Source organism: Armatimonadota bacterium, assembly GCA_016789105.1.
Classification (GTDB): domain Bacteria; phylum Armatimonadota; class Fimbriimonadia; order Fimbriimonadales; family Fimbriimonadaceae; genus UphvI-Ar2.
On the sequence record JAEURN010000010.1, the window covers coordinates 1 to 57,671 of the forward strand.

The 57,671-nt window shown below is 58.5% G+C and carries 52 protein-coding genes and 1 tRNA gene (1 of these 53 running past the window's edge); 32 read left to right on the forward strand and 21 right to left on the reverse strand.

Annotation, left to right across the window (positions count from 1 at the left end; translation table 11 throughout):
• Both JNM28_11715 and JNM28_11720 read left to right on the forward strand, forming a co-directional pair.
• A partial coding sequence (locus tag JNM28_11715) for an efflux RND transporter permease subunit (GenBank protein ID MBL8069109.1) occupies window positions 1–2,976 on the forward strand: 2,976 nt, incomplete at its 5' end.
• A gap of 23 nt (window positions 2,977–2,999) precedes the next feature.
• Window positions 3,000–5,069 carry a heavy metal translocating P-type ATPase gene (locus JNM28_11720; GenBank protein ID MBL8069110.1) on the forward strand — a complete coding sequence of 690 codons (2,070 nt, stop codon included), beginning with the start codon at window positions 3,000–3,002 and terminating at the stop codon, window positions 5,067–5,069.
• Window positions 5,070–5,295: 226 nt separating this feature from the next.
• Here JNM28_11720 and JNM28_11725 read toward each other — a convergent pair whose 3' ends face one another.
• Window positions 5,296–6,804: a hypothetical protein gene (locus JNM28_11725; protein MBL8069111.1), complete on the reverse strand. Its 1,509-nt coding sequence runs from the start codon at window positions 6,802–6,804 to the stop codon at window positions 5,296–5,298.
• A 213-nt stretch (window positions 6,805–7,017) separates the two neighbouring features.
• Here JNM28_11725 and JNM28_11730 point away from each other — a divergent pair, with 213 nt between their 5' ends.
• The 4 genes from JNM28_11730 to JNM28_11745 all read left to right on the forward strand — a co-directional run bounded on the left by JNM28_11730 (window position 7,018) and on the right by JNM28_11745 (window position 11,405).
• A complete protein-coding gene (locus JNM28_11730; protein ID MBL8069112.1) occupies window positions 7,018–8,907 on the forward strand; it encodes an ABC-F family ATP-binding cassette domain-containing protein in 1,890 nt (629 codons plus the stop codon).
• Between the two features lie 32 nt (window positions 8,908–8,939).
• Window positions 8,940–10,064 carry a TlpA family protein disulfide reductase gene (locus JNM28_11735; protein MBL8069113.1) on the forward strand — a complete coding sequence of 375 codons (1,125 nt, stop codon included), beginning with the start codon at window positions 8,940–8,942 and terminating at the stop codon, window positions 10,062–10,064.
• A gap of 226 nt (window positions 10,065–10,290) precedes the next feature.
• Window positions 10,291–11,169: a prepilin-type N-terminal cleavage/methylation domain-containing protein gene (locus tag JNM28_11740; GenBank protein ID MBL8069114.1), complete on the forward strand. Its 879-nt coding sequence runs from the start codon at window positions 10,291–10,293 to the stop codon at window positions 11,167–11,169.
• A 5-nt stretch (window positions 11,170–11,174) separates the two neighbouring features.
• On the forward strand, window positions 11,175–11,405 hold the full coding sequence (locus tag JNM28_11745; protein ID MBL8069115.1) for a hypothetical protein: 231 nt from the start codon (window positions 11,175–11,177) through the stop codon (window positions 11,403–11,405).
• Window positions 11,406–11,472: 67 nt separating this feature from the next.
• Here JNM28_11745 and JNM28_11750 read toward each other — a convergent pair whose 3' ends face one another.
• A complete protein-coding gene (locus tag JNM28_11750) occupies window positions 11,473–13,845 on the reverse strand; it encodes a right-handed parallel beta-helix repeat-containing protein (protein MBL8069116.1) in 2,373 nt (790 codons plus the stop codon).
• A 74-nt stretch (window positions 13,846–13,919) separates the two neighbouring features.
• A complete protein-coding gene (locus tag JNM28_11755; GenBank protein ID MBL8069117.1) occupies window positions 13,920–14,507 on the reverse strand; it encodes an RNA polymerase sigma factor in 588 nt (195 codons plus the stop codon).
• 104 nt (window positions 14,508–14,611) lie between these two features.
• On the opposite strand from JNM28_11755, the gene JNM28_11760 reads away from it, so the two are divergent.
• Window positions 14,612–15,478, forward strand: a complete 867-nt coding sequence (locus tag JNM28_11760) for a hypothetical protein (protein MBL8069118.1) — start codon at window positions 14,612–14,614, stop codon at window positions 15,476–15,478.
• Here the strand turns inward: JNM28_11760 and JNM28_11765 are convergent.
• The 3 genes from JNM28_11765 to JNM28_11775 are packed head-to-tail and all read right to left on the reverse strand — an operon-like array spanning window position 15,441 to window position 17,450.
• Window positions 15,441–16,298, reverse strand: coding sequence for a hypothetical protein (locus JNM28_11765; protein ID MBL8069119.1), 858 nt, complete (start codon window positions 16,296–16,298; stop codon window positions 15,441–15,443). The genes JNM28_11760 and JNM28_11765 overlap by 38 nt on opposite strands.
• 46 nt (window positions 16,299–16,344) lie before the next feature.
• Window positions 16,345–16,932: a sigma-70 family RNA polymerase sigma factor gene (locus JNM28_11770; protein MBL8069120.1), complete on the reverse strand. Its 588-nt coding sequence runs from the start codon at window positions 16,930–16,932 to the stop codon at window positions 16,345–16,347.
• Window positions 16,932–17,450 carry a DUF4446 family protein gene (locus JNM28_11775; GenBank protein ID MBL8069121.1) on the reverse strand — a complete coding sequence of 173 codons (519 nt, stop codon included), beginning with the start codon at window positions 17,448–17,450 and terminating at the stop codon, window positions 16,932–16,934. Before JNM28_11775 ends, JNM28_11770 begins: the two co-directional genes overlap by 1 nt.
• 69 nt (window positions 17,451–17,519) lie before the next feature.
• Here JNM28_11775 and lepB point away from each other — a divergent pair, with 69 nt between their 5' ends.
• Window positions 17,520–18,029, forward strand: coding sequence for a signal peptidase I (lepB, locus tag JNM28_11780; GenBank protein MBL8069122.1), 510 nt, complete (start codon window positions 17,520–17,522; stop codon window positions 18,027–18,029).
• Window positions 18,013–18,501 (forward strand): NUDIX hydrolase, encoded by a 489-nt coding sequence (locus JNM28_11785; protein ID MBL8069123.1) that lies wholly within the window; start codon window positions 18,013–18,015, stop codon window positions 18,499–18,501. The genes lepB and JNM28_11785 overlap by 17 nt, the downstream gene beginning before the upstream one ends.
• Here the strand turns inward: JNM28_11785 and JNM28_11790 are convergent.
• The 3 genes from JNM28_11790 to JNM28_11800 are packed head-to-tail and all read right to left on the reverse strand — an operon-like array spanning window position 18,498 to window position 21,308.
• Window positions 18,498–19,283 carry a dihydrodipicolinate synthase family protein gene (locus tag JNM28_11790; protein MBL8069124.1) on the reverse strand — a complete coding sequence of 262 codons (786 nt, stop codon included), beginning with the start codon at window positions 19,281–19,283 and terminating at the stop codon, window positions 18,498–18,500. The two genes, JNM28_11785 and JNM28_11790, sit on opposite strands and share 4 nt — an antisense overlap.
• Window positions 19,280–20,065 carry a class I SAM-dependent methyltransferase gene (locus JNM28_11795; GenBank protein MBL8069125.1) on the reverse strand — a complete coding sequence of 262 codons (786 nt, stop codon included), beginning with the start codon at window positions 20,063–20,065 and terminating at the stop codon, window positions 19,280–19,282. The genes JNM28_11790 and JNM28_11795 overlap by 4 nt, the downstream gene beginning before the upstream one ends.
• Before the next feature lie 4 nt (window positions 20,066–20,069).
• Window positions 20,070–21,308, reverse strand: coding sequence for a hypothetical protein (locus JNM28_11800; protein MBL8069126.1), 1,239 nt, complete (start codon window positions 21,306–21,308; stop codon window positions 20,070–20,072).
• Between the two features lie 98 nt (window positions 21,309–21,406).
• Here JNM28_11800 and JNM28_11805 point away from each other — a divergent pair.
• Window positions 21,407–21,482: transfer RNA gene (locus JNM28_11805), tRNA-Trp, on the forward strand.
• Window positions 21,483–21,545: 63 nt separating this feature from the next.
• On the opposite strand, the gene JNM28_11810 is transcribed toward JNM28_11805, so the two are convergent.
• The gene (locus JNM28_11810; protein ID MBL8069127.1) at window positions 21,546–22,244 is read right to left on the reverse strand and encodes a PEP-CTERM sorting domain-containing protein; all 699 of its coding nucleotides are present in this window, start codon (window positions 22,242–22,244) and stop codon (window positions 21,546–21,548) included.
• Between the two features lie 180 nt (window positions 22,245–22,424).
• On the opposite strand from JNM28_11810, the gene JNM28_11815 reads away from it, so the two are divergent.
• Window positions 22,425–23,681: a helix-turn-helix domain-containing protein gene (locus JNM28_11815; protein ID MBL8069128.1), complete on the forward strand. Its 1,257-nt coding sequence runs from the start codon at window positions 22,425–22,427 to the stop codon at window positions 23,679–23,681.
• Here JNM28_11815 and ispH read toward each other — a convergent pair.
• Window positions 23,673–24,623, reverse strand: coding sequence for a 4-hydroxy-3-methylbut-2-enyl diphosphate reductase (gene ispH / locus JNM28_11820; GenBank protein ID MBL8069129.1), 951 nt, complete (start codon window positions 24,621–24,623; stop codon window positions 23,673–23,675). The two genes, JNM28_11815 and ispH, sit on opposite strands and share 9 nt — an antisense overlap.
• Before the next feature lie 61 nt (window positions 24,624–24,684).
• On the opposite strand from ispH, the gene JNM28_11825 reads away from it, so the two are divergent.
• The 3 genes from JNM28_11825 to JNM28_11835 all read left to right on the forward strand — a co-directional run bounded on the left by JNM28_11825 (window position 24,685) and on the right by JNM28_11835 (window position 29,582).
• The gene (locus JNM28_11825; GenBank protein MBL8069130.1) at window positions 24,685–25,098 is read left to right on the forward strand and encodes an EamA family transporter; all 414 of its coding nucleotides are present in this window, start codon (window positions 24,685–24,687) and stop codon (window positions 25,096–25,098) included.
• A gap of 161 nt (window positions 25,099–25,259) precedes the next feature.
• Window positions 25,260–26,222, forward strand: coding sequence for a prepilin-type N-terminal cleavage/methylation domain-containing protein (locus JNM28_11830; GenBank protein ID MBL8069131.1), 963 nt, complete (start codon window positions 25,260–25,262; stop codon window positions 26,220–26,222).
• A 126-nt stretch (window positions 26,223–26,348) separates the two neighbouring features.
• Window positions 26,349–29,582: a DUF1080 domain-containing protein gene (locus JNM28_11835; protein MBL8069132.1), complete on the forward strand. Its 3,234-nt coding sequence runs from the start codon at window positions 26,349–26,351 to the stop codon at window positions 29,580–29,582.
• A gap of 65 nt (window positions 29,583–29,647) precedes the next feature.
• On the opposite strand, the gene JNM28_11840 is transcribed toward JNM28_11835, so the two are convergent.
• The 5 genes from JNM28_11840 to JNM28_11860 all read right to left on the reverse strand — a co-directional run bounded on the left by JNM28_11840 (window position 29,648) and on the right by JNM28_11860 (window position 34,016).
• Window positions 29,648–30,376, reverse strand: a complete 729-nt coding sequence (locus JNM28_11840; protein MBL8069133.1) for a prepilin-type N-terminal cleavage/methylation domain-containing protein — start codon at window positions 30,374–30,376, stop codon at window positions 29,648–29,650.
• On the reverse strand, window positions 30,321–31,595 hold the full coding sequence (locus JNM28_11845; protein MBL8069134.1) for a hypothetical protein: 1,275 nt from the start codon (window positions 31,593–31,595) through the stop codon (window positions 30,321–30,323). The genes JNM28_11840 and JNM28_11845 overlap by 56 nt, the downstream gene beginning before the upstream one ends.
• A complete protein-coding gene (locus tag JNM28_11850) occupies window positions 31,595–32,485 on the reverse strand; it encodes a phosphoribosylaminoimidazolesuccinocarboxamide synthase (GenBank protein ID MBL8069135.1) in 891 nt (296 codons plus the stop codon). Before JNM28_11850 ends, JNM28_11845 begins: the two co-directional genes overlap by 1 nt.
• Window positions 32,486–32,509: 24 nt before the next feature.
• Window positions 32,510–33,004 carry a DUF433 domain-containing protein gene (locus JNM28_11855; protein ID MBL8069136.1) on the reverse strand — a complete coding sequence of 165 codons (495 nt, stop codon included), beginning with the start codon at window positions 33,002–33,004 and terminating at the stop codon, window positions 32,510–32,512.
• Window positions 33,005–33,131: 127 nt separating this feature from the next.
• Entirely contained in the window at window positions 33,132–34,016 is an 885-nt protein-coding gene (locus tag JNM28_11860; protein MBL8069137.1) for an alpha/beta fold hydrolase, read from the reverse strand.
• 63 nt (window positions 34,017–34,079) lie between these two features.
• On the opposite strand from JNM28_11860, the gene JNM28_11865 reads away from it, so the two are divergent.
• From JNM28_11865 to JNM28_11885, 5 genes are read left to right on the forward strand one after another with little or no spacing between them, the layout of a single operon-like run.
• Complete coding sequence (locus JNM28_11865; protein ID MBL8069138.1) at window positions 34,080–34,427, forward strand: RNA-binding protein; 348 nt, start codon at window positions 34,080–34,082, stop codon at window positions 34,425–34,427.
• Between the two features lie 11 nt (window positions 34,428–34,438).
• On the forward strand, window positions 34,439–35,944 hold the full coding sequence (locus tag JNM28_11870; GenBank protein MBL8069139.1) for an NAD(P)H-hydrate dehydratase: 1,506 nt from the start codon (window positions 34,439–34,441) through the stop codon (window positions 35,942–35,944).
• Complete coding sequence (locus JNM28_11875) at window positions 35,941–37,146, forward strand: FHA domain-containing protein (GenBank protein ID MBL8069140.1); 1,206 nt, start codon at window positions 35,941–35,943, stop codon at window positions 37,144–37,146. Before JNM28_11870 ends, JNM28_11875 begins: the two co-directional genes overlap by 4 nt.
• A 48-nt stretch (window positions 37,147–37,194) precedes the next feature.
• Complete coding sequence (locus tag JNM28_11880; protein MBL8069141.1) at window positions 37,195–38,565, forward strand: FHA domain-containing protein; 1,371 nt, start codon at window positions 37,195–37,197, stop codon at window positions 38,563–38,565.
• A gap of 13 nt (window positions 38,566–38,578) precedes the next feature.
• Window positions 38,579–39,982 carry a VWA domain-containing protein gene (locus JNM28_11885; GenBank protein MBL8069142.1) on the forward strand — a complete coding sequence of 468 codons (1,404 nt, stop codon included), beginning with the start codon at window positions 38,579–38,581 and terminating at the stop codon, window positions 39,980–39,982.
• Window positions 39,983–40,194: 212 nt separating this feature from the next.
• Here JNM28_11885 and purF read toward each other — a convergent pair whose 3' ends face one another.
• Entirely contained in the window at window positions 40,195–41,580 is a 1,386-nt protein-coding gene (gene purF / locus JNM28_11890) for an amidophosphoribosyltransferase (protein ID MBL8069143.1), read from the reverse strand.
• A gap of 98 nt (window positions 41,581–41,678) precedes the next feature.
• Between purF and JNM28_11895 the strand changes: the two genes are divergently transcribed.
• The 5 genes from JNM28_11895 to ispG all read left to right on the forward strand — a co-directional run bounded on the left by JNM28_11895 (window position 41,679) and on the right by ispG (window position 47,691).
• Entirely contained in the window at window positions 41,679–42,143 is a 465-nt protein-coding gene (locus tag JNM28_11895; protein MBL8069144.1) for a hypothetical protein, read from the forward strand.
• A gap of 37 nt (window positions 42,144–42,180) precedes the next feature.
• Entirely contained in the window at window positions 42,181–43,560 is a 1,380-nt protein-coding gene (locus tag JNM28_11900; protein ID MBL8069145.1) for a 2-oxo acid dehydrogenase subunit E2, read from the forward strand.
• Between the two features lie 254 nt (window positions 43,561–43,814).
• Window positions 43,815–45,227 carry a cytochrome ubiquinol oxidase subunit I gene (locus tag JNM28_11905; GenBank protein ID MBL8069146.1) on the forward strand — a complete coding sequence of 471 codons (1,413 nt, stop codon included), beginning with the start codon at window positions 43,815–43,817 and terminating at the stop codon, window positions 45,225–45,227.
• Window positions 45,227–46,258 carry a cytochrome d ubiquinol oxidase subunit II gene (gene cydB, locus JNM28_11910; protein MBL8069147.1) on the forward strand — a complete coding sequence of 344 codons (1,032 nt, stop codon included), beginning with the start codon at window positions 45,227–45,229 and terminating at the stop codon, window positions 46,256–46,258. The genes JNM28_11905 and cydB overlap by 1 nt, the downstream gene beginning before the upstream one ends.
• 185 nt (window positions 46,259–46,443) lie before the next feature.
• On the forward strand, window positions 46,444–47,691 hold the full coding sequence (gene ispG / locus JNM28_11915; protein ID MBL8069148.1) for a (E)-4-hydroxy-3-methylbut-2-enyl-diphosphate synthase: 1,248 nt from the start codon (window positions 46,444–46,446) through the stop codon (window positions 47,689–47,691).
• Between the two features lie 55 nt (window positions 47,692–47,746).
• On the opposite strand, the gene JNM28_11920 is transcribed toward ispG, so the two are convergent.
• Window positions 47,747–48,076, reverse strand: a complete 330-nt coding sequence (locus tag JNM28_11920; protein MBL8069149.1) for a hypothetical protein — start codon at window positions 48,074–48,076, stop codon at window positions 47,747–47,749.
• A 9-nt stretch (window positions 48,077–48,085) separates the two neighbouring features.
• Window positions 48,086–48,880, reverse strand: a complete 795-nt coding sequence (locus tag JNM28_11925; protein ID MBL8069150.1) for a phytanoyl-CoA dioxygenase family protein — start codon at window positions 48,878–48,880, stop codon at window positions 48,086–48,088.
• 241 nt (window positions 48,881–49,121) lie between these two features.
• On the opposite strand from JNM28_11925, the gene JNM28_11930 reads away from it, so the two are divergent.
• From JNM28_11930 to msrA, 4 genes are all read left to right on the forward strand, one after another.
• A complete protein-coding gene (locus tag JNM28_11930) occupies window positions 49,122–49,904 on the forward strand; it encodes a 50S ribosomal protein L10 (protein ID MBL8069151.1) in 783 nt (260 codons plus the stop codon).
• A 6-nt stretch (window positions 49,905–49,910) separates the two neighbouring features.
• A complete protein-coding gene (gene rplL, locus JNM28_11935) occupies window positions 49,911–50,297 on the forward strand; it encodes a 50S ribosomal protein L7/L12 (GenBank protein ID MBL8069152.1) in 387 nt (128 codons plus the stop codon).
• Window positions 50,298–50,441: 144 nt separating this feature from the next.
• Window positions 50,442–51,362 carry a carbohydrate-binding family 9-like protein gene (locus JNM28_11940; GenBank protein ID MBL8069153.1) on the forward strand — a complete coding sequence of 307 codons (921 nt, stop codon included), beginning with the start codon at window positions 50,442–50,444 and terminating at the stop codon, window positions 51,360–51,362.
• A 45-nt stretch (window positions 51,363–51,407) separates the two neighbouring features.
• A complete protein-coding gene (gene msrA / locus JNM28_11945; protein MBL8069154.1) occupies window positions 51,408–52,049 on the forward strand; it encodes a peptide-methionine (S)-S-oxide reductase MsrA in 642 nt (213 codons plus the stop codon).
• Here the strand turns inward: msrA and JNM28_11950 are convergent.
• Both JNM28_11950 and JNM28_11955 read right to left on the reverse strand, forming a co-directional pair.
• Window positions 52,046–53,734 (reverse strand): amidase, encoded by a 1,689-nt coding sequence (locus JNM28_11950; protein ID MBL8069155.1) that lies wholly within the window; start codon window positions 53,732–53,734, stop codon window positions 52,046–52,048. The genes msrA and JNM28_11950 overlap by 4 nt on opposite strands.
• A gap of 37 nt (window positions 53,735–53,771) precedes the next feature.
• Entirely contained in the window at window positions 53,772–54,026 is a 255-nt protein-coding gene (locus JNM28_11955) for a zinc ribbon domain-containing protein (GenBank protein MBL8069156.1), read from the reverse strand.
• A gap of 76 nt (window positions 54,027–54,102) precedes the next feature.
• On the opposite strand from JNM28_11955, the gene JNM28_11960 reads away from it, so the two are divergent.
• The 4 genes from JNM28_11960 to JNM28_11975 form a co-directional block, all read left to right on the forward strand.
• Window positions 54,103–54,870 (forward strand): TerC family protein, encoded by a 768-nt coding sequence (locus JNM28_11960; protein ID MBL8069157.1) that lies wholly within the window; start codon window positions 54,103–54,105, stop codon window positions 54,868–54,870.
• 91 nt (window positions 54,871–54,961) lie between these two features.
• Complete coding sequence (locus JNM28_11965) at window positions 54,962–55,900, forward strand: NHL repeat-containing protein (protein ID MBL8069158.1); 939 nt, start codon at window positions 54,962–54,964, stop codon at window positions 55,898–55,900.
• Between the two features lie 179 nt (window positions 55,901–56,079).
• Entirely contained in the window at window positions 56,080–57,027 is a 948-nt protein-coding gene (locus JNM28_11970) for an NHL repeat-containing protein (GenBank protein MBL8069159.1), read from the forward strand.
• Between the two features lie 120 nt (window positions 57,028–57,147).
• On the forward strand, window positions 57,148–57,671 hold the 5' portion of the coding sequence (locus JNM28_11975; GenBank protein MBL8069160.1) for an N-acetylmuramoyl-L-alanine amidase. 1,063 nt of this gene lie beyond the right edge of the window; the window shows 524 of its 1,587 coding nt (coding positions 1–524); it begins with the start codon at window positions 57,148–57,150; its stop codon lies beyond the right edge, outside the window.

Genomic DNA, 57,671 nt, shown 5'->3' on the forward strand with positions numbered 1-57,671 from the left:
GACATCACGACCAATCAGGTCGCCATCAACACCGAAACGGGCGGGATGGGCCCGGAAGAGGTGGAAAAGCTGGTCACCTTCCCCATCGAGACGGCGATGGGAGGAATTCCCGGTGTGACCCAGGTTCGGAGCCTCAGTCAATACGGGCTTTCGCAAGTCACCGTTACCTTTAAGGATGAGGTCGACACCTACTTTGCCCGGCAACTCGTGAGCGAGCGGCTCAACAACGTCAAAGAGCTGCTGCCCACGGGAATCGAATCACCACAAATGGGGCCTGTTTCCACGGGCCTTGGCGACATTTACATGTATGTCCTTGAGTCAAAGACTCGACCACCGATGGAGCTTCGGAGCTTGCAAGACTGGTTCATATCGCCACAGCTGCGGACCGTTGCGGGTGTAGCCGAAGTCAACTCGGCGGACGGTAGCGTCAAGCAATACCAGGTCGTCGTTCGACCCCGTGCGTTGCTGGCCCGTGGCATCGCCGTGGACGAGGTTGTCACCGCCCTTCAAAAGAACAACCAAAACGCCGGGGGTGGCGTTTTGGAGCAAAACGGCGAAAGGGTGCTTATCCGTTCCGTCGGAATGGCGACCACGATGAGCGACATCGAACGCATCGTCGTGAAGTCTGAGAGCGGGGTTCCGGTTCTCATTCGTGATGTTGCGGATGTCAGATTGGGAATCCCGACCCTGACTGGAATCTCCACTAAGGATGGTAAGGAGTCGCTGCTTGGCATCGTGATGATGCTAAAGGGGGCAAACGGCCGCGAAGTTGCCAAGGCGGTCGATGACCGAATCCAAGAAATCAAGGCTCAACTTCCCGGAGACGTCACCCTCACGACGACCTACGACCGGTCACACCTTGTCGACGACGTTCTGCACACCGTTGCCAAGAGCTTGCTGGAAGGCGCAGCTCTCGTTATCATCGTGCTCGTCCTGTTGCTGGGCAACGTTCGGGGTGCCATCGTCGTGGCACTGGCAATACCGCTGGCGATGCTTTGTGCCGTCATCGGAATGAACCGCTTTGGCATCTCTGGCAACCTGATGAGTTTAGGGGCCATCGACTTCGGCTTAATTGTGGACGGAGCCGTTGTCATGATTGAAAACGCCGTCCGGCGACTTGCGGAAGCGAGAGAACACAAGGGCATAACTCTGACGCGCAAGGAAGTCAGGCATTCGGTGTGGGAATCTGCGCGAGAGGTGGCCAAGCCAACGGCATTCGCGGTGACCATCATCACCGTTGTCTACCTGCCGATTCTCGCCCTTGAAGGGACCGAAGGCAAGATGTTCAAGCCGATGGCCTTCACGGTCGTGTTCGCACTCATAGGTGCTCTCCTGTTGACGATGACACTGGTTCCAGTATTGGCGAGCATGTTTCTGTCGGGGGACACCAAGGAAAGCAACAACCCGGTGATGAGCCTCTTCAGCCGAATCTACGCTCCCGCGCTCAGCTTTTCGCTTCGTGCGCGAGGCGTCATTATCGGTGGAGCCCTTGCCCTTCTTGCAGTTTCAGGATTGGTGTTTTCGAGATTGGGCTCGGAGTTCGTGCCTCAACTCGACGAAGGCTCACTAGTCATCCAGCCCGTTCGAGTCCGGACAGTCGATACCGAGCAGACCGTCAAGTTGGTCACAGCTTTCGAAAGGAAAGTGCTTGAAGTGCCAGAAGTGCTGACGGTTTTTTCAAGGAGTGGCACGCCCGAGGTGGCGACAGACCCGATGCCGCTGAGCCTGACGGATAGTTTCATCATGCTCAAACCGCGCGACCAGTGGCGAAAGGGCCTGACCAAGGAGGGGCTTGTCGAAGAGCTTGAAGCCAAGGTCGCCGAGGTCCCGGGCCAAGGCTACAACTTCTCACAACCCATTCAGATGCGCTTCTCCGAGTTGGTTTCTGGAGTCAAGGCCGACGTCGGCATCAAGGTCTTCGGTGAAGACCTGAAGGAATTGAAATCCAAAGCGGATGAGATTGCTGCGGTCATGCGGGATATTCCGGGCGCTCAAGACGTCGAAGTCGAGCAGGTCGATGAGGTTCCGGTTCTTCAAATCGATATTGACCGCGACGCGATTTCTCGACTAGGCATCAATATTGATGAAATTCAGGAACTAGTTGCGACAGCGCTCGGTGGCGAGCCCGTTGGGCAAATCATCGAAGGAGACAAGCGATTTGCTCTCACAGTGACGATGCCCAATGAACTTCGGAACGACATCGACGCTATCAAGGGCATGCTCGTGGAAACTCCGGATGGGGGAGGCGTCCCCCTGAGTTCGGTCGCGCACATCGACAACGTGCCCGCACCAGCACAGATTTCCCGAGAAATGGGCAAACGACGGGTCGTCGTCCAACTCAACGTCAGGGGAACCGACCTGGGCTCGTTCGTTGCCAAGGCGCAATCGGCAATCAAAGAAAGGGTGAAACTCAAGGAGGGTTACTACATCACTTGGGGCGGTCAATTTGAAAATCTGCAACAAGCTTCGCAACGTCTGACTCTCGTTGTGCCGGTTGCCCTTGCGTTGATTTTCATTCTTCTCTTCTCAACGTTTGGTTCGCTCAAGCAGGCAATTCTCATCTTCACCGGCGTCCCCCTCGCAATCACGGGGGGCATCTTGGCGCTTGCCATGCGGAGCTTGCCATTCAGCATCACAGCAGGGATAGGCTTCATCGCATTGTCTGGCGTGGCAGTGATGAATGGCGTCGTCATGGTCTCGGCAATCAATCGACTGCGCACCGAGGGGCGGACGGTTGCTGATGCCGTTCGAGAGGGCGCGACCGAACGATTGCGCCCAGTTCTGATGACCGCTCTTGTCGCCGCGCTTGGGTTCATTCCAATGGCCCTCAACACGGGCATTGGCGCTGAAGTGCAACGACCGCTGGCCACTGTGGTTATTGGCGGAATTGCTTCGGCAACGTTGCTCACGCTGGTCGTTCTTCCCGCTCTCTATGCCATGTTTGAAAAAGATGCCGATGTCGAGGAGGAGCTTTGAAGTCAGTCTTCCGCATCGAGGCCATGGACTGTTCTGCTGAGGAGCAAGTCCTCAGAAAGAGGTTCAGCAAAGTCAGCGAGGTCTCCTCGTTGACTTTCGACCTGGTGAACCGGCAGTTGACGGTGGACCACGAGTTCGCTTCCGATGAGCCCGTCCGCCAGATATTGGCGGAAGTTGGAATGCCCGCAGCGGCCGATTGCGATGTTGGGTGCACACCAGAAACCAGACCTGCTTCCAAAGCCGACCTGCTTCTGGGGTTGGCCCTTGGTGTCGCGATTGCTGCAGAGCTATTGGCCGTCTACACGGGGAACGAGCGTTCGTTCCCCGTCGCGGCACTGGCAGTCTTGGCAATCGTAATGGGAGGAGTGCAGACCTTCAAGAAGGGTCTCGTCGCAGTTCGAACATTCGCGCTCAACATCAATTTCCTGATGTGCTTGGCCGTGATAGGAGCCTTTATCATCGGCTCCTACCCTGAGGCCGCGATGGTGACGGTGCTGTTCGCGATTGCCGAACGCATTGAGTCGTTCGCGCTCGACAAGGCGAGGGATGCGGTGCGCTCGCTAATGAGCCTAGCGCCCGACAATGCTCTTGTCAACCGTGGCGGCACGTGGGTTGAGGTCACCGCATCAAGCGTCGAAACTGGCGAAGTTGTACGAGTCCGGCCCGGTGACCGAATACCGCTCGACGGGACTGTGGTTGGAGGATTAAGCAGTGTCAACCAGGCTCCAATTACGGGGGAGAGCATCCCCGTCGATAAGGTTGTTGGTTCGTCCCTCTTCGCTGGCACCATCAACGAGGAAGGTGTACTTGAGTTCGAGGTCACTAGCACCAAAGGGCATACAACTCTCGACAGAATTATCAAGACCGTTCAGGAGGCTCAAGGGTCTCGGGCCACATCACAGCGGTTCATCGACTCATTTGCCCGTGTATACACGCCGGTGGTAGTTTGCCTAGCCCTGCTTGTGGCGATGGTTCCAAGCATTGTTTTCGGTCAGCCGTTCGTGCCTTGGCTTTATAAGTCGCTGGTCCTGCTTGTCATCGCGTGCCCGTGCGCCTTGGTCATCTCAACTCCGGTCACGGTCGTTAGTGGGCTTGCAGCGGCAGCCAAACTCGGAATCCTCGTGAAGGGCGGTGCTCACCTTGAGTCGGGCAAGCACCTAACCGCCATCGCATTGGACAAGACTGGAACACTCACCTTTGGCAAACCAAGGGTCGAGGCCATGGTTCAGCTTCACGGCTTTGACGAGAAGCTGGCTAAACAGGTTGCAGCCAGTCTGGACCACCTCAGTGCGCACCCGGTTGCCAAGGCTATCGTCGAACACTGGGACGGCAGGCTACTCGCTGTCGACTCATTTAAGTCTTTGCCCGGCCGCGGTGTGAAGGGCATCGTCGACCGAGAGCCTTTCATCCTCGGCAACCACCGTCTGATTGAGGAGAGTAACGTCTGCTGCGACCACGTACATGACGCTCTGCTCGACCTTGAGAACAAGGGAATGTCAATCGTTGTTCTGGCGACCGCCAAGGAAGCTGTCGCGGTCTTTGCCGTTGCTGACGGAGTTAGGCCGGAGAGTATTGAAGCTGTCCAAGAACTTCACGCTATGGGTCTCAAGGTGGTGATGCTTACCGGAGACAACCTAGCAACGGCCAATGCTATCGGTGCGAAAGTTGGGATTGACCAGGTCCAGGCTGAAATGCTCCCCGAAGCCAAGCTGACGGCTATCGAGGAGTTGATATCGCAGGGCGACAAAGTTGGCATGGTTGGCGATGGCGTGAACGATGCACCAGCGTTGGCGAAGTCGACGGTTGGATTCGCCATGGGCGCAGCAGGCACCGACACCGCTATCGAAACCGCTGACGTTGCCCTTATGGACGACGACCTCCGAAAGATTCCAACCTACATTCTGCTCAGCAGAAGAACCGCGACCATCTTGGCGCAAAACATTGCCTTTGCGCTCGGAATCAAAGTCGTCTTCTTTGCCTTGGCTCTATTGGGAGTTGCCACGTTGTGGATGGCTGTGTTTGCAGACATGGGGGCAAGTCTCCTGGTGGTCTTCAACGGCCTCCGAATGCTACGCATGCCGGTCCGGCACTGAGTTTGGCACCAAGAGCACCCAGTTCATGGTAGAGGCACATCGACTTGTATCTCCGTGCTTGCGAAGTAGACCTGGTCGAGTTCGTAGCGACCTGGCAGCAAGCTGTCCATGAGAGCAAGGTAGTTGTTGGTTTTGAGGTCAAGCTAAAGAAGGGGCGACCGGTTGTGAGTCCTTCAAATGGACTCACAACAGTGACAAGCTCCGAGCAGACCAGCGGAAATCCAGACTAGCCGGACTTTGATTCGGCCCCAGGAAATGTCCGCGATGCCCAAGGAAGCAACTCGCTGGCGCAGATTCCGTCCACGAACATATTCTTCCTAGCGGCCTTCCGCTTGGCCCGAATTTGCCTTAGGTCGTAGACCTTTGAAAGCATGCTGTCGCTGTGCTTCTGATGACCCCACATTTCTGCTACAGACTCTCCAGCGACTTCCGAGACTGTCGTCAGCACCGTGTGGCGAATGAACTTGCAGTAGTCGCCGTCGCTCCAAGTAACACCAGCTCGCTTGCACAAGCCCCAGTAGATATCACCCACATCGTCAGTGCTGCGAAGAGGAGACCCGCACACATACTCATCTCCCGCTGACTTCGCCAATTCGAGCATCTGTCTCTGGTAACCACACACTGGAAGCGCTCGATTTTCGCTCCAGCCAACTTTGGTTCTTGGCTTCCATCGCCGACCTGTGGCCGAAATGCTGCCAACTGGTTCGACCCACAGTCGCCCCTGCTCATCGGTTGTAATGTCTTCCCACCGTACGGCTCCGACCTCGTTCATCCGCAACCCCATCATTAGGAGCGCCATTACACCAGCTTCAACTGGCGTCCGAGCGCTGTCGGCGACCTGAAGCAACTTTTCCAGGTCAAGCAACCGACGGTCAACTTCTCGTGGAGTTCCCTTGCGGAATAGGCTGCCAAGCGAATCGAACCGCAATGCGTCGAAGAACCCAGCTTGCTCTTCGTCGTGAACCAACTCCTTCCAAGCAACTTTAACCAATGCGATGGCCAGTTCAATGGAGTGCTCCGATAGAGTCTCCCCTTCCTTCTTTCCTGGTAACTTTGCAACCTCCTTGACCCAAGCCACCAAGTGCGACTGAGTGACTTTATCGACTCTGAGTCGACCAAGCTTGAACGTGCCATCCTTGAAGACAACAGGTAAGTCCAGCTTGCTGAGGTGAGCACGGTCGGCCGTGACGTCGATTCCCAACTGGTTTCTTTGGTCAACAGCCTGTTCGGCAAGTTTCCTAACGGTGGGCAAGGCTGCGGCCTTTGCTCGCTCGATAGATGTGGCCAAACTGGTCTCCGGGTTTCCATGTGCAGATAGCGCCCACGCCAAATCCTTGGCCGAAATCGTATCCAGACCAATTCGCGCATGCCTCAAGTTGATGTCGAGGACAAGGGGCGAAGAGCGAGCCAGCGCCTCCGCCTTCTGCCTGCACTCTTCGGATGTTCCTCCATAAACGGCGGTTCGTGCCAATCCAATTTTCCCGTTGACGTCGGTCGGCACTTGGACGTAGCACCGCCAGGTGATGCACTCCTTTTTGCCCGTTTCCCGGTCGGCGGCTTTCTTGCCCTCTACATAGAAGTAAGACTTGTTCCGGGTGACGCGGAACCGATGAGGGTGTGGTTCTGAGACTGCAATTCTTCGTCTTGCCATGGATTTACTTATCGCACCGGCAAGCCCGAATCGTCCATGCAACTCACTATGCAACTCAAATGAAAGGCAGAATTCTGCCATCATAGGTTCAAATCGGTGAGCTTGGAGTGATTTAGGTTCCAGCGCCTAATCAGCGTGAGGGTTCGAGTCCCTCCTCGCCCACCAGCCTTCACCCCGGTGAGGGGCGGGTTCCCACTTCTACTCCGCTATCAAGCGGCACCTTCGTCGAATCCCGCCGGTTTCGGTGCCGACCCGCCCGGCCCCAGATGAGTGACGGCGTGTAAACTCCGGGTCCCCTTGATCCTATCCGTAGCCAACTTGCGCAAACTTTTCGGCGTCGAAATCATCCTCGACGGCGTGAGCTTTCGCATCGAGAACCGCGAAAAGGCAGCCTTGGTCGGGCGGAATGGCACGGGGAAGACAACCCTCCTCAAAATCATCACGGGGCAATATGAGCCTGACGGGGGATCGGTCACATTGGCCCGGGGAGCCAAGGTTGGCTATTTGCGCCAAGAAAGCCCGGTCGGCCTGGGACGCACCGTTTTACAAGAGGCGCAATCTGGGTTGGAGCACTTGCTGGAAATCAAATCCAGGCTCGATGAGCTCACCAAGATTTTGGAATCCGATCCGACTCAGGACGACTTGGACGAGTTTGCCATGCTCCACGAGCATTTTGAGGAAACTGAAGGGTATGCGGCGGAACGGGACGTCCATGCGATCCTCGGCCGCATGGGGTTTGAAGAGAGCGACCACGGCCGGTTGACTGACTCGCTCTCAGGCGGGGAGAAGACGCGGCTCGCACTCGCCCGGCTTTTGCTGGAAGAACCCGAGCTCTTGATCCTGGACGAGCCGACCAACCACCTCGACCTGCAGGCTACCGAATGGCTGGAATCATGGATCCGCAGTTACCACGGAGCGGTGTTGCTGGTCAGCCACGACCGGACGTTTTTGGAAAACACTGCGGGCAAATTTCTGGAGCTTCGCTCCGGCAAGATCTCGACCTACCTAGGGGATTACGCCAAGTACATCAAGCTCCGTGAAGAAGATGAAGCCCGGCAAGCCGACATCGCAGCCAAACAGGCCCAACAAATTGCCAAGCTCGACGAATATGTCCGCCGGTTCATGAACTCCCAGCGGACCGCCCAAGCGCGGGGACGTCTCAAGCAGATGGAAAAGCTCCAGGCGTCCCAAGTCAGGGCCCCCGAGCGGGAGTCGGGCATGGCGGCCGGGTTCAACAATACGAGCCGGTCGGGAGATATCGTCATCCGCACAGAAGGGTTGTCGGTCGGGTTTCCTGACGAGACCTTGTTCACCGGGTTGGATTGGGAAGTCCGCTATGGCGAGCGGTGGGGAGTGATCGGCGAAAACGGGGCCGGCAAATCCACCCTGATCAAGACGATCCTCGGCCGGCACAAAGCCATCGCGGGCACCGCAAAACTTGGCTCCAGGGTGGAGCTCGGGTACTTTTCCCAAGACGTTGCCGACCTCGATCCCACCGATACGCCGTTGGATCACATGGTTTTTCAAATGGGGATGGATGCGGGGCCGGCCAGGAACCTTTTGGGCCGGTTCTTGTTCAGCGGCGACGACGTGTTCCGCCCGATCGCATCGCTGAGCGGGGGAGAAAAGAACAAACTCGTGCTTGCCTCGCTCACCCAGCTAAATCCGAACCTGCTTGTGTTGGATGAGCCGACAAACCACTTGGACATGGACTCCCGTTCGGCTCTCGCCGAAGTTTTGGCCGAGTTTCCCGGAACCCTTGTTTTGATCTCCCACGACCGTTGGCTGCTCCGGCAATGCACGGATCGGATCCTCGATGTCCGGCGATCCGGGCCAGTTAGCTACCCGGGGGGATATGCGGAATACCGGCGTTCCACCTCTCCTGCGGCAAAAGGCGCCCCAGCTAGGCAAATAGCCGCTCCGGAATCGCCTCAGCTCACGCCCCGCGAACTCAGTAAAGAAATCGCCCGGATGCGGGGAGTGGTGGAAGAAGCCGAAAACCGGGTGGCTCAGGCGGAGGCCGAGATCTCCCGGATCGAATCGGTTTTAGCCGACCCCCCAGATGGTGCCGACATCCTCCAAATCAGCCTGGAATACCAAGCCGCCCAAAAGTCTCTGGCCGCCGCCATGGCGCAGTGGGAAGAAGATTGCATTCAATTGGATGCCCTCGGACAACTGCAGCGGTGAATCCCGACGTAAAATCGGGCGAGAGGTTACTGATGACCACCATTGCCCTTGCCGCCGTCCTGTTGGCCAACGCCGATTCGGTCAGCACGAAATTCGTCCCATCCGGCGCTACCGCCAAAGCTGGGGGTTACCGTCCGATTCGCTCCGATATGTCCCCGGCCAAGCCCTCCGGTGTCAAAAAGTTACCGGATGGTCTGGCTGAGCCCCGCTTCGGCTCTTTCACCTTTGGGACAGTCGCCGTCGGCTACGTCCTTTCGGGCGAAAAGCTCTTGGTCGATTCCAACCGGAATGGCGATTACACCGACGATGCCGCCCCGACTTGGGAAAAGCGGCAAAACGGTGTCTTCTCCGGTTCGGCAACCGTGGATATTGGGAAGGGACAACCTTCGGTCATCAACTTCTACCACTTCGACGAAGAATCCCGAGGTGAGATGAAGGACGTCATGCTCTATTACGGGGACTTCGGTTATGAAGTCACGATCAACCTGGGGGGCAAGTCGTTCACCTCTTTCGTCCAAGGGGAAATCGAGCCGACCTCCACCTTTTGGATTGACCGGAACAGCGACGGCCGACCGAGCTACAACTATGAGATGGTCAACATGGGCAAGCCGTTCAATTTCACCGGCACCACCTATGTCCTTGATTTTGTCGGCGGGAAATTGTCATTGACAAAGTCGGCAACGCAGGTTCCCGAATCCCCGATGGCCCCGAACCTATCGGATGGCCAACCGGTGCTCCCATTCAAAGCCAAGGCGATGGATGGGACGGCCGTCGACTTCCCTGGCTCCTTTAAGGGCAAAGTGGTTCTCCTTGATTTTTGGGCGACATGGTGCGGGCCATGCCTGCAAGAAATGCCGAACGTGGTGGCCGCTTACAAAGAATTCCATGGCAAAGGGTTTGAAATTCTGGGCGTGACCTTGGACGACGACGATGCGACACCCCAGATCAACGACACCATGGCCAAGCACAACATGGACTGGAAACAGATCTACCAAGGCAAAGGTTGGGAGACGCCACTCGCGGTGAAATACGACGTGTCGGCGATCCCGTTTGCCTTGCTGGTGGACGGTTCGACCGGCAAGATCATCGCAAGCGGAAACGCGCTCCGGGGTGAAGGCCTGAAGAAAGCACTGTCATCGGCTTTGAAGGCAGACTAAGCGCCGCTTGATGGCCGATCCGACGGGGGCCCGTTGCTGTCGGATCGGCCCTATTCATGCCGCAGGCCCCAAACTTTAACGTATTTTTCTGCCATTTTCCTGCTATCTAATCGAGCGCTAACATTTCATTAATCATTTTGAATCTACATTGTTAACATTGAAATTCCTTAACACAATGTCAATGAACATTTCGTAGTATGGGCACTTGTCCGGAGGGACATTTCCCATGAAATTCAGAGCCTTTACCCTGATCGAGCTCCTGGTTGTCATTGCAATCATCGCTATCCTTGCCGCCATCCTCTTCCCGGTTTTCGCCCAAGCCAAAGCCGCGGCGAAGAAGACCCAAGCGCTGAGCAACATGAAGCAGATCGCGACGTCCAGCCACATCTACGCTTCCGACTACGACGACCGCTTCCCTTCGCTTTACGACGGCCCCAACTGCGGCGGTGACCCCATCTGCACGATGTATCCCTACATCAAGAACCTGCAAATGTGGAGCGGCCACCGGCAAAACGGCCGTCCGAACAACATCACTTACAATGCCACCACCGGCGCCTTCACCACCGACCGGAACGACATCGGTTACAACTGGGGTTGGGAAATCCGCGGTGCAGAAGGGATGCTGGATGAAGAAAAGTGCGCCAACGGCGGCCCGGTCCAAGGCTGCGTTGCTGGCCCGCTCGGTCGCCGCTACAACACGGGTAAATCCAACACCCAGTTCGTCAACCCGGCCGATATGTTCGCCTTTGGCAACACCTACGACACGCCCCGCCAAACAATGGGCGGCATCGACTGGTTCTTCGACGACTATCCCGGTGGCACCAAAAACAGTGGCATCTACTTTGGTGGCAAGATCACCGTGGCCTTTGCCGACAGCCACGCCAAGGTCATTGCGTGGAAAGGCGGCCAAGCCACCCTTCCCGGCTCCGGCACCGTTTTGATCGGTTCGCCCAAGAGCTTTGACCAACGGGCTAAAGGCTATTGCGCCGACCCGGATGCCACCATCCACCCGTACCCGCGCGATGGGTTCCCGCTCGGCTTCGTTGTCTGCAAAGACTTCGTCGCCCTTCCGGAAGCTGTCGGCGTCACCTGGTGGAACGACTGATCCCCATGAAAGGAGTCGCTTTCCTCATCTGCGCATTCGGCCTGGGCTTTGCCCTGGCCGGGTGCGCCAGCGAAGAACCGGCCCCCAAGGAGTCGGATGCTTCCAAAGCCGCGGCCCAAGAGTCGGCATCCAAATGGACGCCGGAACAAATCGAAGCTTTTGGCAAGGCCCATGAGCGGGCCAAGACCGGAGCCGATGAAGGCCCGGGCGGCCCGGAACAGAGCGAAGGCAAATAACCAATTCGCACGTGGAATCTCATGCCGCCGGTTTCGCAGCCGGCGGCTCTTTTATTCGCGGATGATCTTAGTCTTTGGATAACCGGGCCTGCAGGGTGGAATATCCGTCCAGCTCAAAGTGCTCAATCCGGAATGTGTGGCGGCCTGCTTCCAACTTTAGTCTGATCTCTTCTGACTTTGGCCCATGCCAAGTCCAATCTTCAAACACCACTTTGCCATCCACCAAGACCCGGACTCCGTCGTCGCTGGTCACGGTGAGCGTATAGGCGCCGGCCTCCGTGGTTGCCCGGCCCTCGGCCAATGTGGCAAACCCGTCGGCATTCACGCCTTTCATGGGCGACCCGGACCAGGCACCGTCCAGGGATTGCGTGCGCATGGACGCCGCCGGCTCGGTTTCATAGATTTTCCGGAATGCCTCGGGGTCTTTCCGCGGGTCGTTGGCCAGCCGGTCGTAATTGAAGAAATCGACCGACCAACTGACGGGAATGCTCCGATCGGCATAGCCGAAAGCCACTGTGCGGCCGGCCGGCGTTTCAATCCCCCGATAGTCCACCGTCTTGGCGCCGACATACGTCATGGCAACTTTGAATTGGCCCGGGGATTTGACAAGAATCCGGTCGTCCATCAAACCGGTGAGGGGACCATTCATGAACGGGGGTTCGGCGGGGATAACGCCGTTCCAAGCCGGATCCATTTTGAGATAGACGCCGTTTTCAACGCCTTCAAGGGTCCACTTTCCTTTGGGCCCGACAACCCGGAAGACGTAATACTTTTGTTGGTCGGGGGTGTCGTACCAATCTTCGAGCCACAACACGGGCGACCGGAAATCCACGGGCCCCCATTCGTCGACGAGGATTTCAGTCCTGCCCCGGCGGGCTTTCATCCCCAGGAACGGGATGTTTCCCCCATCGAGGGGGGCGACATAGGATCGGCGCACCATGTCATTGGTGGTGGCCACGGGGTTCCACGAGATTTGTCGGAGGGTGTCGGCAAAAAGTTTTTCGTTCCCACCGCGCCGGAGCACGAGGCCATTCCTCCCCATATAAGTGTCCCCCTTGGGCCCCGCCGCCATTTCAACCCGATCCCGTTTGACCCCTTCCGGCCAAATCGTCTCATCTGGGGCACGGTAGTCTGACCCTTGGTCATTGAGTCCAGAATTGCCGGGGCCCAACTCGAAAATCTTTCCAAAGGTTTCGACAGAGTTATCAGAAAAGGAAACATTCTCGGTTCGGGTGATGGAATAGACCAGTTCCCCGATTCCGGCAAAAGCGTTTTGGCCAATGACGTAATCCCGGCTCCGGGTGTCGTGGTTTTTGGGGTAGCCCCATTCAGGGTCTTCCGATTCCTTCCGCCACAAGTTGATGCCAACCGTGTCCCGGAAGAAGGCGTTGGCGATGATGCGGTTTTCTTGGCCGTGTTCGATGGCGATGGCCTCGCCATTCAAGCCGAAGACATTGCCAATGAAATCGGAGTTGTAACTGTAGCCCCCCCAAACGCCGTGCCAGCACTCAAGCACCAGGTTGTTGACGAACTTGTTGCGGCTAAAGGTGGCTTCGATGCCGTTGGTTGGGGCGTGGCTGAAATCGTTGCCATAGAACAAGTTGTCGTTGCAGCCGCCCTTGCCGGTGTCCATCGTGGTTTGGCCGGCCCACAAAAACAGCCCGTCTCCCCCATGAGTGATGGAGTTGTAGGCCACGGTGTTGTTCGAGCTTTGCTCATACATCAGCAGGCCCGCTGAATCCTGGCCCCGGTTGTAAAACCGGTGCGAATAGCCCCGCACGCACCAATCGATGTTGTTGTGCATGATGCGGTTATGCGAACTGCGGTACATGCCGATCCCCAGCGAGCTGAGAAAGGTGAATTCGTTGTTCCACACCAGTCCTTTGGAGCAATTGGCCATCATAAGCCCATTGCCGCCTCCGGTGATGGTGTTCCCCCGAACCTCGAAATCTGTGCACGACTTCAAGTAGATGCCGGCACCATAGCCGAACCACTCATCAGATTCGTTGTGGTGGTAGCTCATCCAATCGGAGAGGTCTTCTTTCAAGCGACCGCTTTTGAGGTGGGCCTTCCAGTTGTAGCTGAAGTCGCCATCGATGAGTTTGAACTTCGCCGCGCTTTCTGCGTAGAGCCCGACTTTGAACCCGCGGACGGTTGCCCCGGTGATTTCGATGTTCTTGCCCCGGGCAGAGATCCCGAACCCCGCCCGTTTGTCGGGCTCTGAATCCGCCGGGGTGCCCCGGAGGACGGCGTCCCTGAAATCGATTGTGATGTTGTCGCCTTCGATCCGGATGGCGGCCTTGGCCGGGCTTTCCCCTCCCGCAACCAGGTAATCACCTGGTTTGATCCGGCACGATGACTTGATCACGAGCCCAGGCTTGAGGGTGACTTCCGGCAGGTCGCTGGAAAGGGGGCGGCTCATCAGCAAGAACGATAGCACAGGCCGATTGTACTAAAGGAACCGGCTCCCGGGTTTGATCCGGGAGCCGGTTTGGCATGGGATGCCGAAGTGTATCAGGCCGAAAAGGCCACCAGGCCGCCGTCCAAATCTTTGCGGAGCAGGGCCCGTGCGCGGAACAGCCAGCTTTTGATCGTGCCTTCTGGCTTACCCAAAAGTTCGGCGATCTCGTTGACATCGAGGTGTCGGTAATGCCGCATCAAAATGATCTCGCGATACCGTTTGGGCAGCCGGGTGATTGCCGCACGGAGGGTTTCTGAAGAAGCCGACGCCTCGAAGTCCCCGGCGACGTCGGATCGTTCATCGAACAACGCGTGCTCGTAGGTCTCGATGTTTTCGCTCCGGTTGCGCCGGGCCCGGATGATGTCCACGCAGCAGTTGCTGCAGATTCGCATCAGCCAGGGCAACATCGGCCGGCCGGATTTGAAGTTCCCGATGGCGCGGCAGGCTTTGAGGAACGTGTCTTGCACGGCGTCTTGGGCATCGTCTCCGTCCCGGAGGATCCGGCTGGCGTGGGCCAAAATGGCCGGCCTGTGCATTTCCACCAAGAGTTCGAAGGCGATCCTTTCGCCAGCTTGTGCCCGGGCGATCAGGTGTTCCTCCCATTCTGGGATTCGTTTTAAGGTTGTGTTCTTGCGGTCCACAGCCTGATGGTAATAGAGTTTTTGCCGCCACCAAACAATTGGGACCATAACGGGCCTATCGATGGACTCCAGTAATAGGACCTGACGTACCGAGAATCCCCTTTATGAGGGCACGGACGCTAGGTTACGTTTTTGCTGCGCTCACCCCTGTGTGGCTCCTGACCTTGTTGGCAATCCAAGGGCGTTTCTTTGTTTCACCGCACACATTTGTGGAATATGGCCCCGAAACTTCTCGGGGGATCTTGGGGTATTCCGGCGCGATCCGGTTCACGGAACGCAATTCCGAGGGGCTCGACTACCTGGACAAGCAGGTGCTGGACGAAACCTATGACCGATGGGTGAAGTACGACACCGAGGGCCTGTTGCCCACCGTTGAACCGATTGCCACGGACGACGACGGCACCACCGGTTTCCGCCAGGAGGTTGAAGGAGCGCGGCGCCTGGTGATCAATGCCTTGCAACGGGATATGCGCCGGCAGCGCAAGCAGGGCAATCTCCCTGAATCGGCCCGGCGGGCAACCCAAGTGCTGCGAATGGCCTCGATCGCAAAATACAGCTCGTCCTATTCGGCATTCTATGGTTCGTCCACCCAGCTCTATGCTATCGGATTCTTTTCGGAGATCGAAGGCAAGCTGCCGTCCAGTGCGCGCCTTGAATTTTGGGAGGCGCTCAATGAAACCGAGGCCGACCCGGAGACGATCAAGCGGACGGCGATGCACCTGGTCTCGCTATCTGAGCTGGATTTGATGCCGGCCAAGGCGGAAATGCCGACCAAAACGCAGGTGCAGATGATGCTGGCCAACGACCAGACAGCCACCCGCTACACCTTGGGGCCGAACGCCCAGGGCTACTTGTTGGCCGAGAGTTACCGGGTCGCCTACCAAAGCGAACTCCACCTTGAGGCCGAGCTCAAGCGCCGCCGGGTGACGGCGCTCAATTCGAATTCAGGATCGAAATCCCGTCTTCCCTAACGCTGATGCTGAGCGATTGGGGGTTCAGTTTGGTTGAGATGGCCGCGGTGTCATCCGACGTGTCAAAGTCCCAAGAATATAGCTTGTCGCGATCCTTTGCGCGGACGATGATGGGGGTGCGGAACGTTCCCGCGATCGCAACGGCAAGGTCAAGGACATTGCCGCTGCCTTTCAGTTCTTCGCCTTGTTGGCTCCCCGGCAAGGCGATGACGAGTTTTTCGCCATTACGGTTGTCAAAGACTCCATAGGCTCTGGCTGTTTGGGATTCGATCTGCAACGATTGCATGACCTTTCCTCCCACGACGTCGATTTTGCCGAGCTCCGAATTGTCCGCGATGTCACGGAGGGAGTAGGTTGCGTTCTTGCCGTTGCGGATGGAGATGGAAAGGGACTTGCCATCAGCTACGAGGTCAACATATTCCGCGGCGGACTTTGCCTGTCCTGGGATGGGCACTGGCGTAGCGATCGAATTTTCACCGGCCCGGTTGTTGAGGCTGGCGACAGTCGCGATCACGGCAATGGCGGCGATCCCACCGACGAGGGCGAGCCGCCACTGGCCCCAAAATGAGACCTTTTGGTATTGTTTTTCTTCCCACGCCTGAAGATCGAGCCGGGCCATGATTTTTTCATGGAGGTCGACGGGGATTTCCACATCGGGGGCCGGCTCCTCGAGCAGGCTCATGGTTGCGCAAAATTCTTCGTATTCCGCCTTGAGATCCGGGTCGTCGAGCAATGCGCGTTCAAAGGCTTCTTTGATGCCTCCGCCCAGTTCGCCTTCATAGTAGGCGCTAAAGAAATCCCTGGCTTTGGTTGCGTTCATTGATCAAGCTCCTTGGCTGCGGCCCATGCTCTTGTTGCGTTTGACCTCACCCTAATGAGAAAAGTTCCGAGTTCTGGGACAAAATGTCCCGAAGCGCTACCCGGGCGCGGTTGAGCCGGCTCTTGACGGTCCCAATTGGGAGATCCAAGGTTTCGGCGATGTCTTCGTAGCTCAGCGATTCGACGTGGTACATGACGAGCATCGCCTGCTGGTATTCGGGCATCAGGGCCAGTGCATTTTGAACAGCGGCTTCGCGAGCGTTGCGTTCCGCGATTTCGGCCGGGCCGTCCGCCTCGTCCTCGAACTGCCGCTCGATTTCCCCTCCCCCGGTTTGAACGGATTGGTCAAGGCTGAGGTTTTTGGATTCTTTGTCGCGCTTCTTCCGGTCTAGGTAACAGTTCGTGACGATGCGGTAAAGCCAGGTGCCGAACGCGCTTTGCCCCCGGAAGTTTTTGAGGGCGCTGTTGATGCGGACGAATGCATCGGCAACAACGTCGGCCGCCAAATCGGGGTTGTTCGTCAATCGATAGGCATACCGGTACGCTCGTTCCTGATAATCGGAGACGAGTTCATTCAGGGCTTCACGGTCGCCTTTTTGCGCCCGCTCGATGAGCATTTGGTCGCGTTGGGACATTACAAACCGATCTTGGGCCGGTTCCTCCCGGCCACTGCCTCCTCAAGCGCCTGCTCTTCTTCGGCGGTCATGGCCATATCGGAACGCCCGGCCCTCAACGTTTTGCCAAAGACGCGGCAATCCATACGCCCGACTTGGCTGGTGACCAACGCCCCGTCCCCGTTTTCGTCGCAGATCGCCAGGGCGAAGCTCTGACCCCCGCCCACATCGTCGAACGCGTCGTACCGAATCAATCCGACATACCGTTTGGATTGCATCAATTTGCCTTCCGCAACCTTAAGACGTTCGGAAAGCCCTTGGATCTCAGAATCCGTGCGGGCCGAATTCCGGAGCTGCTGTTGCAAAACCTGCTCCAGGTTCCCCGTTTCGACACCGTCGGCCAGCTGGATCCAAAGACCTTCCAACCGTTTGAACCGGGAATTGAGGCGGGCAACTTGAACCCCCAAGGCAACCACACTGGCCAGCAACACCGCCACCACGGCGGGCACAAGCCAAGGAACTGAATTCAGCCAATCCATGACCACTAAAGCCGGCCGCAATTTCGACCGATCTGGAGTATAACCCCCAAAAGGACGGCGTCCGTAAATATGATGGGAACCGCAGCCAAACCCGCCTCCGCCAAAAAGAAGGTCGTAGTCACGGGGTTCACTGTGTTCTTGTTGTTCGTGTTGGCCTTTGTTATTTTCCTCAGCCAGAACTTCACTTCGGTGGAAGTCAAGGGCCCCTCCATGGAGCCGACGTTCTTTGAAAAAGACCACGTGCTGGTCAGCAAGGCGTATTGGTTGGTTGGGGACATCAAGCGGGGCGACATCGTCGTCATCAAAAGCCAGGACAAAGCGGGCGAGTATTACATCAAGCGTGTGAACCGGTTGCCCGGCGAATCGGTGGACTTTTACAACCTTCCCCAGGATTACAGCCTGACCAACGGCGAATTCGTGGTTCCCGAAGGCCAATATTACGTGCTGGGAGACAACCGCCCGGTCAGTGAAGACAGCCGCGTTTGGGGGCCGGTCGATGCCGGCGAGATCATCGGCAAAGTGATTGTAATCAAGTTCGGGCTCCCGGGATCCCAGCGCGCCAGTGCCAAATCCGAGTGATCCTGAATTCCCGACCGCCGTCCTCAGTGAAGGCCGGTTGGATTTCTTCCCGGTCCCATTCCAACCCCCTGCCCCTACTTTTGCCGTAGTCGTTTTTGCCTGGCAAGAAGAATCTGTCTTGCTGGCGGAGATCCCAGGGCGCGGATGGTGCGTCCCCAGCGGGCGGGTCGAAATCGGCGAAAGACCAGATCAAACGGCTATCCGCGAAACCTTTGAGGAAACCGGTGCCGTGATCGCCCCTCCCTCCCTGATCGGTTACAACCGATGGGAATCCGTAGGTAGCGCGCTCAGGTGGGTTGCCGTTTTCGCGGCCCGGGTTGAATCGTTGGGCTCCATCCCAAAAGGATCAGAATCGGCCGGCAGAAGCCTTTGCCCGTTGGCGGGCTTGCCCAAAACCTATTACTTGTGGAACCCGCTGACTGAGGCGGTTTTCCGCTATTCGCTTTCCTGTTTGGCAGACCTCCCGCGTTAAACCACTTGGAACAGCCGATCCACCGCCTCGCGACCCGTTGGGTTCAGCGGCATAAAGGGCCCTCTGAGCGGCCCGGTTTCCAGCCCGAGCTTCTCGGTTGCATACTTCCCGATCCTGGCCAGGCCGAAGTGGCGGACGATACCTTCGACCACAGGCTTGTAGGCCGACCACTTTTGGAGCAGGATTTGGGCATGATCCATCCCGAACATGGCGACCGGGTGCACCATCCCGCTGGGAGTCCAACATTCCGAGCTACCGCCATGCGGGGTAACGGCGAGCCCATCCAGTCCGTGCGCAGCCAACGGCTCTGCCGATTTTGCCCCCGATGTTTCGACGGCATTGGCCGCTTCGTTGAGTTTGCCAGACGGATCGATGAAACCGACCGGCAAGTTGCCATGCCGGCGAACAACGTTGACAAAGTTCCTCGCCTCATCCAAACCGAGTTGGCCGAAAGGTGGAGGGCAAAGAATCGCCCCGGTGGCTCCGCAATCGGCGGCATCTTGGCACAAGTCGATCGCAACGGCGGTCGTCTGGGCGGTCACGTTGACATAAACAGCCAACTTGCCGCAGTCGCGCATGACCCATTCGAGGAGTTTTTTGCGCTCGGCCAGCGAAAGGCTCCCAAATTCACCGGAGGGTGTAGCCACAGCCACGCCTTCGAAACCAGATTCCCTCATCAGGCGCATGAGCCGGGCCAGGCGGACCTCGCTAACCGCCGACCCGTCATCGGTGAACGGTGTCACGATCGGGGCGATGAGCCGGGGGATTTCCACGACCTTCAAGACGTTGTCAGCGGGGATTGAGAATCAACTAGGCGGGCAAAGAGTGTCATTTCCCACAGGTCGAATGTGGCAGGCGGGCCGGGCTGGGGGTTCAAATAGGTGCGCAGGCCGGCCAGTGAACCCCTCAATTCCTGCCTCAGTTCTGCCCGGATCGGTTCCGGCACTTCCATCCGGGCCATCCAATCCTCAAGCTCCAGCGTCTTTCGCGCCGTATCGACCCACTCGATGCGGTAGCCGTTGCTTTCGATCATTGCCGACCATTCGGATACCGAAAGGTCATGGACGTGGCTGGGGTCGCGCTTGGCTTCGAACCGGTCAACGGCAACCGCCGTTTGGGGATCTTCCGGGCCGATTGTGTCCACGATCAAAAGCCATCCACCCGGTGACGTGACCCTTTGCGATTCGGCGACGAACGCCTCAACATCGGGAAAGTGGTGGGCCGCAAGGCGAGTTGCTACCCCGGCCATGGAGCCATTTTCAAAAGGGAGGCTATCGGCGGCGGCAAGGCACGTCTCGATGTTGTCCAGTCCGCGTTTTTCCAATTCGCGGGATACGATTGCGAGCATCTCCGGCGTGATATCGACCGCAATGACTTTTTCGGCGACCCGGCTAAGCGCGTAGGCGGTGTGGCCGGCACCCGTCCCAACATCCAGAACGGTGCCGGGAGTTTTGCCGACCCGCTCGGCCAGGGCTAAGAGGGCGTCGGGTTTGGCGTGGGGTGCACTGGTGAGATACTTTTCGGCAACTGGAGCAAAACTTTGTCGGGGATCGCGCGGTTCCATTCCGTCATTTGATCATGACGTAAACGACTTTCTGGATCTCGAGATCCCCGACTTTTGCGGTCAATTCCACCGGAAACGTGCCGGTCGCCCCGCCCGGGATCGAATATTCGACGCTGACTTTGGCCGTTCCCCGGGGATAGTAGATCAGGAAATCTTCTTGTTGGCCCCGCCGGCCCGACCACGAGTCAGGCAGCTTCATGGTGAACCGGCCGTTAATCTTCCCTTCCCCCTGGCTCTTGATGGTCACTACTCCTTTGACCACTTGCGGGTTTTCGGAAAACCGAACCGTTGTTGGAAGCCCGAAATCGAAATCGACGAGGTCAGCAATGCGGAAACTAGACCGGATTTGGGCGATCCGCCCGTCGGCGGCGAGCACGGTCGCCCGCAGGACGCGGTAACCCCCGACGGCCGACTCCTTGATCTGGCTGGAATAGGCGACTGTCGCCCGGTTCTTGCGGTCGAGGGCCGGGAACGGCACCGTGACTTGGTTGATTGCATCCCGGGCGTATCCCTCCCCGACGACATCGACCGATTGGATGGCCGGGGCATCGGGATCCAGTTCGAAATCAAAGTTGAATTTGAGGGGATCGAGCCTGGCCACGGCCCGGTTCCGGATCCCTGGATGCCAGACGACGCCGCTGAACAGGTTGCGGCTTTTGTCGAACCTCATCCTCAAAAAGGCCAGGTTGCGGGGCAGGTAGGCGGGGCCGGTGTCCGTGCCCTCTGGGACGATGTCGATCCTTAGCCCGACCCGGGAATCTTCTTTGACTTCTTTGCTGAGCCCAGCGGCAAGGAACGACGCTTCCATATTCCAGTAGGCGGTTGAATTTTTTGCCGCCACTTGGACTGAGTTGGGCAAAAGCCGCGGAACCACCCAAACTGGCCCCGACCGGTCGGTCGCATCCAACTGCCGGACCTCCACCCGGGGGGAATCGCCAACCATGGTGATCCTGATCTCCAGGTTATCGTCGCCGACAAGCCAGCCGTCGCCATTGGCGTCCAAAGAAACCACGACTTCTTGGCCCGGTTTGGGCTTGGCGCCCAAATGCAACTTGCCCGGCTCCCATTGGAAGAATGTGGGGCCGTTCGGCGTGTCAGCAAACTGATCCCACTCCTGATCCGTGACGACGCCATCCCGAATGGGGGAGATCGCCAGCCGCAAGGGATCGACCCCCGGTTGGGGCTTGAGCAGGAATTGATCTTGCCCAGCAATCAAAAAGGCGCTGACGAGGGTTGGCGTCACGGTAAAGATTCAGACTAGCCAGGTTCCCTAAACGATTCAAGCCCGGACGCGTGGCGGGCCCGGATTCCTATAAGGGCAAGGTATAATCCTTTCGGCGCAGGGGTATAGCTCAGCTGGTAGAGCGAAGGTCTCCAAAACCTTAGGTCGCGGGTTCGAATCCTGTTGCCCCTGCCATAAAACAAAACCCCGCAACCCATGGTCTGCGGGGTTTTGTTTTCCGTACGAAAGCGGTCGTCCTCAGCGTTTTCTGCGGAGGAGGCCCAGGCCCGCTAGGGCACAAACGGCCATCGTTGCCGGTTCGGGCACCGGGTTGAAGGCCACATGGTCGAACATGAGGCCGTCGCTAAATGTCCCGTTGCTCCCATTGGCAACCGTCACCGAATTGATTTGGTCGCCCCCAAAGGCATCGATCCTCACATAGCCTTGGCGCTGGCCGTTGACCGACCAACCAGCCAAGACGTCGAGCAATCCGACCGGGTTCCCATTGATCAAAACCGTCGTTTGCAGATCCATTTGCTGGACGCTGAAACCAACGCTGGAAGCGCCACCGGCAAAGGTGAAGGTCGTGAAGCCCCAGCTGCCTGTCTCACTGTAGGGGAACTCACGGTTGGTGCGCGTGTTGATCAGCCCGTTGCTGCCGTCCCACGCTCCGCCGCCGCCGAATTGGAATGCGGTTCCAAAAGTGCTGTCGGTGAACGGGTTAAACGTGTTGGGAATCGTCGAGCTTGGCCCATAGCCGCCATTCGGCGAGGCGATGGTCACCTGCAAGCCGCTGACGAGGTTGACATCTTCAAAATCCTCGACCGTGTAGCCAGAAACCCCGAGGGTCGCATCGGATGCGCCCCATTGCGATGGGCCAAAGCCCGTGAAATTGAATCCGGCATGGGCGCACGCCGAAAGGGCTGCGACTCCTGCGCAAACGAGTGTTGTTTTCATTGTCTCCTCCAAATGCCGCCAAGATTTTTTGGCTGCACAGACCCTTATTATGTTGGCAAAAACCGTTACAATACCGTTACACGTCTGCGACACCGACAACTTTTGGGGAGGGCATCCGGCGCATTGGTAGGAAGAGTCGATCTGAGCAACGGTTTCGAGGTCTACTTGGATGGCAGGTTGGTGGCAAATCCATACCCCACCAAGGCAACCGCGGAACTTCTGCTCATCCTTGCCGCGTCGGCGCCTAGGCCGGTGCACCGCGCCAACCTGGCGGCGAGAGTCTATCCGTCGCTCGACCAAGGCCGTTCGGCCAATGCCCTGCGGCAAACCCTTTTCCGGTTGCGGAAGTGGCTGGGTGCGGACCTCGTTATTGCCCGCAAAGGCTTGATCGGTCTAGCCGGCGAGTGGCACGTGGAACCAGCGGTTGCGGAGCCATCCACCGTAGGTGCTGCTGAAATGGAACCGCCCCCCGGCAGGGTTGGTTTCAGCCCGGCCCCTCCGGGTTTAGCCAACCCGTCCGCCCTTTACCAGTTGGTGATGTCTCTTGCCGCGGAAGATGCCGATGTTGCCCGGGAGATTTTGGTTTCGGCATCCACCGTCTTGGAATCTTGCCGCTTTACGCAAGTCCAAGAAATGTTCCGGGCCTGCAAACCCGTCCGCTCCACATGCCCCCGTGCTAGCGAGTATTACGTCCTCAGGTCTCAACAGAACATCCGGTCTTGCCAATTGGCCAATGGAGTTAAGGATGCGGAAACCGCCTACCGGATCGCACGGCACAACAATCGCCGAACCCTGTTGGCCCAATGCCTTTCGAATTGCTTATTTGCGTGCCTCGAGGCGGCAAGGATGGAGGAATCCACCTTTTGGCTTCAACGGCTCCATGACTTTCAGTCCGTTACATCGACCCGGTTGCTGACCATCAACGCCGAATTCGCTTACCACTGGAACTCCGGAAACATCGAGCAAGCGGTTGAGGCGATGGTCCGGGGCGTCGCCCAAATGCACACGGCGACCCGCCGGTCACAATTGCACTTTTTTTCCAACGCCTCGGTCTTCTGTGCCGAAATCGGCGATCCTGGGCAAGCAATCCAATTCCTCGATTCGGCGAAGAGGCTCGTGATGCCCACGCTCGACGTCCTCTACTCCCTAACCATCCTCTTCGCCGAATCGGAAATCGCCCTTGCTCGGGGTGATATGGGAACCGCCTTAGAGACTTGCTCCAAAGCCCTGGATCTTGCCGACGAGTTGGAGTTTCCCGCCACGCGGCTGTACGTCCTCTCCCAACTAGCGCGGGTGCATTCGCGGTTGGGGAATGCGGAAAAGGCGGCACAGGCGTGGCGTGAAAAAGAGCAAATGCGGAAACGGTCGGGAGGTGGATTGACTCCACGTCTTGAGGGACAAAAAGCAGCCGCCTTGGGAAGGGCCCGGTTAGCGTGATTGCGCCAATTGCACCAGGTTCCGCGACGGGATGAACTCGATGTCTTCTTTGACCGTTTCCAAGACCTTGACGGGCGTGCCAGGCGACCATTCCAGCAACCGACCAATGACAGCCTCGACGAGTTCATCAGGGGTTGAAGCCCCGCTTGTGACGCCAATGGTGCGGTAATTGTCGATGACCGGGCGTTCAAGTTCGTCCGGTGACATCAAGAGCACAGATTCGGCCCCATACCCCCGGGCAACCTCGGCAAGGCGGTTGCTGTTGGAACTCTGGGTGCTGCCGACGACGATGATGAACTCGCAGACCTTGGCCATTTCCTTCACCGCCCCTTGCCGGTTTGTTGTGGCATAGCAGATGTCTTCCTTTTTTGGCCGTTCCAAGTGGGGGAACCGGCGTTCCAAGACTTGGGTGATGGATTCGACTTCGTCGACGCTGAGAGTTGTTTGGGTGACGAGGGCCAGCCGTTCGTGGTCTGGGAGTTCGACGGTTTCGGCCTCCTCCGGGGTTTCGACCAGGATCATCCTGCCGGGGGCCTCGCCCATGGTCCCTTCGGCTTCAACGTGCCCCCGGTGGCCGACATAGACCATCAAGTAGCCTTTGGAATCAAACCTCTTGGCTTCGTTGTGGACTTTGGTCACCAAGGGGCAGGTGGCATCGATCACGTTCAACCCCCGGGAGGCGGCATCTTGCCTGACTTGCGGCGAAACCCCGTGCGCGCTAAAGACCACCGTGGCCCCTTCGGGCACTTCGTGGACATCTTCGACAAAAACGACGCCCTGGGATTCAAAGCTTTTCACAACGTGCTCGTTGTGAACGATGGCATGCCGGACATAAAGCGGCGCCCCATGGATTTTGAGGGCCAGGTTGACGACCTCGATGGCATAGGCGACCCCGGCGCAGAACCCCCTTGGTGCGGCCAATGTGATGGAATCCAATGCCATTTCCTCCTCATTATCCTACGGGAGTTGGCCCGCCGGTTCGGCAATGGTCATACTTCCTGACATGGATTACCGTGGGTGGGCCCTGCTTTCCGCCTTTTTCGCCGGGCTGACGGCTGTGTTGGCCAAGCGCGGCGTGGATGGTGTCCCGGCAAACACGGCCTTGCTGGTCCGGGTCGCCTTCGTCTTGGTCTTCAGCTTTGTTTTGGCGGCCGCGGCAAAGGAAGCCGACCTTTCCCAGCTGACCAAGGAAAACTGGCTTTTCCTCGCGTTTTCTGCCGTGGCCACGTTTCTGAGTTGGCTTTGTTATTTCCGGGCTCTGCAAACGGGCGAGGTGAGCAAGGTCGCGCCGATTGACAAACTCAGCTTTGTGGTGGCCATGGTTCTGGGTCTGGTTGTGTTAAAGGAAAAGTTCGATCTGAAGGTGGCAGGCGGGGCGGCATTGATTGTGGCCGGCGTCCTCGTGACGCTTGCTTAAGCAGGATTTTGACAATTATACTCATATATTACCAATTCCTTATGAGTTAACCATCACAAATTTATACATTATTTATATAGATAACAAAAAGTCCTAATCTATCACGATTGGTCACAGTGTTAATACTCTCTTAATGAATTTCTCGATAAATCGTTGCTGTCATGCGACGCGCATTTACCCTCATCGAACTCCTGGTCGTAATCGCGATCATTGCGATCCTGGCCGCCATTTTGTTCCCCGTTTTCGCCCAAGCCAAGGTTGCCGCCAAGAAGTCGGCCGACCTGAGCAACACGAAACAAATCGGAATCGGCCTGCAGCTTTACTTGTCCGACTTCGACGACATCTACCCGATGGCCAACTACCGTAACAACGACAACGCGGCATTTGGAGAAGTCCATTGGTCGTGGATGGTGTTGCCGTACATGAAGAACGAGCAGATTTTCGTCAGCCCTTCGGATAAGAACGGCGGCTGGGCTCCCTCGTGCTGGGATCCCAACACCAACAACCGCGGTTTCGGCGTGCCGGGCGTGCAATCGGATGTGTCTTCGGCTGCCGCCTGTGCGCTTGCGGGTTACAACGCAGGCATCTACACCACCCAGGTCGGCCGCATCAGCTACACCGGCAACCAGTTGCTGATGCCCCGCAAGCGGGTGAGCTCTGACACCAGCACCACGGTCAGCCAAACGCAGGTAGACGATGTTTCGGGCACGATCCTGCTGGCCCCGACCACGGAATCCAAGCAGTGCATGCAACGGTCCGGCGAATACCGCACCTACCGCAATGCGATCGGCATCTCCAAGAAGGGCCAAGTCCCCGACGGGTTCAGCAGCGCCCCGACGGCAGCCGCCGATTTGCCGCTGGAAGCGATCAGCGTCGCCACGGCAAAGCAGGTCTTTGCCTGCAACACGGGCACGGTGTTGCCCAGCAGCCTGGACCACACCCTGCGCTACACGCACGTTGGCCGGTATGACCGCGGCAACAACTACGTGTTTAGCGACACGAGCGCCCGTTTCCGCGAGACCTATAGCACCTTGAATCCGGCCCGGTTCGCCTGGGGCAAATCGGCCTACTCGCTCGGCGGCAGCGCCATCGTCGACCCGCTGACCGGGAACCCGGTTCAGTAATCCGGATCCCATTTCGTGGATAGCATTGGCGGGGCTTTGGCCCCGCTACTTTTTTGCCTCGGCACCTCTGTGCACAAGATAAGAAGAGGGGTGTCAACGCCGTACCCGTATGGGTAACCTGGGTTCATGCTGACGAGCCTTGTCGCCGCATGCCTGATTGCGGCCCCTGCCCCGGAACGGCCCCGTGACATTTGGGTGTTCCGATCGGTTCTCGACCAAAACGCGCGGATGCTCACCGCCGCATTAAGCGACGACCTGTGGGTGGCCTACGACACTCAAACCTGCAGCCTTTACAAGGCCTGGACAGGGGGCGTCAAGTTTGATGGCGCGGTGTATACGACGGTTCACGGCCCGCAGCCGACCAGCGTCGGCGCACCTTACATTTTGAACCACGGCGAAACGTGGTCGATTCTCGAAAAAGGCGTTGCCGAACCCGTCAAGCCCAAATATCTCGGATACCGGTTCCAGAACGGGGGCGTCTTCATCTCGTTCAAGTTTTCGACCGGATCCGGGCAAAAGATCTCGGTCACGGAATCGCCCGAATACCTGCCCGCTGCCGCGGGCCGGGTCGGTCTTAGGCGGCAGTTCCACGTATCCGGCCTCAAATCGGGCCAGTTACTGTCCCTTGGTTGGAACGAATCGGAACCGGGCACCGTGCTCGACAAGGTTGCGGTCGGGGTTTTGTTCCCACCGGCGACCCAATCCGACGCTGCAACCCACACGGTGCTGATTGACAACGGGAACAACGAATTCGTCGAGACATTCGCCAAATCAGGGACTTCTGGGGGCGTCCGCCAGGATCCGCCCGAGCCAACGCCGCCGGCCGATGCCGACCAGGACAAGCAAGATATCAGCAAAGAACGCGAACCGGGCTTGAGCCTCCGCGTGTATTACACGGGGCTCGACATGAGCGAGATCCCCGAACTGATTTCGGGCCAAACCCCCAATTACAGCGTCGTGATCCCAAACATCAACCTGGGCAACGACGACTGGGGGCCGAACAAAGAGCAGATCTTGGCGGTGGTCACGGGCTTTATCAATGTCAAGCAAGCCGGGAGCTACGAGTTCTCGCTGGGTTCGGACGACGGCTCCAAACTCTGGATCGGGGACAACTTGATCGTGGACAACAACGGGCTGCACGGCAAGGAGTTCAAGAACGGCCGGGCAGAGCTAGTCGCCGGGGAGAATTCCATCCGGATCGAATGTTTCAACGGCCCCGCCGACGGCGCATTGGAACTCAAATGGAAAAAACCGGGCGATACTGAATTCACAACCGTCCCGCCATCGGCCTTCACCACTCCGGCCGGTGAGGTCCGGGTCACGGCACCGGGCAAAAAGGGCGTCATGGGCGTAGACAACTACCGAGCCGGCGACCGCCGTCCTTTGGAAGATGTCCATCCCGCCTACACGCTCAGCCAAGCCCGTCCCGGTTGGTTCCACCCGCGCGTTGGCGGGATCGGCTTCTTGCCGAACGGGGACATGCTCATCTGCACTTGGGATGCCGACGGAGCCGTTTACCAACTTTCCGGTTGGGATAAGTCACCGATCAATCGGACGGTCAAGCGGATCGCTTCCGGGCTTGCCGAACCACTTGGGCTCAAGGTGGTCGACGGGCGCATCTATGTTCTGCAAAAGCAGGAGTTGACTGAACTCATCGACAACGACAAGGACGGGCAGGTGGACGAATATCGGTGCGTGGCCAATGGCTGGGGCGTGACCGCGAACTTCCACGAATTCGCTTTTGGCCTGGAATACAAGAACGGGAAATTTTATGGCACTTTGGCCACGGCGATCAACCCCGGGGGGCGATCCACCCAACCGCAAAACCCGGATCGCGGCCGGTGCATTGAAATTGATGCCAAAACTGGTGATTACCGGTTCATCCTGGCCGGGCTGCGAACCCCCAACGGGATCGGGTTCGGCGCAAAAGGCCTGCTCTACATCGCCGACAACCAGGGCGACTGGCTGCCCAGCAGCAAAATCCTGCTGGTGAGAGAGGGGGCGTTCTACGGCAACCGGTCAGTGGAACCGGAAGCGAAAAAGGACACTCCCGAAGATCCGCCGGTCGTGTGGTTGCCACAGAACGAGATCGGCAACTCGCCCAGCCAGATCACAGCCCTGAACGATGGCCCCTACAAAGGTCAGATGATCCACGGTGACGTCACCCACGGCGGGCTCAAACGGGTCTATGTCGAAGAAGTCGGCGGCGTACTCCAAGGCACGGTTTTCCGCTTTACCCAGGGGTTGGAAGCCGGGATCAACCGAGTCGTGACCGCACCCGATGGCAGCATTGTCGTCGGCGGCATCGGCTCCACCGGGAACTGGGGACAAACCGGTAAGCAAAGCTACGGCACCCAGCGCCTTGTTTACAACGGGACATCCGTCTTTGAGATGCTGAGCTGTTCCCCACGCCGCAACGGGATCGAAGTCAAGTTCACCGAACCGTTGAGCCCGGAAACTGGCAACACGCCCAACTACTACGAAGTCAAGCAATGGCGTTACGTCCCGACCAATGAGTACGGCGGCCCCAAGGTGGATGAAGAAACCCTGGCGGTCAAGTCGGTTTGGGTGAGCGAAGACCGCAAAACGGTGTTCCTGAACGTGGACGGGCTAAAGGAGGCCCACGTGGCATATGTCCATTGCCACCATGCCCTGCAAAGCCTCAGCAACCAATTCATGTGGTCCACCGAGGCTTGGATGACCAACAACAAGATCCCCGCCAAAAATGGCCCGGTCGGCAAGAACCGGCCAAGCAGCCCGGCGCAAGTGCCGGCAGGCGAACGGCTCACGAACTCAGTTGCCAACTTCATGGGTTGGAACAAGGATCATGTGCCGTCCGGTTGGTCGCTGGAGGGCGGCGTCCTCAGCTTCACACCAGGCAAAGAAGGGGGCGACCTGCGCACGGCCAAAAGCTACGGCGACTTTGACCTTTCGTTCGAGTGGAAAATCTCCGAAGGCGGGAACAGCGGCGTCATTTACCATGCCCAAGAGCGGCCGGGCCAATACCCGTGGCAAACCGGGGCCGAATACCAAATCTTGGACAACACCAAGCACTCGGACGGCCGGAACCCGTTCACGTCGGCCAGCGCGCTCTATGCGTTGGAGCGGCCCGAATACGACTACACCCGCCCCGTCGGCGAGTGGAACAGTTCCCGCCTTGTGTGCAAGGGCGGGGTCGTTGAGCATTGGCTGAACCACAAGCTCATGCTTCGAGTGGATATGGATAGCCAGGAGTTCAAGGACAAGGTCGCCATGAGCAAGTTCAAGGACATGCCGGAATTCGCCAAGTTCCGGGAAGGGTATATCGTGTTCCAAGACCACGGAGATGCCGTGAGCTACCGGAACATCGTCGTGAAGTGACTTGTAACCAGAGGGTGTCCGGCCGAAACGATGAGCTGGGCCGGACGCCCTTTGGAAACGACCGGTTATTCCAGGTCGAAGAACTTGTCGGTCGGGGTTTGGCCGGAATAGAACTGCCCCAACCTCAACCGCTTGGAGTGCGTGTCGCCCCAAAAGATGGTGGCTCCCATGGCCCACGTGGGATCGGGCCTGCCCCAGCAGTCGGCATCGGGTTCGCTGGGGGCAAGCAAGTGTTTGCCGTCGTCGCCGCACCAACTGCCAGGGATGGCCGCTTTGGCCGAAGCCAGAACGACGGTCTCGGCGGGAGAACCCAAGGCGGTCGATGACACTCCGGTGTGGCCGTCGAAGTTGCTGAAGTCGGTCTGGATGTTGGTCAGGTAGGTGGCGTTGTAGCCGAAGTGGCTGGTTTCGGCACCCGTCACGTCCTTGTCAGAAATGGACGAGCCAGGGCAGAGCCAGATCTGCTTGTTCTTGACATAAGGGTCCACAAGGTCGTGCCACAGCAAGAACTGCGTGGGAGTCGCATAGGCGTCGAGCACGTAGGTGTCGTCGTAATCTTGCATGTAAAGCACCATCGCCAAACCCAGGTTCCGCTGGTTGCTCAGGCATTGAGTGGCTTTGGCCGCCCCTTTGGCTTGGGCAAAGACCGGGAACAGGATCGCGGCAAGGATCGCGATGATTGCGATGACGACAAGCAGTTCGATGAGAGTGAAGGCGCGGCGGGCCACGGAGGCTATTCTACTGGGCTGAGGCGCCAGGGTCGTGGTCGAGGGCTTCACAAATGGCTGCCGCATAGGCTTTGCTCGCCCCCCGGTTGGCTGCGACCAGGCTGGCGGCAGCCGCTCCCATGGCGGCCCGTTTGTCTGCGTCGGCAAACAGCCGGGCCAATGCATCTCCAAAGGATTGTTCGGAATCCACCGTTAGCGTCGCGCCCGCCCGGAATGCCATTTCTGCAACATCCCGGAAATTGAACATATACGGACCGTGAACCACTGGCTTGCCGTGGGCCAGCGGCTGGATCAGGTTTTGCCCTCCAAGCCTATCGAAGCCGCCACCGACGACGACCACATCCGCCACCGAATACACCTTGGAGAGCTCGCCATAGGTGTCAAGGATCAGGTACCTCCCAGTTTCGCCCTTGGATCGCAGGGCAACCGATCCGAAGAGCGTGGCAACACGCCCGGCCAGCGCCGGCACTGTCTCCATATGGCGGGGGGCATGGACAACCCAAACATCTTTCAGGCGAGCGTCTTGCAATGCCCTAAGCACAAAATCCTCCTCCGATTGGCCCCGGGTCGAGCCAACGACGACCACAGGCGAGCCCTCAGGGATGCCGAGTTGGCGGCGCCACTCGGCTGGGTCGGCTTCCAATCCTTCCAGCGCCTGGTCGAACTTGCAGTTCCCGATGGTTTGGGTGTGCTTTGCCCCCAGTTCCTCAAAGCGCGAGCGGTCGGTGTCCGTCTGCACCAAAACTTTTCCGACCAGCCCCAACAAACGTTTATAAAAAAACTTGAACCGGCGGGCCCGGGGGAACGAGCGGTCGCTCAACCTCCCGTTCACGACCAGGGTTTGGGCTCCGACGGCCTCGGCCGCCCACAAGAAGTTGAACCAGAGTTCGGTCTCCATGATCGCCACGACCTTGGGTTTGACGCGAACCATCGCATTCAACGTGAATCGCGCCACGTCGATGGGGAAATACACCAAATGGTCGTAAAGGCCATCGGCTTGCTTTCGGGCCGTTTCATGCCCGCTGGATGTGGTGACGCTGAGGATGACTTCGGCTTCCGGGGCTTGCCGGCGGATCTCGCGTAGTATCGGGAGGGCCGCCACCACTTCGCCCACGCTCACCGCATGGAACCAAACCCGCCGGCTTCCCGGCTTGAGCACGATGGGGTAATTCCCTTGCCTTTGTTGCCAATCGACTTTTTCGGCCCGGCGGTTGGCCCGCCACAGCATCCAGGGCACCCAAATCGGGCTGAACAAAGTCAGCAAAGCGTTATAGAACCAAAACATCAGGGGGTGAACGGTTGCCCGGTGACGCGTTCATACGCTTCAATGTATTTGGCCCGAGTTGCGGCAACGACTTGATCCGGGAGTTCTGGCCCGGGCGGGGTTTTGTCCCAATCGAGCGTTTCCAGGTAATCGCGGACGAACTGCTTGTCAAAACTGGGTTGGGGCCCGCCGGGTTTGTAGAGACTGGCTTCCCAATAGCGGCTGGAATCCGGGCTCAACGCTTCGTCGATCCAGATCAGGCCGTTTTCAGTGAGTCCGAACTCGAATTTGGTGTCGGCCAGGATCAAACCGGCCCTCGCCGCATGCTCGGCGGCCCGGGCATACAGCATCAGCGTCCAATCTCTGACTTTGCCCGCAACGTCGCTCCCAACCCGGTCTGCGGCTTCGGCAAAGGAGATATTTTGGTCGTGCCCCGATTCGGCTTTGGTAGCCGGGGTGAAGATCGGCTCGGGCAACCGCGACCCGTCGCTGAGCCCGTCTGGCAGTTCTAACCCGTGGATTTTGCTGCCCTCTTTCCGGTACTCCTTGAAAAGCGATCCGGCAATGTAACCCCGGGCAACACACTCGATGGTGAGAGGGGTTGCTTTCCGCGCCACCATGCACCGACCTTTGAGGTCGCTTCGGAATCCCCCGACGATTTCGGCCACGTCCGTGTCGTCGGTGGAAATGACGTGGTGGGGCACCTCGCCCTCAAACATCTTGAACCAGAATGCGCTCATCTGGTTGAGGATCCGGCCCTTATCGGGGATGCCGTTGGCCATGACGACGTCGAAGGCGCTGATCCGGTCGGTGGTGACAATCAGGAGCTGGTCGCCGAGGTCAAAGACCTCGCGGACTTTTCCCGTTCGCGGGGGGCCAAGGCTGGGGAGGTCGGCGGTGAGCAACGCCATCCCGGTTAGGATAGCACCGCTGGCTCAGGCGTCGGTGCGGACGAACCGTTCTTCGTAGGCCCGGATTTTCCGTTGGATCTCGTCAGGGTGGCGGTCGGCATAGCGGAGGGCCGCCCGGAGTTCCGCCTCGGTGAGAGATGCATAGGATTGCTTGAGGTCTGCCAAGGAGCCGCGTTTCCGGTGCTCCCGCACGATTTCCCACACAAAGATTCCACTATCCACAAGACAAGCCGTGCCGTTCTCGTCGATTTCGATCAAGATTGCGTTCTCATCGTTCCCAGTGTCGGATCGGTAGATTTCCAGCCGGACGGCCAAGTGGCTGACATCGGTGGCCAAGCACACGGCGCAATCGGCCTGTTCAAGGTCTCCGTGCTCGACGGCCATGAGGCAGAGCTCTTCATAGACTTCCGGATGGAACTCTTTGACATGGGAGACGAGGTTTTCAAAGGATGCCGGCTTCATTCGCGCGAGTCGGCGCAACTGCGGAAGCATCCAATGCTCCATTTGGGGTTGGATCATAATTTCAACCTTCCTTGGCCCTGGTGGTCTGCAACGACCTGCCGACCTCATCGTCAGCCCGGTTTCGGCCCAATTCCGAATACTTTGGACGCATCTTACCCATCCGAGGATGCGTGGTTTAACGCTCTCACAACAATCCGTGCCGATCTAGGAACCCGGCGAGCGACCTTTTGAACAGCTCCGGATCATTGAGCCTCCCCGCCCCGTGGGTGGAATCGGGGAATGTGACGGACTGGACCGGCCCCTTGACCGAATCGGCCAGGAGCGCGGCCGAGGCGGGCGGCACAATCGGATCAAGACCGCCGAAGAATAGGAGGACGGGGACATCGGGGCCGAGTTCAGAAAGCGCGTGGTCAACCCGAACCGCCTCGGGCTGGAAGCCTAAGAACCATGGCCCAATCCAAGAGGTCGGCCGCATCCACCGGGCAGCCTTCTCGCCACCCAAGAACAGCCACCAGGCATCGCTGGCTTCTTTCATAGACCGGAATGGGGCATCAAGCACAAGGGCATCCACTTCCCCACCCGGTTCCCGCGCCGCCAAGGCGCAGGCAACGCCACCCATCGAGCTCCCCAAAAGCATGACCTTGCGGCCTGGGAACTCTTGGCGAACCCATTCGAGCACGGCCAAGACGTCCAGGCGTTCGTCCCGCCCAAGCGTGACTTTGGCGCGGCCGCTCCGCCCGTGGCCCCGGTGGTCGAAGAACACCATGGTCGCCCCCATGGGAACCAGTTGTTGGGCTACCGGAACCCATTCGCACCGGTTGACCAGGTAACCATGGGCGCAAACCACAACCAGGTCGCCCAAACCTTTTGCCACCCATCCCCGGATTGGAACGCCGTCCTTGGTCACGACTTCAAATCCGGCCTGCGGGAACCCCATCATGCCAGGGCTCACGAATTGGTGGATGCGGATGGGGTAGAGGCTTGCGCGCACAGCGGCGATCAGCACGGCGACATAGAGGAGGGCCGCCAAAATGGCGAGAGTCGCCACCACGGTTAAGAAGATCGTCAAGTCCGCCGCTCCGATAGGAAGTACGGCTCTGCGCGATATTTGCTAAACTCTTGCCTCGCTGCCATGTTCGCCCTCAATTTTTACGCCGAGCTTTACGACGAGTTACTGCGCACCGGCCGGAAGACCGTTTCGATCCGCCTTGGCGACAAGACCGACAAATACCAGGACGGGATGGTGGTTTGGGTGACGATCGGGCCCCGGTTCGGGCGGCGGCAGAAACTCTATTCTGCGATATTAGATCGGGTGGAAACCAAAAAGATCAGCGAGCTCAGCCCCCGCGACATCGAGCGGGAAAACCCCGAGATCCGCAGCCAGGATGAGATGATCTCGTTCCTCAGCCGGGTTTATGGCGAATTCATCACCCCGGCCCACACCTGTACGGTCATCTACTTCAGCCGGATCGACGAGTAGAGGTTCGCGTCATGTGGATCGCCACCCGCGCCGAATTCCAGGAGATGGATCGCCGGGCAACCGAGGAGTTCGGAATCCCGGTGGCAACCTTGATGGAGAGCGCGGGGGAAGCCGTACTCCAATATGTGAGCGAAAACACTCGGCCGGTTGCGGTGGTCTGCGGGGTTGGCCATAACGGGGGCGACGGGTTTGTGGTTGCGCGACTGTTGGCCGAAAGGGGTGACCAGGTCACCGTCTTTGTCGCCGCCGAATCCCCTGACCGTTTGAAGGGCGAGGGTCTCGCCCGGTTCAATGAACTCCCCGCAGGCATCCCAATCCATTTCGGCGAGTTTTCCCAGTTAACGGACGAGCGGTGGGACACTGTTGTGGATGCCATCCTGGGGATCGGGGCCGAGGGCGCTCCACGGGGATTGGCAAAAGCGGCGATTGAGGCAGTCAACTCCTGTTCTGCCACCCGCATCTCAATTGACGTTCCAAGTGGCATCGATTGCGATACCGGCCAGGCTGCGGGAGCATGGGTGCGGGCTGACGAAACGATCCTCCTCGGCCTGGCCAAACAATTTGTCTTTCAAGGAAATGGGATCACGGCGATGCGGCATTGGTCGCTTGCTCCTATCGGATTTCCGACGAAACTGCTTACGCAAGTGAGGGGCGCCTACCTCACGGACCGGTCTGAAGTTTCGGAGCAACTGCCAATCCGCAGATTCGACTCCCACAAAGGCGAGAACGGCCATGTCCTCATCGTTGCCGGAAGCCAAAGCATGCGGGGGGCGGCGGTTCTCGCGGCCATGGGCGCCGTGCGATCAGGAGCCGGATTGGTGACAGTGGCCGGCATACCGGCGGTTTGTGATTCGGTCGCTTGTCATTTGCCAGAGTGCCTGACGATGGCCCTGCCGCAAAGCGGCGACGGCATCGCCCATGTTGCCGCCCAGCTGATCCGGGCTAACAAAGGCAAGTGGACCGGGGCCGTGTTCGGGCCCGGATTGGGGCAATCGGACAATGTGCGGCAATTCCTTGCCGGCGTTTGGGACGGGTGGGACATCCCGAGCGTCATCGATGCCGACGCTTTGAACGCGGTCTGCGAAGGGGTGAGCCTTGCACCTGCGCCGTGCATCCTGACCCCGCATCCAGGCGAAATGGGGCGCCTTTTGCGCACCTCAGCACAGGATGTCCAGTCGAATCGGTTCACTGCTATCCGGCAAGCCTGCGAACAGTTTGGAAAACCAGTGGTCCTCAAAGGCGCTTACAGCTTGGCGGCTACCCCAGGTCATCCGATATCGGTCAACCCTACCGGCAATCCCGGCATGGCGGCCGCTGGGATGGGCGACGTATTGTGCGGGGTGCTGGCCACCCTCCTTGCCCAACAACTTGATCCGCGGATTGCGGCCGAATGCGCTACGTTTTGGCATGGCCATGCGGGCGACCTTTGCGTGGAAGAGCAAGGTGATTTTGGCTACACGGCTAGCGACCTGGCGCGAAAACTGCCCGACGCCCGGGCTACACTCACCCCAGCGTGAAACGGGCTTTCCTTCTCTTCGCACTCCTTGCGGCGGCTCTCGGCTCCGCCCAAGACCTCAAAACATTCGTCGTCACCCCTCCCGGAGAAGGTGGTTTTGCCTACGTCTTTTCGAAAGGCGACGAGATCAAAGACCCTGTCCCGATCGAAGGGAAATTCGCCGAAGCGGCGGCACCTGATGACCCGAATGGCTGGAAAGTCTGGGTTGTGGACTCGGCCATCAACCGCGCCGCCGGAATGGACTTGGTCGCTGCCCTCAAAGCCAAGGCATTCAAACCCAAGGCTGACCAATTCACTACAGTTGCCGACATCGAGTTCCATGTCGCGACCAAATCCGGGCCGTTCCCGGGCGGCAGCCTGGTCGTCACGGGGGGGAAAGACCCGCTTGTTTTCAATATCCCGGCGAGCGACAGCAATGTTGTCGGAGCCCACTTCCTCACACAGGGGGCCTACAAATTCGAACTGAAATATTCAGCAGGCGGGGAGGACAAGTCGGTCAGCGGCACATTTGAGCCGGACAAAAAAGGCGGGGCCTTTGTGGTGGACATTTTGGTACCCGAATCTTTCAAGGAACCTGTATCCGACCAATCCACGGCAAAGCCTGCTGGAAGCACGCCGGTTCAGACTCCCTCCCAACCCCGCGACTCTGGTCAGAACCCAGCCATGGCGTTCTTGCGGCTTCTGGTGGGTCTTGCGGTCGTCGGCGGCTTGGGTTATGCCGGTTGGTGGTACTACCGCAACAACCAGACCGTTGTTGAAAAACTCGCCGACCAAGCCGGGCTGAACCGGCAGACAGGGGCGGCACCGGATCCAACCGGGGCGATGCCCCCCGAACCCGCTAAGCGGGACATCCAGAAAATAAACCTCGGCTCGGACGCCGCACCCATTGCGGCTTCGGCATCACCGGCGGCAACCCCCACCGTCAAGAATCCCCGGTTGGTGACGGCTGGCGGCGACGTGTTTTTGATCCCCGAAGGCACCGCTACCGTCGGGCGGGAAAATTCGGACGTTGTGGTCGCCGCCGAATCGGGGGCCAGCCGCCGCCATGCCGAAATCTCGCGAACCGGCGGAGTAGTCACCCTAACCGACAGCGGGAGCACGAACGGAACCTATGTCAACGGAACCAAGATCGCTGCCCCCACCGTCATTCAATCGGGGGACACCATCCAGTTCGGGGCCGCGTCCTACCGATATGAAGAGTAATCCCGGCATTTGTGCCGGGTGAAACCAACAGAAACCGCCATGGGGAAAATGCTCGGAAGGGCCCTGCTCTGCGCGATTGCAGGGACATTGGGATGGATTGTCACCGAACCGATGCTGCCCAAATCGACGCTGAGTCCCGAGTGGTCCCGTGCCGAGTTCGTGATGGTTTGGCTGACCCTGATGTTGATGGGGCTGGCCGCCGGATTCCATCAGGGTTGGATGAAAGGCGGGCGGCGAAACATCCTATTCGGCATCGCCCTTGGCGCGGTTTTCGGAACGATCGGCGGAATCGTCGGCTACCAAATCGGTGGCGGCCTGAGTTCTGCCATTTTCGGCCCCGGTTGGGCCGTCCAAGGCTTCCCGATCATCCCACGGACGATCACTTTTGCCTGCATCGGTTCGTTTTTGGGGATGGGGGTCGGCCTCACCCAGTTCCGTAGCCGCATCGTGGTTGCGGGAGCGTTTGGCGGATTGATTGGCGGCGGTTTTTCCGGCCTGGTTTTCGACCCGATCGGCCAGACGGTCGGCCATATCCTGGCGGGTGGCGGCGAATCGGGCTTTGTCGGGCGCGCAGTGATGTGGCCCTTGATCGGTTTCACCGTTGGGATGTTCACAGCCTGGCTAGAAGTGGCGACCCGCCAAGCATGGGTGCGTTTGGTGTTGGGCCGCAACGAGGGCAAAGAGTGGCCCATCGACGGTGTTCGAACCTTTATTGGCCGGGATGAGCGTGCCAACGTGCCCCTGTTCGGTGACATGAACGTGGCCCCTTTGCACGCCACCATCACACGCCAAGGGGTGAACTACATTTTGAGCGATGCTGGATCGCCAATCGGCACCGGATACCAGGGGATGCAACTGTTGCAACCGGTGGCCTTGCAACCGGGGGACACGTTCCAGATCGGATCGCACCAACTGCAATTTTTGGTGAAAGCCGGGGCCGCGCAGCGCATCCGCGAGGGCCGCGCCCATGCCGTCCCCGTGGGATACCAAGGCTCGCCGAGCGCGGCGCAGCCGCCCGGTCAGCCCGTCCCGTTGACTCCGATCCAAACATCAGGGGCCTTGTCAAGCCCAATCGGCGCGCCGGTTCAGCAGACGAACCCGACCCAAGCTTATGCGCAATCGGCGGCAGTGGCTGGATTTGCGCTTGTTGCGTTGGATGGCCCGATGACCGGGCAACGAATCGCAGTTGCCGGGCCGATTGAAGCCGGCCGCGAAGCCCCCGGGATCAACCTGGGCTTCGATGCCCAAGCGTCGCGTCGCCATGCCACCCTTGCGCCAACCGCCCAAGGAATCCATGTCAAAGACCTCGGGAGCACCAATGGCACGTTTTTGAACGGTCAAAAGGTGCCCGAAGGCGATGCCCCTGTTGGGAGCGTCATCAAGATTGGATCGACCAGCTTCCGCGTGGAGTCAACATAGAGTAGCCGCCGCCATGAATCAAAACGACCCAAACCGAACCATCATCTCCCCGCCGCTCGACCCAAACCGGACGGTAGTCGGCGGCCCCTCATTCGGCGGCAATCAGACGATGGCCATGTCGGCCCCGCCAATGGCCGGCGACCCGAACCGGACGGCCGCATTTGCCCCCGCGAGCCCCCTAAAGTTTGTTTTGACACCGACCCGCGAGGCAACGATGGCCAACGGCCCGGCTCGGGAGCAGTTTCTTTTGGAAATCACCGCCCCGACCGACGGCGGCCTCCCTGGCATGTCGATGTCTGGCGACCGCGCCCCTCTCAACTTGTGCCTAGTCATCGACCGCTCCGGATCGATGGAGGGCCAACCAATGGACTATGCCAAACAAGCCTGCAACCAGCTGGTCGACCTGCTGAGTGCCAATGATGTGCTCTCCATCGTGGTTTTCGATGAGATCGTCGAAGTGCTGATGACCCCGCAAAGGGTGACGGACAAACAGGCCATCAAAAACGGGATCGCCCAACTCCAACCCGGCTACACCACAAACCTCTACGACGGGATGACCTTGGGGAGCCAGCAACTTGGCCAAGCCATCGAATCGGGAAGGGTGACCCGCATGGTAGTGCTCACCGACGGCGAGCCGACGGCCGGCATCAAAGACTTTCAGCCGCTTGTGGCCCATTCGGGCGAGATCAAAGACAAAGGCATCACCACCACATTCCTGGGGTTTGGGCAGGAATATAACGAAGAACTATTGGCCAGCATGGCCAAGCGGTCCGGCGGCAACTACTACTACATCCCGCGTCCCGAACTGATTCCGGAGATCTTCCGCACCGAGTTCAACAAGATGGTCAGCACCACCGGTGTCAACCTCCGCCTCGACCTAAAAACTGCCCGATGGGTCAAGCTTAAAGGCGTGACCGGGCACACCGGCGCCATCGATCGCGAAATCAGCGTCAATTTGGCCGACATCGAAAAGGGTTCGACCATAGAAGTCGTCTGCGATTTCGAATTCGAAAACCATCCATTGGGTTGGTACCGGGTTGCAAGCGGCAAACTCTCCTACGACTCGGTGACTGGCGGCACGCAAACCGTCGATGTGGATTTCGTCATGGAATTTACGGCCGATTCTGCACGTTACATGGCGGCCCCGAATCCCAAGGTCGATGCGGCGTGGCAGGTTTCTGCGGCTTCGCGGGTGGTTGAAAAAACGATCATGGGGCTCAAAACCCAGGCGATTACATCACAGGCCGCTTTGGCGGATCTTGCCAAAACCCAAGCCTTGTTGACCTCTCAAGGCAAGAAAGCCGACGCCCAAGAGGTCACTATGGCGATGCAGGCGATCCAGCGGGGGGATATCGGCGGGGCCGAGAAAACCCTGATGGGAACAATGGTCAAATTGGATCAGGGCAAGAGCCAATAAGGCGCAGTGGATGCGCCGCCCGGCATATCCGGTCTCAGAACCTGGTCTTGCCTGGGCGGCTCTTCATCCCAGCATCACGCGGATGCTGCCACAACCAACAGCGTTCTCCCCTTCGAATTCCGTGCCAATTCCAACAATTGCGCAATCAACCACAATCATTCGATTTCTAAGAGGAGCTGGCCAGATTTCACGGTGGCCATTTCGCCGCTGGCTTACGCCTTGGCCAGGGCATCTTTATCGAACTCGCCAGCGATCTTGATCGGGTAATTCCCGGTGAAGCAAGCGTTGCAAAAGCGCCGCTCTTGCGGGCCGACCGCGTCCATCGCCCCCTCCACGCTCAAGTAACCGAGGGATGTTGCGCCGAGGTGCTGGCGGATCTCTTCGATGGATTTGTTGGCCGCAATGAGTTGGGCGCGGGTCGCCATGTCGATGCCGTAAAAACAAGGGTGCATAATTGGCGGGGCGGTGATGCGGACATGGACCTCTTTTGCGCCGTTGTCGAACATCATTTTGACGATCTGGTCGGTGGTCGTCCCACGGACGATGGAATCGTCCACCAAGACAATGCGCTGCCCTTCAATATTCGACTTCAGGGGTGAAAGCTTCATGCGGACACCCAATTCCCTCATGCGCTGGTCGGGTTGGATGAACGTGCGGTGGATGTACCGGCTTTTCATCATGCCCTCGCCAAAGGGGATCCCGCTTTCACGCGCGTAACCGATCGCGGCGGGGATGCCGCTATCGGGAACTGGGATAACCAGGTCGGCATCGGCAGGGTGCTGACGGGCGAGGGCCGCCCCCATCCTCCGGCGAGCTTCATAAAGTGATGTGCCAAACATCAAGCTGTCTGGCCGGGCGAAGTAGATGAATTCAAAAAGGCACATCGACTCCCCAAGCGAATCGGCAGCTTGGAAGCAGTGCATGCCGCCTGAATCGACGACGACACATTCCCCAGGTGCAACATCGCGCTCAAAGTGGGCGGCAACGGGTTCAAAGGCGCAACTCTCGCTGGCCAGCATCCATCCCTCGCCAACCCGGCCGATGCTGAGCGGCCGAACCCCGTTCGGATCCCGGAACCCGATCAGCCGGTCTTCCAGGCAGACCGCGACGGAATAGGCCCCCTCGATGCGAGCCATCGTCTGCCGGACGGCTTCATCGATTCCGCGATCCATATATTTCATGAGCAGGATGGCAATCAGCTCGCTGTCGGCATCAGTTTCAAAAGTGTGGCCTTCGGCCCGGAGTTCGGCATGGAGCCGGACAGAATTCGTGAGGTTGCCGTTGTGGGCCACGGCCATCTCACCGACGACGGTGACACAAAAGATAGGCTGCGCATTGCGCTTTTCGCTCCCCCCGGCAGTGGAATAGCGGGTGTGCCCCACTGCCACATGGCCAGGCAGGGCATCCAAGATCTCCTCGGTGAACACCTTTCCGACGAGCCCCATATCTTTGTGCATGCGGACGGTTCCCCCATCGCTCGCGGCAATCCCGGCGGATTCCTGACCCCGGTGTTGGAGCGCGAACAGCCCGAAAAACGCCAGCCGTGCCACTTGCTCGCCGGGCACGTAAAAACCCACGATCCCACATTCTTCCTTGATCCGGTCTCCGTGCCAAGAATCGTGGTGGGGGTCGGTGGGGATCACAAGATCATGATACCGGTTGGCAATCGGCGGTTTGGTACGGGTAGCGTGCGTGGATGGATTTCCAAGCCAGCGCCGTTAAGCTCCTCGAAGGGGCGGTCCGGCTGATGACAGCCGACCTGGAGGCGATGCCGGAGGCGATGTTTTCGCGGCATTTCGGAGGTAAGGCGAGGACGGTGGCTGACATCGTCTACGAAGTCATGCTCGTTAACGACCACGTTGGCAGGACGATTCGAGGGGACGAGTTGTTTGAGTGGCCAGAAGGCGGGTGGATCACGGCGCCCGAAAGCTTCGCCGGTAAGGATCACATCCTGGCCCAGTTCAAAGAGTCTTGCGATAAGATTGTGGCAACCGGCAAGTCCCTTTCCGAAGCCGACCTCCTGAGCAATGTGACGACCGAACACGGCGAGACCAGCCGTTTTGAGCGTTGCCAGTTCATCGCCCTACACATGTGGTACCACAGCGGGCAATTCAACTACATGCAGACCCTGGCCGGAGATGACGGATGGCATTGGGGATAACCTTGGGCCCTGGCAAAGATCGGCCATAATCCAGCATATGGCCGTAGAGATTCTGATGCCCGAACTGGGCGAATCGGTGCACGAGGGCACGGTCAGCCGATGGCTGAAAAATGTCGGCGACTTCGTCAAAGAAGACGAGCCCGTCGTCGAGATCATGACCGACAAAGTCAACACCGAACTCGGTGCCCCGGCAAGCGGCTATCTGGTGAAAATCACGATCCCCGAAGGCGAACTCGTCGAAGTGTTTGCCGAAATGGGGGTTATCGAAGAAGACGAAGCGGTGGCCAAAGCCCAACTCGGCGGGAGCCCTGCCCCGGCAGATGCCACGCCGGCTCCTGAAACCCCGGCCGCAGAAGCGCCGGCCCCGTCTGAGCCCACCCCGGCAGCGATGACCGAAGAACCGGCCACCCCGGCCGTCGGCGGCGAGCGGCGGTTCTACACCCCGGTCGTCCGGGCCATGGCCAAGCAATACTCAATTTCTGAGGCGGAGTTGGAATCCGTTCCTGGCACCGGTCAAGGTGGCCGGGTAACCAAGTCCGACCTGGAGGCCTACATTGCCTCTCGCGATGGCGCATCCAAGCCGACCGCGACTCAAGCCGCGCCAGAAGCACCGGCCGCACCGGTCGCCAGACCTGCGGCACCGGCCCCGGTTGCAGAAGTCCCTGCGGCTCCGGCAGCCAAAACGCCGACGCCAGCCACGCCCGCACCTGCGGCGACCTCCGAGACCGAAGTCACCCAACTCGTTGGCATTCGCAAAGCGATTGCCGACCACATGGAACGGAGCTCTCTGATCCCGGTGGTGAGCACATTGATCGAGATCGATGTGACGCCTTTGGTGGAATACCGTGCCATCAACAAGGATGTGTTCCAGGCGAGCCATGGGGTCAAACTCACCTACACGCCGTTCTTCATCAAAGCCCTTGCCGAATGCCTCGGCCAGTTCCCCGCCCTCAACTCCAGCCTGCAAAACGGCTATGTGACATCGCACAAGAACGCCCATATCGGGATCGCCGTATCGTTGGGCCGGGATGGCGAAGGGGGTCTGATCGTTCCGCCAATCCGGGACTGCAACACCAAGTCGATCGTGCAAATCGCTCGTGACCTGGACGACATCGCCGGCCGGGCGCGCAACAACCAACTCCAAGTGTCCGAAGTGCAAGGGGCGACTTTCACGCTGACCAACCCGGGCAGTTACGGCGCGATCCTGGGGACTCCGATGATCTCGGCACCGCAAGCCGGCATTTTGGGTGTCTACGGCATCGTCCAGCGGCCCGTGATCATCAACGGGATGATCGCCGTGCGGTCCATGATGAACGCCGTGCTCACCTACGACCACCGACTGGTGGACGGTTTGCAGGCGGGACGGTTCCTCCAGGCCTTCAAAGGCAAGTTGGAATCGCTGGACTTCTTCAAGTAACCGGTCTGGAAAACGGTCAAGGGCCGCCACATTGTAATGTGGCGGCCCTTTTCTTTTTGTTGCACCTGACGCAAATTTTGTCAATCTTTACATTACTGTAATGTATTTATTAATCCCACTCTTTTAAGAGACCTAATGCCCAAAAAGTGTTAAAGTTACGCCGACTTGTTTGCAATTTGTGAATATGGCACCTTTGTTTGAGTAATCTCATTTTTGAGGCAGGACGAGCCTCTCCTGTCTCAAGAAGTAATTCAATGAGTGCAGACGTCCTTGCGAGAATCCAATTCGCCCTAACGGCGGGATTCCACTACATCTTCCCCCCGATGTCGATCGGGATGGGCGTCCTCCTGGTTTACATGGAGGGCATGTACCTCAAAACCAAAGACCCGCTGTATCACAAGATGACGCGGTTTTGGGTCTTGGTTTTCGCTTTGACCTTTGCCGTTGGCGTGGCCACCGGCATCCCGATGGAGTTCCAATTTGGGACGAACTGGGCCCGGTATTCCCGATACGTCGGCGACATCTTCGGCTCCGCCCTTGCCGCAGAGGGCGTTTTTGCCTTCTTCCTTGAATCTGGTTTCTTGGCGATCTTAGTGTTCGGCTGGAACAAAGTGAGCCCCAAAGTCCACTTTTTCAGCACCTGCATGGTCAGTTTGGGTTCGATGTTCAGTGCGATCTGGATCATCGTGGCCAACAGTTGGCAACAGACCCCGGCCGGGTTCCGATTGGAGCAGGGCCCGCATGGCGAAGTCGCCCGCATCACAGATTTTTGGTCGATGGTGTTCAACCCGAGCACAGTGGATCGCTTGACCCATACGGTGACCGGCGCTTGGCTAACGGGCGCGTTTTTCATGGCCTCGGTCAGCGCGTACTACTTGCTCAAAAGGCAGCACATCGAGTTTGCCCAGCGTTCCTTGAAAATCGCTCTCACGTGGTCGGCAGCGATCTGTCTATTGCAGATCTTCTTGGGCCACTCATCCACCCAGCACTTGGCCGTGAACCAGCCGGAGAAATTCGCAGCTATCGAAGGGCATTATGACTCCAGTCAGCCGGTGAACCTCACATTGGTTGGCGTCTATGACGATTCAACGAACAAGGTCAACGGCATCACCATCCCCAAACTGGGGAGTACGCTCTTGGATGGCAACCCAGAAGCCAAGGTCAAAGGGTTGGACGCCTTCCCTAAAGAAGAACTCCCTCCGGTTTCCCCGGTCTTCCAGAGCTTCCGGGTCATGGTGTTTGCCGGTGTGGCCATGCTTCTTATTAGTTGGACTGGCGCGTACTTCGCGTTCAAAGGGACTTTGAAGGATAAGCCCTGGCTGCTCAAGGTCATTGTTTGGGCGGTTGCCCTTCCCCACATCGGCAATATGTTGGGGTGGATGGTTGCCGAGCTCGGCCGCCAACCCTGGAGCGTCTACCGCCTGTTGCGGACCGACCAGAGCCACTCCAAAGTGGTGGATGCGGGGTCTATCTTGGCCTCGTTGACGATGTTCACCCTGATGTACATCATGCTCGGCTTCTTGTTCTTCTACCTGCTGGATAAGCGAATCAAAGCCGGGCCGGATGCCGAAGACAACAGCGCGCCCTTGGCGCCCGAACCCTTGGAAGCCCAAAAGCTCAGGCTGTTTGGTGCAAACACTGAATCCCTCTCGGAGGAAAAACCGTGATCAACTACCCGTTCGACCTGCCCACCGCTTGGTTCATCTTGATTGGCGTCCTCCTGACTGGATACGCGATCCTCGACGGCTTCGACCTTGGGGCCGGGATGCTCCACCTTTTCGCCAAAAAAGACCACGAGCGCCGGGTGATCCTCAACGCCATCGGCCCGGTTTGGGATGGCAACGAAGTCTGGCTGCTTGTTGGTGGCGGGGCTTTGTTTGCCGCCTTTCCGCCGGTCTATGCAACCGCATTTAGTGGCTTCTACCTGGCGTTCATGCTTGTCCTGATGGGGATCATCTTCCGCGCCGTAGCCATCGAATTCCGATCCAAAGAGGAATCGCCAAAATGGCGGGCATTCTGGGACAAAGCCTTTGCCGTGGCCAGTTTTGTGTTGCCGTTGCTGATGGGTGTGGCTTTGGGCAACTTGGTGATCGGGGTTCCGCTTGATGCCGAAGGTGAATATGCCGGCACGTTCTGGACATTGCTCAGCCACCCGTACCCGATCATCCTGGGTGTCACGACGATTGCCATGTTCATGTTGCACGGGGCGATCTATTTGTCGCTCAAGACATCCGGTGAATTCCGCGAGACCATCCGGGTCTGGGTACGGAATTCGATGATCTTCTACTTCGTCAGTTTTGCGCTGACGACGGTGGCGACGTTTGTGTTTGCTCCGCACATGGCGGCCAAGATCCAATCGATGCCCATCCTGTTCCTGTTGCCGCTGCTGAACATCCTGGCCCTGGCCAATGTTCCGCGGGAAATCCACCACGGGCGCGACTTCTTTGCGTTCCTGAGTTCTTGCTTCAGCATCGTGATGAACCTAGCCCTGTTTGGAATTGGGATGTTCCCGAACATGTTGCCGAGCAACCCGGCGCCCGAAAACAGCCTCACGGTCTTGAATTCGGCGAGTTCGCACACCAGCCTGACGATCATGATGACGATTGCGATCATTGGGGTTCCGTTTGTGTTGGCGTACACGGCGGGGATCTACTGGGTGTTCCGCGGCAAGGTGGACGAAAAGCACCTGCACTATTAAGTGTCCTCATGGGGGCTGGGGGCCGGGTTTCCCGGCCCCCATTTCTTTGATGAATCTGGCTTCGCCGGGCCATTCGCTTTCCCCCCCCGGCCCGGGGGCGGAGGAGGCCGACAGGCCGACGAGGGCGTGGCCTCGGGCCCGGGCCGGGGGGTCATCGCCAACCAACGTAAAATACATCAAAGCCCATGAATCTCGACGTCACTTACGAGCGCCGCAAAACCAAACCCTGCCGCGTGGGCAGCGTGACCATGGGCAACGGGCATCCCGTCGTCGTTCAGTCGATGATCACCGAAGAGACCCGCAACATCGAAGCCTGCGTGGAGCAGATCATCGCCCTCCACCAAGCCGGTTCCGAGATTGTGCGCGTCACCACCCCGACCCTCGGCGAAGCCAGCTGCCTGGAAGAAATCAAGGCCAAAGTCATCGAACGCCACGGCGACGTCCCCATGACCGCCGACGTCCACCACCAGGGCACCAAAATCGCTATCGAAGCCGCCAAGTACGTGGACGAGATCCGCATCAACCCAGGGCTGTTCGTGTTCAAACGCCACGGCCAGCGCGGCGACGATATGCGCGGCCGCACAGACGAAGACCTCACCACCGTCGAGGCCCTGAGATCCCAACTCGCCTACTCGCCCGAAGAAGTCGCCGAAGAAATCAAAGCCATCGAAGAAGATTTCGTCCCCGTGGTGGAAGCCTGCAAAAAGCACGGCCGAGCCATGCGCATCGGGGTCAACCACGGCTCGCTCAGCGAGCGCATCCTCATCACCTACGGCGACACGCCGCGCGGTCTGGTGGAAAGCGCGATCGAATACGTCCGTATCTGCGAGGCCCACGACTACTTCAACCTCAACATCAGCGCCAAAGCCAGCCGCGTACCCGTGATGATTGCCAGCAACCGCTTGATGGCCATGCGCCTGGATGAAGAGGGCATGAACTACCCTCTCCATCTCGGTGTCACTGAAGCCGGAGACGGCCAATATGCCCGCATCAAATCGACCGCCGGGATCGCCACCTTGCTCGCCGAAGGCATCGGCGACACCATCCGCGTCAGCCTGAGCGAAGATCCGGTCAACGAAATCCCCGCCTGCTACGAGATTTTGCAGGCTATGAACCTGCGCAAAACCCAGGTCGAATACATCGCCTGCCCCAGTTGCGGGCGCACCAAGTTCGATTTGCCTTCGGTGCTCAACAAAGTCCGCGACGCCACGCGCCACCTCAAGGGTTTGGATATCGCCGTCATGGGGTGCATCGTCAACGGCCCCGGCGAGATGGCCGATGCCGATTATGGCTATGTGGGCGCCGCCGGCGGCAAAATCACCCTGTACCGCAAACGCGAGGTCGTCAAAACCGGCATCCCCCAAGAGCAGGGGGTCTCGGAGTTGGTGGCCCTGCTCAAAGCCGATGGGGTGTGGAGTGAGCTAGAAGCATAACATCCATGTCATTGGCGGAGCCAGAGCAACGAGCTAGCCCTCCTAGCTACGATTGTCACCGCGGCCACTCGACCCGGACGGTTTCCCCCGCCTTGCACCGCAGAACCCCGTCGCGGATGCGGTCGATCTGCGCTTCGTACCCTTCTAGTGTTGCCGGGCTGATCTCCAGCACCACGATGCCGAACGTCCACCCTTCTGACCCCATGGGGAACCGATAGTCGCGGCTGGCGGTAAGGATCGCGTCGAACTTCATGTCCCGCGCCTCGCGCATGATGGTGGCCGGGCCTTTGTCTTCCAACCCCATACGGCGGGCGGTGAGCATGTTGAACCCGCTCAGGCGTTCGGCGAGTTCATCGGGGAGCGACCCATCCAGGAGCACTTTCACGGCGTGAATTTACTTGATCGCACCGGCAGAGTTGCGGGTGGCGTGGTGGTTCCAGCCGGACAAGACCAGGTTCTCGGCCGGGTGGATCACGCCATCTTCGACCCGGTCTTGGCCCGAATGCATTTGAACCAGCACGGTTTTGCGGGTATGCGGCGAGCGGTTGGGCATCGACCCGTGGATGGTGAAGTAATGGAAGAACACCACGTCACCGGGTTCGGCTTCCAAAGGCAGGGCCTTTTCAATCGGGTACTGCGCCAGGAGTTCGGATTCGGATTGGCCGCTGCTGCCATCCACCCTCCCCAGTTTGTGCGTGCCGGGGTAGACCCGCAGGCACCCCATTTCGTCGGTTGCCGCCGAAACATGGATGATGCCCGCCAGCATAGTGTCTTGGATGGTTGGGAAGTAAGTCCAGTCTTGGTGCATGGGGAACGGTGCGCCTTCTTCCCCAGGTTTTTGGAACAGCTTGCTGTGGTGCAGCACCACATCCGGCCCCAGCAGGTCGGTGGCAGCCTGGATAAATCGCTTTTGGTAGAACGCGCGCGCCCATACCGCCGAATACTGCTGGACGTTGTGGGTGTGCAGCACCACCATGTTCTGGCTGCCGAGTTTTTCCATTTCGGGCCCGGTCCATGTGGCGTTGATGTGTTCGCCCGAGGCGAGGATCTGGGCTACGATGCGGTCGAAGTCGGCTTCGAGCACTTGGACTTCATCGGGGCTAAAAATGCCTTTGGCAATGAAGTAGCCGTCTTCGGCGAACTGCCTTCCGGCGGGGGTGTCGAGGGTTTGGGCTCGGAAGGCATCCATTTGCAAAAGTTTTTACTGCTCCGGGTGCGGCTGGGTCAAGCCGGTGACCAGGATGGGCGGGCCATTGCCACTTGGCATGGAAGCCCTTGCGGTCCCAAGCAGGTTCAACCGAACCTGTGCCATAATTTTCTCGGCTCAAAAACCAGAGACAGCAGGCGCACCAATCGAGGTGCCATAAGACGCCAGCCCGCCGAGGAAGAACGAGACAACCACAACCAGTTTTCCGCCGCAAGGCAAAAGCATGGCCGGTTCCTGTCCCCTCAACCTCCAAGGACACGAGCCGGTTTTTTCCGTTTTGAAAAAAGCGGAAAAAGGTCAAAGCACGATGCAGACCGCCATGAAACCCCAAATCCAAGCTAAGGCAAACGTTGTCGACGACACGCAAGAGAAATACTCGCGTGCCGCCGGGGTGTTTTTCACCGGATACAGCGGCCTTAAGGTGAAGGAAATCCAGGCTCTCAGGAAAGAACTGAAAGCCAAAGGCGGCGAGCTCCACGTCATCAAGAACACCTTGTTCCGCAAGGCGGTTGGCGATGATGCCTCCAAGATCAGCGAAGAGATGACCAGCGGCGCCACCGCTTACGCATTCGTTTACGAAAACGAAAGCGACTGCGCCAAGGTGCTCTTTGATTTCGCCAAATCCAGCAAGAAATTGACGGTGAAAGGCGGGATTTTGGCGGGCAAGGAATTCAACAGCGATGCGGTTGAAAACCTCAGCAAGCTCCCTCCGCGGGAAGTGTTGATCGCCCAAGTGATTGGCGCGGTCGCCGCCCCGCTTTCCAACCTCGTCGGTGTCATCGAAGCCCTTTACGCGGATCCGATCCGTGTGATTGGCGCCGTGGCCGACAAGGTCGCCGAAGGATCGCCGATCGAAGCCAAAGCCCCCGAGGCTCCGGCTGCCGATGAGGCCCCTGCCGAAGCAACTAGCGAATCCACCGAAACCGCTCCCGAAGCAACCGCCGAAGAAGCCCCGACCGCAGAGGAAACCCCTGCCGCAGAAGAACCTGCACCCGAAACGGAGTAACCCAAAATGGCCAGCACTGTTGAAAAATTGGTTGAAGACATCAGCAAAATGACCGCCCTTGAACTCAGCGAGCTCAAGACGGCCCTCGAAGACAAATTCGGCGTCACCGCCGCGGCTCCCATGATGGGCATGCCGATGATGATGGGTGGCGGTGCCGCCCCCGCCGCCGAAGTCGAAGAAAAGACCGAGTTCGACGTCGTCCTGACCGAAGCCGGCGGCAACAAGCTCGCCGTCATCAAGGTTGTGAAGGAAACCCTGAACCTTGGCCTCAAAGAAGCCAAGGATCTGGTGGACACCGCCCCGCAAAAGGTCAAAGAAGGCATCGGCAAGGCCGAAGCCGACGAGCTCAAGAAGAAGCTCGAAGAAGCCGGCGCGAAAGTCGAGCTCAAGTAAGGCGTCCCGCAGTTATTGCGGATCGCTTGCCGCCCCCGGGGGATTCCTTCCGGGGGCTATTTTTGTTCATCCGGGCACCCCTCAACCCTCCCAGGCTTTAGAGAGGATGACCGTCGCCATTAGGTAGCCTCCACCAATCAGCCCATGCAGCATCCAAGAGCCTATGCCTGCGCCAGAACCGCGACTCCGCCACCGCTTGGCAACCTTGCCGACCCGGCCTGGGAGGCCGCCCCGTGGATCGATTCGTGGATCGGAATCATGGGCGGGGAGACGAACGCCAAGGCGATCCGCGCCCGCTTGCTGTGGGATGACACCGGCCTCTATCTGGGAGTTCAAATGCAGGAAGACGACCTGTGGGCATCCGTCACCGAACACGATGGCGATGTCTGGCAGGATCCGTGCTTTGAGCTGTTCCTTGACCCCGACGGGGACGGCCACAACTATTTGGAATGGGAGGTGAACGTGATCGGCACGGTCTTGGATTTATCCATGGACCGTCCCTACGTCACCGGCGGGACGCGGGACGACAGCTTGGAAGTTGCCGGGTTGGCCATGGAAATCATGACCGACGGGCCGGTGAACGACCCCTCAACCAGGGCGGGATTTTGGCAGGTCGGGGCGGCCATCCCTTGGCGGGCCCTGAATCAGATCGGCCACCCTGGCTCTCCGCCGGAATGCGGCGAAACGTGGCGGTTCCAACTGATGAAGATGGAGTACCCGGCCGAAGTCGCTGACGGCAAATACCGCAAATCACAAACGGAAGCGGAAAAGTATTGGTGTTTTGCCCCCACATTGGTGATGGACATCCACCGGCCTTGGTTTTGGGGATACCTGCACTTTGCGGAATCGGCCAGTGCCCAGCCCCCAGTGGACCCGGATTGGGACACCAAGTTTGCACTTTGCCGGGCAATGGGTTTGGATTCCCGCTCGCGAGCCGAAGGCCCACTTGCCTGCGGCAAAGCCCAGCTCGTTCCCGGAATGGACCTTACAACACAGACCGATGGCTATGCCTTGGCGTACAAGGGATGGCGGCTGGATTCCCAGGGCCGGATGGGCCGCATCTAGGCAACTGAAACATTTCGAACCGCTCACGCATTGAAAGCAATACTAATGAAACTCATCGCCGCCCTCATCTCCGGAGCTGCTGCCGCTTCCCTGGCCGCGTTGGCCTACACCGGTTCCCTGCCGCAAGACCACGGCAGCGACCGGCCATCGCCCACCATCAAACTCGCCCCGACGCAATTCCAAGCCAGACCTGGGGTCAAAGTTGAACGCGCCATCTTTGCGGGCGGCTGCTTTTGGGGGCTGGAAAAGCACTTCCGCGAAACCCCCGGCGTGACGGCAACCGCCGTCGGGTTCATTGGGGGCAAAACCAAAAATCCGACATACAAGGAGGTTTGTTACAACGACACCGGCCATGCCGAAGCGGTGCTATTGGAATTCGACCCGGCGAAGATTTCGTACAAGCAGTTGGTGGAGCGGTTTTGGCAGATCCACAACCCGTGCACGTTGAACAGCCAAGGGCCGGATTTCGGCGACCAGTACCGGAGTGGGATTTACCCCCTCAACGACTCCCAAAAAGCGGTCGCCGAGCAATCCAAGCGGGATTCCGCGCCCCTTTTCAAGCGCCCGATCGTCACCGAGATCGTGACCGGCCAGACCTTTTACATGGCCGAGGATTATCACCAGCAATACTCGGAAAAAACCGGCCGGGCGTGCGCCATCGACCGATCAGATCACGTGGGTGGCTAGGCCCAAATCGACATATCTGGTCGGAGTTTGTGGAAACCGAGCTTGTTTTGCAGAGCCTGGGCCGCCGCCAGCATCTTCCCTTCTTCAAACGGCTTGGAAACCAGTGAAAAGCTCCTCGCCCTGCCCCTGGCATCCACGCCGGCCGGGATCAGGGTCTGAGGTATCCCGGTGGCGTTGAGCCCGATCAACCGAGGGTAGAGCCGGTCGTCGGCAATGACGATCTCAAATGGTGACAACACTTCCAAATAGATGTCGCGCAAGATCGGCCGGAACCGGTCAGCTTGGATGTACTCCACGGCCGGGATCAATCGCCCAGATCGGAAGGTTTCGGGCCAGCTGGAATAGCTTTCGAGATCCTGGATGTCGGCGCTCCGGGTGAATTCCTCGAATGCCGCCGAACACTCGGCAAACAGAATAGCGTTGATTGCCTCGGGATATTCGGGCATGTAGAACGGTGTGGGATCCACGCCGGCCTCCCGCAAAACCTTGAGCCAAGGGCGGTTTGCGTCGTCAAGTGGCTTTTCCAAGTCTTCCTCGCGAAAAACCATGTAGCCCCATTTGAACTCGTCGAGCTTGGAGGTTTGCCGGTAGATAAAGTCCCGTTCGATGTTTGATGGATCTGTCCCCATATTTCGGCAGAGTGCGGCAAAGACCGTCGCGCAGTCTTCCGCCGTGCGGCAGATGGGGCCGACTTTGTCGAGGCTCCAACAGAGGGCCATGGCCCCCGCGCGGCTGATCGACCCAAATGAGGGCCGTAACCCGGTGACCCGGCAATTGTGGCTTGGCGAGACGATAGATCCGTTGGTTTCGGTCCCAATGGCAAAGGCCACCAATCCCGCCGCGACGGCACTTCCCGAACCGGCGGAGCTCCCGCTGCTTCCGATGTTTTTGTCCCACGGGCTTTCTGTCCGCCCTTCAAACCACACGTCGCCCATGGCCAAGGCACCCAGGCTGAGTTTTGCCACCAGCACGGCACCCGCCTGATCGAGGAGTTTGACAACGTCGGAGTCCTCCGTAGCCACGTGGTCACGCCTTGTGCGAATGCCCCATGTGCTCGGAGTGCCTTGGGCATCAAACAGATCCTTGACTCCAAACGGAATGCCGGCAAGCGGCCCCAAAATCCGCCCTTCGGCGATCAGCTTGTCGATTTCGGCGGCTTTTGCCAGCGCCCGCTCTTCGGTGAGGGTAACGACGCATTTGAGTTTGGGGCCATATGTTTTGAGCCGGGCCAAATAGAGCTTGGTCAGGTCAGTGGATGTCACCTGTTTGGATCGGATTAGCGCCGTTAAGTCGCCAATTTCCATGAATGCAACGTCTTCGTCTTTCTGTGGCCGTTTGACGGTGCGGGGCGCTGCGTAGATTGTTGTTTGCGGGGGTCTCATACCAGCCGGTGGGCCACCAAAAATCCGGTATGCCATTCCCATAAATCCAGCATCCGATGTGGCCTCCCGAAGCGGGGGCCACCACTCCCCAAACGAGTTCACCGAATCGACCATCTCTTTGACTTCGTCGTCGTTGAAGCTGAGGTTGGCCAATTTGAGGGCGGTTTTGATCTGCTCCTCGGTAGCTTTGCCTGAAGCAGCCTGACTTTGAACCGAATCTCCCAGCGCAGGAAATGGCACGGCCATGCCGGCCAAACCGACTCCGGCAAGCTTTAAGAACTCAGAACGTGAAAACTCGGGCATCGTCTTTCGACGCTACCCGAACGGCCAGAGTTTTTCCTTACATTTCGGAAGGCGTGCAGCTTGGGCAGGCACCCGATCCATCGCATCCTGATTCTGATTTTGCTTGGGGGACGGAGGACGCAGAATCATTGACATAGAACCCTGACCCTTTAAACGCCACGCCAACCGGCTGGATGACGCGCTTGAGGTTCCCTTTCCCACATTGGCAATCGGTCAGCGGCTCATCGGCCATGCGTTGTTCGATTTCAAATGTCCCTTGGCAGGTGTCGCATTCGTAAACGTAGGTCGGCATAGTCCTGTTAGCCCCTGTTTGGGGGCCCTTCGAGCGTAGATTGTGGCAGAATCGGCCCCGAGTCCCAACCCTCAAGATGCCATTTGCCCCGCAGATTTTTGAATATGGCGACATTGCCGTCATCGGAATGTTGATCCTGTTGGAAGGCCTGTTGAGTGCTGATAACGCTCTGGTCTTGGCGATCATGGTGCGGCACTTGCCGGCCGAGCAACGGGGCAAAGCCCTCACCTACGGGCTTGGGGGCGCGTTTGTCTTTCGGGCGGTCGCCATTGGGCTCGCCACTCTCATCATGAAGCTGTGGTGGCTCCAGGCCATTGGGGCTGGTTACCTGATTTGGATGACGGTCAAACACTTTGTCTCCAACCGCGGCCACCAGCAAGAAGTCGAAGCAGGCCACCGGGCCGACAAGGCCGGCTTTTGGCAGACTGTTCTGATGGTCGAGGTTGCCGACATCGCCTTTGCCGTGGACAGCGTTCTTGCCGGGGTGGCCCTGGCCAAAGCCAGCACCAAGCACGCGTTTGAATCCAAGCTATGGGTCGTCTATTCCGGCGCGGTCATCGGGATCGTCTTGCTACGATTTGCCGCGAAGGCATTCTTGAAATTGCTCGACCGGTTCCCTGCCCTCGAGCACCTGGCTTATGCCTTGGTCGGTTGGGCGGGGGTGAAGCTTTTGGTGATGTCTGGGCACCACTTCACAGTAGATGCAAAACCGGGGTTCACGATTCCAGAGATGGAGCCCGCCGTGTTCTGGGCCGTGTTGGCCCTCATATTGGCCGTCGGGACCGCTTATGCGATAAGGCATGCGAACCCTCAACCAGACGGTATCCCAGACGATATCGCATAAGATATTTTTTAAATATTTCCACTTATAATAACAATGGCAAGACTTCTCTTTTTTGGCGATTTGCCGCATTTGTCTCAAAATTGGTGTATAAGTGCGGTTCGAAATGCAAAGGATTCTCGCGTTCACAGCTGCATGCGTTCTTTTCTTGTGCCTCATCGCCTGTGGCGGTGCGGGTAGCACTGTTGGAACAAACGTCAGCTACGTTGTTCTTGATAACAACCGTTTGGCCAAGTTCGATGGCTTCCCAGGGACAAATTGGTCGACTTTTGGCACGGTCGGTTCTGGGGCGAACCAGTTCCAGGTTCCCCGCGACATTGCCCGCGACTCACTTGGCCGGTATTACATTATCGACCAAAACAACAGTCGCATCGTTCGGATAGATGACCTCAACGGCACCAACTGGAATTCGCTTGGAACACTGGGAAGCGGCGTGAACCAATTCAACGGACTGGGCGGAATTGCCATCGATTCCCTCGACCGAATTTACGTCGCGGATGCGCAAAACAACCGGATCGTTCGGATGAACGATATTTCTGGTTCGGGTTGGACGACGTTTGGCACCCTTGGCTCTGGCGTCAATCAGTTTGACAAGCCGAATTACGTGACGATTGACGGCACGGGCAAGATCTTGATTAGCGACCGGGTGAATGGGCGAATCGTGAGGATCAACGACATGTCGGGAACCGGGTGGGTTTCGTTTGGCACATTTGGAAGCGCGATCAACCAATTCTTCAGTGCGCAACAAATCCGGGTCGATAGCGTGGGCCGTATTTATGTTGCCGACTATGCCAACGCAAGGGTCGTCAGGATCGACGACATGACCGGTGCGGGTTGGACAACTTACACGGCAGGCGTATCGCCAGGCGGGTTGCGCCTGGATGCCTTGGATCGCATCTATATCGTCAACTTGGGAACCGACTCTGTTTGCCGCATCGACAACATGTCCGGGGCAAACCGGGTTGATTTTGGGGCAACGGGAACCGGCTCTGGCCAGTTCGTATCCCCGACTAGCATCTTCATCACAAATTAACTGTTCAACTTGCGGCGCGGTGATCGGATCGCGCCGCAAGATCTTTTTGACAAAGGGCCACCGGTTTGGATTCTGTTTTTGTTGATTCCACATTGCTGTAACCCTTCGCTTGTCGGTCCAGCAATTCATGGCAGGTGACTCTACTTGTATTTCTATCAGGACTCAGTTACTATGGAGGCATGGCAAAAACGCCTCGTCTCGTCCTGTTATCCGTCCTGTTGACGGTGTTCTTTGCAACCCTGATCGCCTGCGGCGGCGCGGGCGGTTCGCTCGCCGGCATCACCGGCTATGTTTTTATTGATTACAGCAACCACCGACTTTCAACGACAAGCGATTTGAACGGAACGGGTTGGACGGCCTATGGGACGAATGGGAGCGGCGTCGGCCAGTTTTCGAATCCTTACGACTTGGTTCGCGACTCTCAAGGCCGGTATTACACGGCTGATTCGGGCAACGACCGCATTGTTCGGATGGACGACCCCAGCGGCGCCGGTTGGACGACTTTTGGAACCTCAGGCAATGGTGTGGGCCAGTTCTCGCGGCCCCGCGGTCTGTTCATCGATTCTCAAGATCGGATCTATATCAGTGACGCTTCCAACGGCCGAATCGTGCGGATCAACGACTTTACCGGTGCGGGCTGGGTTTCCTTTGGTTCTGCCGGGTCGGGAGTCAACCAGTTTTCCAATGCCCGGGGGATCCACGTGGACAACGACGGCACGATTTTTGTGGCTGACTGGTCGAACCATCGGATCGTCCGGATCGACAACATGACGGGGGCCAACTGGACGACGTTTGGATCCGTGGGAACGGGCGTCAACCAAATGCAGTTCCCCTCGGGCATCACCCGTGGATTGGACAACCGGCTGTATTTCTGCGATTACAGCAACAACCGCATCGTGCGCATGGACGACATCACCGGGTCTGGTTGGACTACGTACAGCTTCAACTTGGTCAATCCGTTCAAAATCCGGTTCGACAATTTGGGCCGGATCTACATCTGCGGGTGTGGCGACAGCCGGATCACGAGGATCGACGACATGTCCGGGGCCAACGCCATCACTTATGGATCACTCGGCACGGGCGTGAACGGGTTCAACTGCCCGGTTGACGTTGTGATCACGTACTGATAACCTCCGAAACTTGCCAAAAAAACCGATGGGTTCCCTATGGATCCATCGGTTTTTGCGGTTTTTGGGACTGAACCTCAACCGTTCTTAAGGCGTTTACCTGTTATAATGCCTGGCAGTATGAAGCGATGGATCGCCTGTTTAGCGCCATGGATGGTGCTGGCGGGGGCGGCCTTCGGGGCCAAACTCGACCCCGTCAACGTCCAGTTCAGTTACCACCAGCCTTCGACGACCGATGCATATCGGGTCGGGGATCAGTGCTATATCACGCCAAAACTGGCCCGGAGCTGGGACTGGAACATCTCCTTGGTCGGCAACGAAATGCAAGTGGCCACCGAAGGGCGGCTTTTCCGAGTGCCCATTTACAAAGATGGCGGCCAAACACTTTTGAGCCTGACTGATTCGGCTCGCTACCTGGGCGCATCAACCGATTGGGACGGCGGCACTTACCGTGTGCTCGGCCGCATTCGCAACATCGAATTAACACCCGAAGGCTTGGTTGTGGATTCGACGATCAAGGTCAAACCCAACTTGTTCCGATTGAGCGCTCCGGATCGCTTGGTGATCGACTTTGCCGGCGGCAAACTGGACATCGGGACCGGGGTTCAAATGCCCTCTTGGTGGCGGATCGGGCAATACGACGG

Bases quoted from the DNA above. Each gene is read 5' to 3' on its own strand.
- JNM28_11720 (MBL8069110.1), top strand. From the start codon at position 3,000: ATGGACTGTTCTGCTGAGGAGCAAGTCCTCAGAAAGAGGTTCAGCAAA.
- JNM28_11725 (MBL8069111.1), bottom strand. From the start codon at position 6,804: ATGATGGCAGAATTCTGCCTTTCATTTGAGTTGCATAGTGAGTTGCAT.
- JNM28_11735 (MBL8069113.1), top strand. From the start codon at position 8,940: ATGACCACCATTGCCCTTGCCGCCGTCCTGTTGGCCAACGCCGATTCG.
- JNM28_11740 (MBL8069114.1), top strand. From the start codon at position 10,291: ATGAAATTCAGAGCCTTTACCCTGATCGAGCTCCTGGTTGTCATTGCA.
- JNM28_11745 (MBL8069115.1), top strand. From the start codon at position 11,175: ATGAAAGGAGTCGCTTTCCTCATCTGCGCATTCGGCCTGGGCTTTGCC.
- JNM28_11760 (MBL8069118.1), top strand. From the start codon at position 14,612: ATGAGGGCACGGACGCTAGGTTACGTTTTTGCTGCGCTCACCCCTGTG.
- JNM28_11765 (MBL8069119.1), bottom strand. From the start codon at position 16,298: ATGAACGCAACCAAAGCCAGGGATTTCTTTAGCGCCTACTATGAAGGC.
- JNM28_11770 (MBL8069120.1), bottom strand. From the start codon at position 16,932: ATGTCCCAACGCGACCAAATGCTCATCGAGCGGGCGCAAAAAGGCGAC.
- JNM28_11775 (MBL8069121.1), bottom strand. From the start codon at position 17,450: ATGGATTGGCTGAATTCAGTTCCTTGGCTTGTGCCCGCCGTGGTGGCG.
- lepB (MBL8069122.1), top strand. From the start codon at position 17,520: ATGATGGGAACCGCAGCCAAACCCGCCTCCGCCAAAAAGAAGGTCGTA.
- JNM28_11795 (MBL8069125.1), bottom strand. From the start codon at position 20,065: ATGGAACCGCGCGATCCCCGACAAAGTTTTGCTCCAGTTGCCGAAAAG.
- JNM28_11810 (MBL8069127.1), bottom strand. From the start codon at position 22,244: ATGAAAACAACACTCGTTTGCGCAGGAGTCGCAGCCCTTTCGGCGTGC.
- ispH (MBL8069129.1), bottom strand. From the start codon at position 24,623: ATGGCATTGGATTCCATCACATTGGCCGCACCAAGGGGGTTCTGCGCC.
- JNM28_11825 (MBL8069130.1), top strand. From the start codon at position 24,685: ATGGATTACCGTGGGTGGGCCCTGCTTTCCGCCTTTTTCGCCGGGCTG.
- JNM28_11830 (MBL8069131.1), top strand. From the start codon at position 25,260: ATGCGACGCGCATTTACCCTCATCGAACTCCTGGTCGTAATCGCGATC.
- JNM28_11835 (MBL8069132.1), top strand. From the start codon at position 26,349: ATGCTGACGAGCCTTGTCGCCGCATGCCTGATTGCGGCCCCTGCCCCG.
- JNM28_11840 (MBL8069133.1), bottom strand. From the start codon at position 30,376: ATGCGGCAGCCATTTGTGAAGCCCTCGACCACGACCCTGGCGCCTCAG.
- JNM28_11845 (MBL8069134.1), bottom strand. From the start codon at position 31,595: ATGTTTTGGTTCTATAACGCTTTGCTGACTTTGTTCAGCCCGATTTGG.
- JNM28_11850 (MBL8069135.1), bottom strand. From the start codon at position 32,485: ATGGCGTTGCTCACCGCCGACCTCCCCAGCCTTGGCCCCCCGCGAACG.
- JNM28_11855 (MBL8069136.1), bottom strand. From the start codon at position 33,004: ATGATCCAACCCCAAATGGAGCATTGGATGCTTCCGCAGTTGCGCCGA.
- JNM28_11865 (MBL8069138.1), top strand. From the start codon at position 34,080: ATGTTCGCCCTCAATTTTTACGCCGAGCTTTACGACGAGTTACTGCGC.
- JNM28_11870 (MBL8069139.1), top strand. From the start codon at position 34,439: ATGTGGATCGCCACCCGCGCCGAATTCCAGGAGATGGATCGCCGGGCA.
- JNM28_11880 (MBL8069141.1), top strand. From the start codon at position 37,195: ATGCTCGGAAGGGCCCTGCTCTGCGCGATTGCAGGGACATTGGGATGG.
- JNM28_11885 (MBL8069142.1), top strand. From the start codon at position 38,579: ATGAATCAAAACGACCCAAACCGAACCATCATCTCCCCGCCGCTCGAC.
- JNM28_11895 (MBL8069144.1), top strand. From the start codon at position 41,679: ATGGATTTCCAAGCCAGCGCCGTTAAGCTCCTCGAAGGGGCGGTCCGG.
- JNM28_11900 (MBL8069145.1), top strand. From the start codon at position 42,181: ATGGCCGTAGAGATTCTGATGCCCGAACTGGGCGAATCGGTGCACGAG.
- JNM28_11905 (MBL8069146.1), top strand. From the start codon at position 43,815: ATGAGTGCAGACGTCCTTGCGAGAATCCAATTCGCCCTAACGGCGGGA.
- ispG (MBL8069148.1), top strand. From the start codon at position 46,444: ATGAATCTCGACGTCACTTACGAGCGCCGCAAAACCAAACCCTGCCGC.
- JNM28_11925 (MBL8069150.1), bottom strand. From the start codon at position 48,880: ATGGATGCCTTCCGAGCCCAAACCCTCGACACCCCCGCCGGAAGGCAG.
- JNM28_11930 (MBL8069151.1), top strand. From the start codon at position 49,122: ATGGCCGGTTCCTGTCCCCTCAACCTCCAAGGACACGAGCCGGTTTTT.
- rplL (MBL8069152.1), top strand. From the start codon at position 49,911: ATGGCCAGCACTGTTGAAAAATTGGTTGAAGACATCAGCAAAATGACC.
- JNM28_11940 (MBL8069153.1), top strand. From the start codon at position 50,442: ATGCAGCATCCAAGAGCCTATGCCTGCGCCAGAACCGCGACTCCGCCA.
- msrA (MBL8069154.1), top strand. From the start codon at position 51,408: ATGAAACTCATCGCCGCCCTCATCTCCGGAGCTGCTGCCGCTTCCCTG.
- JNM28_11950 (MBL8069155.1), bottom strand. From the start codon at position 53,734: ATGCCCGAGTTTTCACGTTCTGAGTTCTTAAAGCTTGCCGGAGTCGGT.
- JNM28_11955 (MBL8069156.1), bottom strand. From the start codon at position 54,026: ATGCCGACCTACGTTTACGAATGCGACACCTGCCAAGGGACATTTGAA.
- JNM28_11960 (MBL8069157.1), top strand. From the start codon at position 54,103: ATGCCATTTGCCCCGCAGATTTTTGAATATGGCGACATTGCCGTCATC.
- JNM28_11970 (MBL8069159.1), top strand. From the start codon at position 56,080: ATGGCAAAAACGCCTCGTCTCGTCCTGTTATCCGTCCTGTTGACGGTG.